This window comes from uncultured Chloroflexus sp. (assembly GCF_937951745.1).
GTDB lineage: Bacteria > Chloroflexota > Chloroflexia > Chloroflexales > Chloroflexaceae > Chloroflexus.
This window is the reverse complement of the sequence record NZ_CALFBQ010000009.1, coordinates 1-57,671: the sequence shown is the minus strand read 5'-3', so window position 1 is coordinate 57,671 and position 57,671 is coordinate 1. Positions and strand designations below refer to the sequence as shown.

At 58.6% G+C, this 57,671-nt stretch carries 39 protein-coding genes (1 of these 39 running past the window's edge); 25 read left to right on the top strand and 14 right to left on the bottom strand.

The window, feature by feature from the left end; all coding sequences use genetic code 11:
• The 5 genes from trpB to Q1A59_RS03460 form a co-directional block, all read right to left on the bottom strand.
• On the bottom strand, positions 1-653 hold the 5' portion of the coding sequence (gene trpB / locus Q1A59_RS03480) for a tryptophan synthase subunit beta (protein WP_298404676.1). The gene continues 538 nt to the left of window position 1, outside the view; the window shows 653 of its 1,191 coding nt (coding positions 1-653); its start codon is at positions 651-653; its stop codon lies beyond the left edge, outside the window.
• A 356-nt stretch (positions 654-1,009) separates the two neighbouring features.
• On the bottom strand, positions 1,010-2,938 hold the full coding sequence (locus tag Q1A59_RS03475; RefSeq protein WP_298404679.1) for a metallophosphoesterase: 1,929 nt from the start codon (positions 2,936-2,938) through the stop codon (positions 1,010-1,012).
• A 261-nt stretch (positions 2,939-3,199) separates the two neighbouring features.
• Positions 3,200-3,874, bottom strand: coding sequence for a phosphoribosylanthranilate isomerase (locus tag Q1A59_RS03470; RefSeq protein WP_298404682.1), 675 nt, complete (start codon positions 3,872-3,874; stop codon positions 3,200-3,202).
• Positions 3,867-5,744: an NYN domain-containing protein gene (locus tag Q1A59_RS03465; RefSeq protein WP_299643866.1), complete on the bottom strand. Its 1,878-nt coding sequence runs from the start codon at positions 5,742-5,744 to the stop codon at positions 3,867-3,869. The genes Q1A59_RS03470 and Q1A59_RS03465 overlap by 8 nt, the downstream gene beginning before the upstream one ends.
• A gap of 312 nt (positions 5,745-6,056) precedes the next feature.
• Entirely contained in the window at positions 6,057-7,034 is a 978-nt protein-coding gene (locus tag Q1A59_RS03460) for a glycosyltransferase family 2 protein (RefSeq protein WP_298405696.1), read from the bottom strand.
• A gap of 224 nt (positions 7,035-7,258) precedes the next feature.
• Between Q1A59_RS03460 and Q1A59_RS03455 the strand changes: the two genes are divergently transcribed.
• The gene (locus Q1A59_RS03455; protein ID WP_366144855.1) at positions 7,259-8,047 is read left to right on the top strand and encodes an inositol monophosphatase family protein; all 789 of its coding nucleotides are present in this window, start codon (positions 7,259-7,261) and stop codon (positions 8,045-8,047) included.
• Positions 8,048-8,056: 9 nt separating this feature from the next.
• Positions 8,057-9,121: a radical SAM protein gene (locus tag Q1A59_RS03450; protein ID WP_298405700.1), complete on the top strand. Its 1,065-nt coding sequence runs from the start codon at positions 8,057-8,059 to the stop codon at positions 9,119-9,121.
• On the opposite strand, the gene rimI is transcribed toward Q1A59_RS03450, so the two are convergent.
• Both rimI and Q1A59_RS03440 read right to left on the bottom strand, forming a co-directional pair.
• The gene (gene rimI / locus Q1A59_RS03445) at positions 9,076-9,717 is read right to left on the bottom strand and encodes a ribosomal protein S18-alanine N-acetyltransferase (protein WP_298405749.1); all 642 of its coding nucleotides are present in this window, start codon (positions 9,715-9,717) and stop codon (positions 9,076-9,078) included. The two genes, Q1A59_RS03450 and rimI, sit on opposite strands and share 46 nt — an antisense overlap.
• A 51-nt stretch (positions 9,718-9,768) precedes the next feature.
• Positions 9,769-10,593: a hypothetical protein gene (locus Q1A59_RS03440; protein ID WP_298405703.1), complete on the bottom strand. Its 825-nt coding sequence runs from the start codon at positions 10,591-10,593 to the stop codon at positions 9,769-9,771.
• A 274-nt stretch (positions 10,594-10,867) separates the two neighbouring features.
• Here Q1A59_RS03440 and rny point away from each other — a divergent pair, with 274 nt between their 5' ends.
• From rny to Q1A59_RS03395, 9 genes are all read left to right on the top strand, one after another.
• Positions 10,868-12,400: a ribonuclease Y gene (rny, locus tag Q1A59_RS03435; RefSeq protein WP_066790078.1), complete on the top strand. Its 1,533-nt coding sequence runs from the start codon at positions 10,868-10,870 to the stop codon at positions 12,398-12,400.
• Positions 12,401-12,592: 192 nt separating this feature from the next.
• Positions 12,593-12,925: a stage V sporulation protein S gene (locus Q1A59_RS03430; protein WP_366144854.1), complete on the top strand. Its 333-nt coding sequence runs from the start codon at positions 12,593-12,595 to the stop codon at positions 12,923-12,925.
• 81 nt (positions 12,926-13,006) lie between these two features.
• Positions 13,007-14,848, top strand: coding sequence for a DUF294 nucleotidyltransferase-like domain-containing protein (locus Q1A59_RS03425; protein WP_298405706.1), 1,842 nt, complete (start codon positions 13,007-13,009; stop codon positions 14,846-14,848).
• Between the two features lie 19 nt (positions 14,849-14,867).
• Positions 14,868-15,569, top strand: coding sequence for a PolC-type DNA polymerase III (locus tag Q1A59_RS03420; RefSeq protein ID WP_298405708.1), 702 nt, complete (start codon positions 14,868-14,870; stop codon positions 15,567-15,569).
• 327 nt (positions 15,570-15,896) lie between these two features.
• Complete coding sequence (locus Q1A59_RS03415) at positions 15,897-16,928, top strand: LacI family DNA-binding transcriptional regulator (RefSeq protein ID WP_298405709.1); 1,032 nt, start codon at positions 15,897-15,899, stop codon at positions 16,926-16,928.
• Positions 16,929-17,048: 120 nt separating this feature from the next.
• Positions 17,049-18,362, top strand: a complete 1,314-nt coding sequence (locus Q1A59_RS03410) for an ABC transporter substrate-binding protein (protein WP_298405711.1) — start codon at positions 17,049-17,051, stop codon at positions 18,360-18,362.
• A 240-nt stretch (positions 18,363-18,602) separates the two neighbouring features.
• Positions 18,603-19,739: a carbohydrate ABC transporter permease gene (locus Q1A59_RS03405; RefSeq protein ID WP_298405713.1), complete on the top strand. Its 1,137-nt coding sequence runs from the start codon at positions 18,603-18,605 to the stop codon at positions 19,737-19,739.
• On the top strand, positions 19,736-20,656 hold the full coding sequence (locus Q1A59_RS03400; protein ID WP_298405715.1) for a carbohydrate ABC transporter permease: 921 nt from the start codon (positions 19,736-19,738) through the stop codon (positions 20,654-20,656). The genes Q1A59_RS03405 and Q1A59_RS03400 overlap by 4 nt, the downstream gene beginning before the upstream one ends.
• A gap of 177 nt (positions 20,657-20,833) precedes the next feature.
• Complete coding sequence (locus Q1A59_RS03395) at positions 20,834-22,246, top strand: glycoside hydrolase family 32 protein (protein WP_298405717.1); 1,413 nt, start codon at positions 20,834-20,836, stop codon at positions 22,244-22,246.
• A 25-nt stretch (positions 22,247-22,271) separates the two neighbouring features.
• On the opposite strand, the gene Q1A59_RS03390 is transcribed toward Q1A59_RS03395, so the two are convergent.
• Positions 22,272-24,407, bottom strand: coding sequence for a DUF6345 domain-containing protein (locus Q1A59_RS03390; RefSeq protein ID WP_298405719.1), 2,136 nt, complete (start codon positions 24,405-24,407; stop codon positions 22,272-22,274).
• 461 nt (positions 24,408-24,868) lie between these two features.
• Here Q1A59_RS03390 and acnA point away from each other — a divergent pair, with 461 nt between their 5' ends.
• Positions 24,869-27,610, top strand: coding sequence for an aconitate hydratase AcnA (gene acnA / locus Q1A59_RS03385; RefSeq protein WP_298405721.1), 2,742 nt, complete (start codon positions 24,869-24,871; stop codon positions 27,608-27,610).
• Positions 27,611-28,065: 455 nt separating this feature from the next.
• On the opposite strand, the gene odhB is transcribed toward acnA, so the two are convergent.
• Together odhB and Q1A59_RS03375 are read right to left on the bottom strand one after the other, a co-directional pair.
• A complete protein-coding gene (odhB, locus tag Q1A59_RS03380) occupies positions 28,066-29,391 on the bottom strand; it encodes a 2-oxoglutarate dehydrogenase complex dihydrolipoyllysine-residue succinyltransferase (RefSeq protein ID WP_298405723.1) in 1,326 nt (441 codons plus the stop codon).
• A gap of 314 nt (positions 29,392-29,705) precedes the next feature.
• On the bottom strand, positions 29,706-32,531 hold the full coding sequence (locus Q1A59_RS03375; RefSeq protein ID WP_298405725.1) for a 2-oxoglutarate dehydrogenase E1 component: 2,826 nt from the start codon (positions 32,529-32,531) through the stop codon (positions 29,706-29,708).
• Between the two features lie 782 nt (positions 32,532-33,313).
• Here Q1A59_RS03375 and Q1A59_RS03370 point away from each other — a divergent pair.
• Positions 33,314-36,919: an SCO7613 C-terminal domain-containing membrane protein gene (locus Q1A59_RS03370; protein ID WP_298405727.1), complete on the top strand. Its 3,606-nt coding sequence runs from the start codon at positions 33,314-33,316 to the stop codon at positions 36,917-36,919.
• Positions 36,920-36,961: 42 nt separating this feature from the next.
• Here the strand turns inward: Q1A59_RS03370 and gap are convergent, their stop codons facing one another.
• The gene (gene gap / locus Q1A59_RS03365) at positions 36,962-37,987 is read right to left on the bottom strand and encodes a type I glyceraldehyde-3-phosphate dehydrogenase (protein WP_298405728.1); all 1,026 of its coding nucleotides are present in this window, start codon (positions 37,985-37,987) and stop codon (positions 36,962-36,964) included.
• 476 nt (positions 37,988-38,463) lie between these two features.
• Here gap and Q1A59_RS03360 point away from each other — a divergent pair, with 476 nt between their 5' ends.
• The gene (locus Q1A59_RS03360; protein WP_298405729.1) at positions 38,464-39,069 is read left to right on the top strand and encodes a CvpA family protein; all 606 of its coding nucleotides are present in this window, start codon (positions 38,464-38,466) and stop codon (positions 39,067-39,069) included.
• A gap of 41 nt (positions 39,070-39,110) precedes the next feature.
• On the opposite strand, the gene tgt is transcribed toward Q1A59_RS03360, so the two are convergent.
• Positions 39,111-40,322 (bottom strand): tRNA guanosine(34) transglycosylase Tgt, encoded by a 1,212-nt coding sequence (gene tgt / locus Q1A59_RS03355; protein WP_298405730.1) that lies wholly within the window; start codon positions 40,320-40,322, stop codon positions 39,111-39,113.
• A gap of 190 nt (positions 40,323-40,512) precedes the next feature.
• Here tgt and Q1A59_RS03350 point away from each other — a divergent pair, with 190 nt between their 5' ends.
• The 10 genes from Q1A59_RS03350 (at position 40,513) to Q1A59_RS03305 (ending at position 53,930) form a co-directional block, all read left to right on the top strand.
• The gene (locus tag Q1A59_RS03350; protein ID WP_298405731.1) at positions 40,513-42,000 is read left to right on the top strand and encodes an FGGY family carbohydrate kinase; all 1,488 of its coding nucleotides are present in this window, start codon (positions 40,513-40,515) and stop codon (positions 41,998-42,000) included.
• Positions 42,001-42,169: 169 nt separating this feature from the next.
• Positions 42,170-44,236 carry a PQQ-binding-like beta-propeller repeat protein gene (locus tag Q1A59_RS03345; protein WP_299643853.1) on the top strand — a complete coding sequence of 689 codons (2,067 nt, stop codon included), beginning with the start codon at positions 42,170-42,172 and terminating at the stop codon, positions 44,234-44,236.
• A 27-nt stretch (positions 44,237-44,263) separates the two neighbouring features.
• On the top strand, positions 44,264-45,220 hold the full coding sequence (locus Q1A59_RS03340) for a PP2C family serine/threonine-protein phosphatase (RefSeq protein WP_298405735.1): 957 nt from the start codon (positions 44,264-44,266) through the stop codon (positions 45,218-45,220).
• Entirely contained in the window at positions 45,217-46,473 is a 1,257-nt protein-coding gene (locus Q1A59_RS03335) for a VWA domain-containing protein (RefSeq protein ID WP_298405737.1), read from the top strand. Before Q1A59_RS03340 ends, Q1A59_RS03335 begins: the two co-directional genes overlap by 4 nt.
• A 19-nt stretch (positions 46,474-46,492) precedes the next feature.
• On the top strand, positions 46,493-47,014 hold the full coding sequence (locus Q1A59_RS03330; protein ID WP_298405739.1) for an FHA domain-containing protein: 522 nt from the start codon (positions 46,493-46,495) through the stop codon (positions 47,012-47,014).
• A 23-nt stretch (positions 47,015-47,037) separates the two neighbouring features.
• Positions 47,038-47,283, top strand: coding sequence for a hypothetical protein (locus Q1A59_RS03325; protein WP_012259644.1), 246 nt, complete (start codon positions 47,038-47,040; stop codon positions 47,281-47,283).
• Positions 47,280-48,230 carry a formimidoylglutamase gene (locus Q1A59_RS03320; protein ID WP_298405742.1) on the top strand — a complete coding sequence of 317 codons (951 nt, stop codon included), beginning with the start codon at positions 47,280-47,282 and terminating at the stop codon, positions 48,228-48,230. Before Q1A59_RS03325 ends, Q1A59_RS03320 begins: the two co-directional genes overlap by 4 nt.
• Positions 48,231-48,245: 15 nt before the next feature.
• Entirely contained in the window at positions 48,246-49,430 is a 1,185-nt protein-coding gene (locus Q1A59_RS03315) for an MFS transporter (protein ID WP_298405743.1), read from the top strand.
• A gap of 57 nt (positions 49,431-49,487) precedes the next feature.
• Complete coding sequence (locus Q1A59_RS03310; RefSeq protein WP_299643848.1) at positions 49,488-52,457, top strand: hypothetical protein; 2,970 nt, start codon at positions 49,488-49,490, stop codon at positions 52,455-52,457.
• Between the two features lie 186 nt (positions 52,458-52,643).
• Positions 52,644-53,930, top strand: coding sequence for a citrate synthase (locus Q1A59_RS03305; protein ID WP_298405745.1), 1,287 nt, complete (start codon positions 52,644-52,646; stop codon positions 53,928-53,930).
• A 102-nt stretch (positions 53,931-54,032) separates the two neighbouring features.
• Here Q1A59_RS03305 and eno read toward each other — a convergent pair whose 3' ends face one another.
• Positions 54,033-55,313, bottom strand: coding sequence for a phosphopyruvate hydratase (eno, locus tag Q1A59_RS03300; protein ID WP_298405746.1), 1,281 nt, complete (start codon positions 55,311-55,313; stop codon positions 54,033-54,035).
• Positions 55,314-55,502: 189 nt separating this feature from the next.
• Between eno and phoU the strand changes: the two genes are divergently transcribed.
• The gene (gene phoU / locus Q1A59_RS03295) at positions 55,503-56,153 is read left to right on the top strand and encodes a phosphate signaling complex protein PhoU (protein ID WP_298405747.1); all 651 of its coding nucleotides are present in this window, start codon (positions 55,503-55,505) and stop codon (positions 56,151-56,153) included.
• A 36-nt stretch (positions 56,154-56,189) separates the two neighbouring features.
• On the opposite strand, the gene Q1A59_RS03290 is transcribed toward phoU, so the two are convergent.
• On the bottom strand, positions 56,190-57,671 hold a 1,482-nt coding region (locus Q1A59_RS03290; protein WP_298405748.1), incomplete at its 5' end, for a potassium/proton antiporter.

Here is a 57,671-nt window from a genome sequence, read left to right as displayed (position 1 = left end):
ATTTGTTCGCGGGCTTCTACACCGATCACGCGCTGGAAGTCGCGTACCATCGTTGGGTAGGGGTGCGGCCCCAACGCCGATCCCAGCAGATAATAGCTATCGGGATTGGTCACCCAATCGCGCATCGCTTCGTTAATCGCATCTTTCAGCGTGCGCGAACCGCTGGTTACGCCGCGCACCTCGGCCCCCAGCAAACGCATGCGGAAGACATTGGGCCGCTGGCGGGCCATGTCATCCACCCCCATATACACCACGCACTCAAGCCCAAGCAGCGCACAGACCGTCGCTGTCGCCACGCCGTGCTGGCCAGCGCCGGTCTCGGCGATCACCCGCCGCTTACCCATGCGCTTCGCCAGCAACCCCTGTCCCAGCGCATTGTTGATCTTATGCGCGCCAGTGTGAGCCAAATCCTCGCGCTTGAGGTAGATCTGCGCCCCGCCGCAGTGGGCGGTCAGCCGCGCCGCAAACGTCAATGGCGTCGGTCTGCCGGTGTAGGTGCGGTGCAGCAGCGCTAACTCCTCCCAAAACGACGGGTCGGCCTTCGCCACCTCGTATGCCTCTTCCAGCGCTGTGACCGCCGGCATCAGCGTTTCGGGCACGTATCGCCCACCATACGGGCCGAATCTCCCCGGTCGCGAAACCACGTCCTGCATAGCCACACTTTCTAGTCGAAGCCAAGCCGCAAAGGGCGCAATCAAACCTGACGCAAGGACGCAAAGAGTGCAAAGGTCACTGAGGATTTGAAAAGGGGTGCTACTCGCGCGCTGCGCAACTATAACAAATCTTCGTGCTTTTAGCGTTCTATCCCCCTGCTCCAGCGGAGGAGGGGGAAGGAATGTTAGCCAAGCCAACCACGCGCCGAACCCTGCAAGGCAGCCTACAGCCTGTGTACGCCCCCACAACAAAACTTTGCATTCTGAGTGTTCTTCGCACCTTGGCGTGAAACCCTCTGCGTGCTTCGCGTTCTTCGCACCTTGGCGTGAAACCCTCCCGGCGCCTTTGCCTGCCCTTACTTCTGGATCAGGCTCTCGTCTTTGTTTTTCTCACCCTCTTCGAGCAGCATGATCGGAATGCCGTCTTCAATCGGGTAGCGGTAGCCGTTGCGCCGGTTCACTAGCCACTCCTTGCCGTTCGCATCCACCATCAGCTCAACCGGCCCCTTGTCGCCGGGATCGGCCAACATACTGAGCAGTTCAGGGCTAATGCTCCCACGCTGCCCACTATTGTTCGCCGTATTGGTATTCGTCGCCGGAGTCAGGTCAAACACACTGTCCTCCTGATATTGGCGCACGGCGCGGAAGATGGCAATTGCCAGCCCTACCACTGCTGCAATGCCGAGAATGCGTAACACATGTTTCATGGTTCCCTCCTGCTTAACGTAGTACCCTCGTTGTGAATGGTCTTCGCGACTTCGTGCTTGCGCTGTTACACCGTTTCCTTTGCGCCTATATTGTACACGACTTTGCCGTCGCTGCCGCGGCGGTTCCTCGTCGTACCACGGTTGTGGCGGCTGATCTGGCCCATACCAGACCAACAGCCGTCCGTGCGGCGCGCCGTCACTGCCGTTGCTGATTTCGAGAAATGGGTAGCGTTGGCGCGGTCGCCGCATCGTCTCCACATCAAATACTACATCAGTCCACGTACCGACATTGATGTAGCGACGGCCATTGCCGAGATCGATCACCCGCGCCACGTGAGTATGCCCGCACACAAACAGTCGGTCGTCGCGGTAGGCTGGCTGGCAGGCCAGCCGTGCAATGTCGCGCGCAATCTCGTCGTTGAAGGTGGCCACTTCGCGGCTGGCTTGCCGGCGCGCTTCATCACGCACCTGATCAACCATCTCTGGCAGATCACCCACCGCTTCGGCAGCCGCCCCAAACTGGCGCGCAATCGCTTGATGGCGTGCCACCCGTCGCCGGCGCAAAGCCGCAATCGGTGGCCACAGCACGATCAACGGCGACCGTTGCAACCATTCGTCCGGTTCGCTTGACAGATGGTGCGGCGGCGCCCACGCCGTGACTTGCAAAAAGCCGATCACGCCGCGGGTGACAAACCGCCGCGCCGCCGGATCGCGCAACCGTTGCAAGCTGATCAAGTACCAAAAAAACGCCGATGATGGTTTGATGTTGTCAACCAGTGGCGCGAGCGGGAAGGGGTCTTCTTCGAGTTCGTTGATGACCTCTTTGACCAACTGGGTGCCGCGCACGACCTCAAACGGTTCGCTAATGCTGGCAAAATTGACGAAGCGGTTCCAGCGGTCAAATTGGTTTCCATGCACGATATAGACGCCGCCGCCGTGATAGCTGATCCCAAACCGCAGCCGCGGATCATCCGGCGGTAGGCCCAGCGTTTGTCGCAAGACCTCTTTGGCCGCTGGGTAGTGTAGTTCAAAGTCGTGGTTGCCGATTAAGATTGTCAGTTGGTTGCCAGCTTGCTGCGCAAACCGGCGTAGAGCAGCAAATACGCCGGCATGCGCGGCAATGATCGCTTGCAAGCGCCGGGCAGCAGCCCGTTGCGACCATTCATCATCGGCCACGTCGGGCAAACTGATCTGCAAAAACTCAAACGTGTCGCCGGCGAGAATGAGTTCGGTTGGTTCGTGCGCGACGTAATGTTCGAGAAAGGCAATCAATACTTCATCATCGCAAAAATCATCGCGTCGGTCGCCGCCGCCCAAATGCAAATCACTGAGCACAATTCGCCGGCGTTTGGTGTCAATCGCCTCTGGCCCGATCGGCGGTGTGGCGTAAGGGGTGGGCCGGATGCGCACCCGCCGGAAGCGCAGCACGATCCAGCGTAAGGTCAACAGGAGCGCAACCGCAATAGTGAACCGAATCAGCAGCGTAAGCAGCCAGATGACGATCCGGCGCGCATATCTCGTGGTAAAGGCGCGCGGTCTTGTAGGACGGGGGGATGGGTTGTGTGGTTGTATCCGCATGCTCTATACCTATGCCGTTGCTGCGCGCGCCGCTTACCATCATTCCAGCTTGTGCAATGCATGGGTGCAGATAATCCTGCCGCGCATTGGGTCGAGTGATTCAGATTGCAGTGCCAGACCCACCCTGTACCGGGATAGCGGAGCGGTTACGGGGCGCTGATGGCGTGCTGCGCGCTGAAACCGTACCGGCTATAGGAGCGTAGGTAGCACTTCCCGCTCCGACTCCCTCGCTCCCCGTATCTGCAACCCACTCTCTACGCCCTACTCCCCACTCTTTACTCCCCACCCTCGCGCGGCGCGCACAAACGCCGCCATTAATCCGACGTCCTTCTGCCCATCCCGCTCCACGCCGCTGCTGACATCCACCCCCAACGGATCGACTGCCGCAATCGCCTGCGCCACATTATCCGGCGTCAACCCCCCTGCTAAGAACGTTGGCACGCGCCGGGCCAATTGTGCTGCCCGCTCCCAATTGGCTCGCTGGCCGGTGCCGCCATAAGCCCCGGCAACGTGCGCGTCTATCAGTGCTGTTAACGTTGGCAAACCGGGGGCAGTCACCGGCCCCGCCGCTGCGATCCGCGCCAGCCATGCCGTTTCGTTCGCGTCGCCAGTCATGCGGATGGCCTTCAGCAGCGGTAGCCCGGTTTGGTTGGGAAAATCAGCCGGCTCATCGCCGCTCAATTGAATCGCTTCTAACCCCGCCGCAAGAGCGATCTGGCCGATCACATCAGCCGTTTCGTTTACGAACAATCCCACAATCAACGGACGCGGCGGCGGCAAGGCTCGCACCGCCGCCGCAATCGCTTGCGCTTCCGCCACTGTCACCTGCCGGCGGCTCGGCGCCAACACTAGCCCGATCAGATCGGCGCCGGCAGTGGCGGCTGCCAGCGCCAGATCGATCGTGCGCAGACCACAAATTTTGATCAGCCTACTCACTCGTCTTTAGGGTGTAATAGACGCGGCGATTCCGGGTGGTGCGCTCAAGTATGCCGTGATGAATGGCTTGCTTGAGCATCGTGCGGTTCTCTTCGGTTGTGCGCGGCATGCTATGCTGCTTGCGCGCCGCTTGCAATGCGCTCAACAATTGCTGGAAGGTGGCCGGTTTGCCAAGCGCTTGCACCGTGTTGCGGAATAGTTCCCACTCTTCGGCGCTGAATTCGAGCGTCAGGTCAACGTGGCCGGCGCTGCCATCGGCGATTGGCTCGGCGGCGACTGGCTCGGCGGCGATTGGCTCGGCGGCGACTGGCTCGGCGGCGACCGGCTCGGCGGCGACCGGCTCGGCGGTAACTACTTCCTCAGCCGGGATCGTCTCGCTCTCAGCCGTAGCTTTGCGTGACCGCCGGCGGCGGCTCCGGCTTGGCTTGGCCGGCGATTCGCTGCTGACCGCCGATTCTGCTGGGGTAACCGGCACTGGCAGTTCCTTAACCGCCGGCAACTCAACCGGTGCGAGCAGCTCCTCGATCGCTGGCAGCGCATCTGGTACTGGCAGCTCCTCGATCGCTGGCAGCGCATCTGGTACTGGCAGCTCCTCTATTATCGGCAGTTCGGCTAGCGCCGGCAGTGCTTCGATAGCTGGCAGAGGTTCGTCAAGCTGCGGCGGGTTATACTCTGGCTCATCCGCTGCTTCTTCATCTTCGTCACTAGCGTCAATCACACTATTGACAGTCAGCGCCTCATCGCGGTTGCGATTGTTGCGCCGCGATCGGCGGCGACGGCGGCGGTTGCCATTCGGCGCAGCAGTTACCAGAGGCTCCGCTACCGCGACTTTCGCCTCTTCGATCACTACTGGGCTGATTTCAGCCAGTTGCACCTCGCCGTTGCTCCCTACCGGCGGATCAAGCACCACCGGCTCCGGCGGCAATTCCTCGGTCAGCAACGGCGCAAACCGCGACAGCTTGAGTGGATCTTCACCCGGCAAGAAGACCTCGTTCACCGAACCTTTGGTGAAAATCTGCACCTTCCCGCGCTGTTCCGCGTCCATTACCAGATCTTTGAATTTGGTGTAGGGACGTCCATTCAGATCGCGGTACCGGCTCTCTTTGAAATCGCCTCCCATCAGCTCTTTCATCAGCATCTTGAGCGAGCCGAGTGTGGTGACATACCCGCGTTTACGGGCCAGATGGATCGCCTGCACTAGCACCTCGTAGATGTCCGGCTCGGCAGGTGGCGGCGTTACTGGCACTACCGGTGCAATCGGCGCGGCGGGCGCAATCGGCGCGGCTGCTATCTCAGCCGCTTCAATCGCCCGGTTCAATTCAGTGGCCCGGCCGGCAATCGCCGTGGCGGCGACGCTCGCGTTCGGCTGGCGGCCAATCAACTGCTCGTAGAACACAAACTCGTCGGCGCTTTGGGCGAGATGGGTGCTGGCTGCGCCGCCGATGCCGATAATGTAGACCTCTTTGCCTTGTTGGCGAATGCTATGCACCAGTGGAATGAAGTCACGGTCGCCAGTGACGAGCACAAATCGGCCGACGTTTGGATGGAGAAAGAGCGTTTTCATCGCGTCGATGCATAGATTCATATCGACGCTGTTCTTGATCGCGCGCCCGGTGCGTCCGGCATCTTTGTCGTAATAGTAGGTAGCTACGTAGATCGGTTCGATGGCGTTGGCGTAAAGTGCGCTGGTGATGCGAGGGTACCGGTACCAGTCGGCGTAGGCGCGTGAAATCACGACGCGGCCGAGATCGTTGCAGCGGTCCATGATCGCTTCGAAGTTGGGGGTAGCGTTGAGCTTGTCGCGCACGCTCACATAAATGTTCTCGAAGTCGATGAAGACCGCGACATCAGGTCGCTTTTGGTCGTACATCGTTGTCTGATCTGCTCCTGTTGCGTGTAGGAGAGGGCGGAGCGCGGAGCATGCATCGGCGCCAGCTCACGCAAGACACAAGGTGATAATCCTACCGCAAAGACCAGCAGCCAATGGCTTGTTCACCCTGAGCAGCATCGGCATACGTTGCGTTGCGGCGATGATCATTGCGAGTTGTGGAGCAATGCGCCGGTATGTTCACGCGAACCAACCTCACAAGGTTTGGCTTGAATCGCGAAAGAATTTCACGCTATGGCTTTCGAGAAGGGGCTATCCCGCCAGACAGCGCCTGCTCTTACTGCTACTATAGCATCAGCGCGTCACCTGCGCAACCGGTATCGGCGCGAATCTGCCGGCTTCACCGAGAATCAGGCTGTAGGCCAGCATGTGGCTGCGCAGCGTATCACGATCACACTGGCCGCTGAGGTGGGCCAACCATGCCTTGCCTATCAGCCGGATCATGCCTACCATGACAAGCAGGTGGTATGCGCGCTGCATTGCCGGCGATGCGAACTTGACCATATAGCGCGCCCGCGCCCGCCAAAGCGCCACCTGCATCCGCCAGTGGAATTGGCCGGTCGCTGCCCCGCCCACGTGGATCACCTGAGCCGCCGGTACCTGCCAAATCGCCCATCCCGCCTGCTTGATCCGCCGGCACCAATCGATCTCTTCACAGTACATGAAGTAGCCTTCGTCCATACCGCCCACTTCAGCGATCGTACTACTGCGCACCAGCATGCACGCTCCTAACGGATAATCGATCGGGAAGGGTTCAGTGCCAAGTTCAGCCGGGTAGCGCCCATGCCACCACGAGTCGTACAACCGTCCGGGCAACACTTCGCCCGGCGGAAAGAGATCGAGCGCTGTCGTGATCAGATCGGGGAAGCGAAACGCCGCCCGTTGCAACGTGCGATCAGGGTTGAGCAGTCGCGGCCCCACGACCCCAACCCGCGGGTGAGCGGCCAAGAACGCGACCAGCGCCTCAATCGCCCCCGGCAATACCTCGGTGTCAGGGTTGAGCACCAACATCGCCTCGCAGCTATCTGCCAGCAAGTTTATTCCTTCATTGCACGCGGCTGCATAACCGGGATTGTCGAGCCGTTCCCGCACCGTCACCGCCGGAAACTCACGCCGCACAAGAGCAACGCTCTCATCCCGCGAGCCGTTATCCACCACGACAATCCGCAGCGGCAACGTGCATGCCTGCAACGACGCTAAACAGCGCTGCAATAAGGGAGCGGTATTATACGAAACGACGACAACGCCAATCGGCGACAAGGTGTGTTCCATAGCGGGCCGATTGTAGCCTCGCCCCGCCAAATTTGCAAGTCTCGCTTTACCCCTTTCTCCCAACGGGGTAGGTGCAGTGGGTCGGAATACCGTTCCCAAACCTCATATTCCTTTACGCCCTCTGTGGAGCCGGCCAGCCGTCCGGCTCTACGGTGCCTTTGCATTTTGGTATTACAATGAAGACGGTGTTTGCTACTGTACCATCAATAGGGCTGCCATCTATGATGCTCGATTTCGCTATCGAACTCGCCTATCGCGCCGGCGCGCTGATCCGCGCCGGGGCTGAACGTGATATCAGCTACGAACCAAAACAACACGCCGATGTCGTCACCGAAGTCGATCGGGCCAGCGAAGCCCTGATCGTCGGCGCCATCCGTGCCCGTTACCCCGACCATGCCATCATCGCCGAAGAGGGCAGCGGCGTCAGTATGTCCTCGCCCTACACGTGGCTCATTGACCCGCTCGACGGCACCCTCAACTTTCTCCATGGCCTGCCTATCTTTGCCGTCTCGATTGCCCTGCTCGCCTACAACGAACCGCTGCTCGGCGTTGTCTACGATCCGATGCGCAACGAACTCTTCTACGCCGAGCGTGGTCACGGTGCCTTCCTCAATGGCCGCCGCTTGCGCGTCTCGCAGACCTCGGCGCTGGCCCGCAGTCTGCTCAGCAGTGGCTTGCCTTATGATCGCTTTGAACAACCCGACAACAATCTAGCCGAAATGACCTATCTGGCGATGCTGGTGCAAGACATTCGCCGGCCCGGTTCGGCGGCGCTCGATCTCTGCGCCGTCGCGGCTGGCCGCACCGATGGCCACTGGGAACTGGGTCTTAAGCCGTGGGATGTCGCCGCTGGCGGTTTGATCGCGCTCGAAGCCGGCGCGACGGTCACCGGCTGGCAAGGCGAGGCTTGGCGCCCGCTCAGCAACGATCGGATCGTTGCTACTAACGGCCTTATTCATGCCGAACTGCTCGCCGCGCTGGCCGCCGCTCGCCGCAACCGTACCAATGGGTAAGATCTGCCTATGGCATACTATCAACGTGAACTTGCTCCTAACCTGCCGCCGCTCAGCGCGCGCCGCTCACTCATCAACGAGTACTTCCTCTCGGCCTATACGATGAGCATCTATACCGGCTGCGAGCTGGGGTGCCCCTACTGCGATAGCTGGGTGTATAGCGAACGTCCGCTCAACGAGACAATTGCTATTCCGATTGATCTACCGCAGCGGCTGGCAGCGGCGCTGCCGGCGATTGATCGCGGTGATCTGATTGCGATAAGTGCGCTGAGTGATCCGTATCAGCCTGCCGAACAGACCTACCGTATCACCCGGCAAGTATTGCAACTGTTTGCCGAACACGGTCAGCCGTGTTTGGTGATGACCAAAAGCCCGCTGGTGTTGGAAGATCGCGCTCTGTTGCAGAAAATCAACGAGCAGAGTTTGGCAATCGTGGTCACAACTCTGCTCACGCTCGATCAGCACCTCGCCGTCCGCCTTGAGGGGCGCGCGCCGTCGCCGCAGTTACGGCTTGAGATGATTGCCGAGCTGAAACGGGCAGGTATTCCGGTCGGTGTGGCGCTTTTGCCAATTATGCCCTATATCAACGACAGCAACCTCAATCTCCGCCGGGTGTTGCAAGCCTGCGCCGAAGCCGGCGTTGATTTCGTCGTCTGGGATTACCTGCATATTCCGAACGAACGCCACCGTCACCGGATCAATGTCTTGCTCAGCCAGCTCGGCTCGTACCCGCCGCGCTATTATCGCGACATGTACCGCGATCAAGCGACGGTCAACCCGTTCTACCGGCAAGATCGCGACCGCGAACTCTTAGCCCGTTGTGATGAGGTGGGGTTGGCGTCACGCGCGCCGCACCGCATCTTTGCCGGCAAACTCTCACCGCGCAACGAAGCGGCATTACTCTTGCGCCATGCTGCGTTTCGCGATCGCGTGCAGGGCCGCGACCGGCTGTCCCAGCTTCATCGCGAATTGGCCGATGCTGTTTATCGTGGTCGGTTCCGCGCCGCCGACCTTCGCCAAAGCCCGCTTTACCCAACGCTGGAGCCGCTGCTGGGATTATCGGCAACGACCTGATCGGCCTGCTGGCGTAGGCGTTCGTATAACCGGCGGCGCAACTCCCGCAAACGCTCTTTGTAGCTGCTAGTTGTGATTGGATCTGTCCACATTACCAGCGCGTCTTCCTGATTGTCGATATAGTAATGGGCGCGCTGGCCGACTGGTCGAAAGCCGTATTTGAGGTAGAGGCGCTGGGCAGTCAGATTGCTCACCCGCACTTCCAGCGAGAGGTATTGCGCATTTAATTCATATGCGCCATCGATAAGGGCGTTGAGGATCAGCTCGCCGACGCCGCGCTGGCGGTGTGGTGGGGCGACGGCGATGGTGGTAATGTGGCCGCTCGTCTCATTCAGCCAGATGCCGCCGTAACCCACGATCGGGGCGCGTTGTTCCGGCGATGGCCCAATCAGGCCAAGTCGTTGCAACATGCGTGTCAATAACGGATAATCGGGTTGCGGCGGTGCGCCGTTTGGCGGGCGCGTATCGGCGCGGGCGACCACATAGCGGCATACTTGCCGGTTCTGGATCTCGCGCCGGTACGTCTGTGCCGACCACGGCGTCATCTGGCTCTGCCGTTCGATCACTTGCACAGCCGGGATGTCATCTTCGCGCATCGGCTCGATGAAGTAATACACCCCCCTCGCCTCGCTGTGTGATAAATGTTCTCACGGTTGCACGGGCCGGGCCGATTCGACGAAAAAGATGCTCTGGTAGGCGCCGTCCTTTCCAAAGCCGCCGCCGGTCTGGAAGGTGCCGGTCACTTCCACCAGCCCCCATACGAAACTGTTATTCGGCCCAACTGTTAGCAGCGCCGACTGATCAGGTGGAAACTGCTCGACCCAGATCGCACCGCCGACCGGCTGCGGGCTGGAACCGTCTTCTTCGGTTGAGATGCCCTCGGCCAGCACATAGATGATCGAATTCCAGAAATAGTACGCTTGCGTCGTGATCCGTTGCCCCTGATATTGCTGCGGATTGCGCAGTAGTTCAAAAAACGACACTTTATCGGCGCCGAGCGGACGGTCGGTTAATCGTTGCTCGACGCGGCGAATGCGCTCGATCGGTTCGGCGCTGCTGACGGTTAACAAGAAGCGGTACGCGCCGCCGGGGCCATAGTTGCCATTCGCCTCGAAACGACCACGCACACGCACAAAACCGTATACTGCATCACCCGGCCGGTGCAGATGTTCAGTCACGTCCGCCGGAAAGCCTTCCAGCCAAATCGCTTCGCCGATCGGCTGCGCATCGAGACCATTGTCAAGCGTGCTGACCCCCACTGCCAGCACCGACAGCGACGGATCGCCCGGTCGCCACACGTATGCCCCGTCAACCGTCACCTCACGCCCGGTATAATTGCTCGGTTGCGCAGTCAATTGCTGTACGAACAATGGCGTTCCCAGCGTTGGTTGATTAGCGCAGGTCGCCAGCGCCAACAAACTTAGGCCAAGGATAAGCAAGAGCAACGTGGCTCGCCATAATGAACGAAGCATGCAGTTTCATCCTCCTCAGGATGGTGCGTACAATACAGCGGACGCGCAACAACAAGGGTGCGCGCTTTAGTACCTTGGTCGATTATAGCAGATGCAATACCGCTCTTCAACTCATTGACTCGCGGCAAAAGTCTTGACAGCAAGGGTATCGATCAGTATGATGATGATTATCTAATGGATTGATGATCCATAGTTACAATATTCTATTCGCATATCGCCGGTGAGCATATATTCTTCGGCGCCATGCACATTAACAACTGCATAGGAGGATACCGTGACAGAGCTACTCTGGGCCGTCGTCGCCCTGCTTGCAGGGTTGGCCGGCGGCGCCGGCATAGGCATTTGGTGGGCGAACAATGGGGTCAGCTCACTAGTGCAACGCAAAGCTGCTGAGGCGCGGCTCTTGATCGAAGAGGCGCGATCCCAGCAAAAAGAAATTCTCTTGCAAGCCAAAGATGAGGCGTTGCGGTTGCGTAACGAGGCCGAGGCTGAGTTGCGCGAGTCGCGCCAAAGTCTGCAAAAGCAAGAAGAGCGGCTGCAACGGAAAGAGGAAAATATCGATCGCAAACTCGAAGGGATCGAGCGACGCGAGCGATTGATCCAGCAACGCGAGCGCCAAATCGAACAACTGGCGCAAGAAGCGGAACGGCTCAAGCGTCAGCAGGCGCAAGAGCTCGAGCGCATTTCGCAGTTGTCGCGCGATGAAGCGCGGTCGATTATTTTGGCCGAGGTTGAACGCGAAACGCGCGAAGATGCCGCTCGCCGCATCCGCGAACTCGAACAGCAAACAAAAGAAGAGGCCGATAAGATTGCCCGCAAGATTATCGGCTTAGCGATTCAGCGCTGCGCGAGCGATTACGTTGCGGAAATGACCGTCTCAACGGTGAATCTGCCCAGCGAAGAGCTGAAGGGACGCATTATTGGCCGCGAAGGGCGAAATATCCGCGCGTTTGAGCAGATCACCGGGGTTGATATTATTGTTGATGATACCCCTGAAGCGGTAACGCTCTCGTGCCACGATCCGGTGCGCCGTGAGGTGGCACGGGTGGCGTTGCTGAAGTTATTAAAGGATGGTCGCATCCATCCGTCACGTATCGAGGAGGTGGTTCACAAAACGCAGCTTGAGATCGAGCAGATTATGCGTGAAGAGGGTGAGCGCGTAGCCTACGAAGCGAATGTGCAAGGGTTGCACCCTGATCTGATCAAGCTGCTAGGTCGGTTGAAGTATCGCACCAGCTATGGCCAAAATGTCTTGCAGCATTCATTGGAATGCGCACTGTTGGCCGCGCATATGGCGGCTGAATTAGGGGCTAATGTGAATATTGCCAAAACGGCGGCGCTCTTGCACGATATTGGTAAGGCGGTCGATCACGAAGTGCAAGGCCCTCACGCTCTGATCGGTGCTGAAATTGCCCGCCGGTTGGGCCGTTCGCCGGCGATTGTCCACGCGATTGCTGCGCATCACTACGATGAAGAACCGCAAACCGTCGAAGCGTTTTTGGTGATCGCGGCTGATGCCATTTCGGGCGCGCGCCCCGGCGCCCGACGCGAGACGCTTGATCTGTATATTAAGCGCCTCGAAGCGCTAGAGACGGTTGCAACTTCGTTTCCCGGTGTGCAACGCGCGTTTGCGGTGCAGGCCGGCCGTGAGGTGCGCGTGATGGTCCAACCCGATCAGATTGATGATCTGGCTAGTATCCATTTGGCGCGGAATGTGGCTAAGAAAATTGAGGAGAGTTTACAGTATCCGGGCCAAATCAAAGTCACGATTATTCGCGAAACCCGCGCAGTGGATTATGCGCGGTAGTCTACAGGCCAAATGGCGAAAAATTCTTGCCATTTGGTCTGCTAATCACGATGCCGTGTGGTACAATTGTCTCACGCATCGGTTGTCGGCTATCAGGGTTCTTTTACACGAGGAGGCTGCGCCGGTATGAGCCTGGCAACTCCGCCCGATGATGCGAGCCGTCTATCTACCCTTCACCAACAGGAGGAAGCTATGAGCAACGCCCAGCCGCTAGAGCGGGCTGTCGGTGATAGCAACGCCGTTCCCGCTCGTCAGCAGCGCAGTGCCGAGGTCCTTAAGGTCTCGACCCGCTCGCGGCCGAGTGCCGTTGCCGGCGCGATTGCCGGTGTTATGCGCGAGAATGGTTCGGCTGAAGTGCAGTCGATTGGCGCTGGCGCGACCAATCAGGCAATTAAGGCCGTCGCTATTGCCCGCGCCTATCTGAGCGAGGAGGGGATCGATATTGTTTGCATTCCGTCGTTTATCGATGTCGCGATCGATGACGAGGAACGCACAGCTATTCGTCTCTTGATCGAACGCCGGTAGCCTCCTGTGTAGTTCCGTCGTCGCTGGCGAGGCATCTCCTCCTCCGGAGATGCCTCGCATTGTATCAATGAGCATATCGGTATGGACGAGATCGCCCGCTTTTTGCGCTCTTACCCCCCGTTTGATCGCCTGCCCGATCACGTCGTTCACCAGATTGCCGGTGAGTTGCAGATTGAGTTCGTCCGCGCTGGCCAGACTATCCTCACCCGTGGCGGCGAGCCGGCCCAGTTTCTGTATATTGTGTGTAAGGGTTCGGTCGATCTGCTGCGCAGCGGCGATCAGGTGGTCGATACGCTCGGTCCCGGTGAAGCCTTCGGCCATCCATCCCTCATCCGCGGCCAGCCGCCGTTGGTGACGGTGCGTGCCCATACCGATACGCTGCTCTACTTGTTGCCGGGGGCGATTTTTCATCGCTTGCGCGCCGAACAGCCACAGTTCGCCGCCTTTTTTGCCGCCTCGGTGATCGAACGGCTGGGGCATGCGATCCAGTCCCGCCAAGCTGAATCGAACCCGGCTCTGTTTCAAACCCGCCTGCGCGATTTGATCGCTCGCCCGCCGGTGTTTATCAGCGCCGATGCCACGGTGGGGGATGCCGCGCGCTTGATGCGCGCCGAACGGATTTCGTCATTGATTGTTGATCAGTCTCCGCCCGGCATTATTACCGACCGCGATCTGCGCAATCGCGTGCTGGCCGAAGGCTTGCCTGATACGACGTTGGTGCGGCAGGTGATGAGCGCGCCGGCGACGACTATCTCGGCTGATGCGCTGGCCTTCGAGGGCTTATTGCTTATGCTCGAGCGCGGTATTCACCATTTGCCGTTGGTTGATCACGATCGCGTGATCGGCTTGGTGACGCATACCGATATCTTGCGTCGCCAGAGCAATAGTCCGCTCTTTTTGCCGCGTCTGTTGCAACGAGCGACCTCGCTGGCCGATCTGCGCCGTTATACCGATCAGGTGGCTGATGCGGTTAATACGTTGATGGCTGCCGGCGCTCGTGTCAGCGATATTGGCCGCGTGGTGGCCGTTGCCCACGATGCCTTGTTGCAACGGTTGCTGCACGATGCTGAGGCCGAATTGGGGCCGCCCCCCGCACCTTACGCATGGCTGGTGCTCGGTTCGGAAGGTCGCTATGAGCAGACCCTGCGCACCGATCAAGATAATGCGCTGGTGTATGATGATGAAGCCTCGCCTGAAGTGATACACTATTTTGAACGGTTGGCCGAATTGGTGGTAGGTTGGCTGGTTGAGTGCGGTTTCCCCCGTTGCCCCGGCGATGTGATGGCTACCAATCCCGAATGGCGCCAGCCGCTGTCGGTCTGGCAACGCTACTTCCGGCGCTGGATCGAAGTGCCCGATGAGGAGTCGTTGCTGCGCACGGCGATCTTTTTCGATTACCGCCAAGTCTATGGCGCCTTGCCGGCTGAGCCGATCCTGCGCACGATTACCCAACACGCCGCCGAACATCGCATCTTTATGGCCCGCCTTGCCCGCGCCGCCCTTCGCCAACCTGCGCCGCTCACCTTCTTCCGCCAAGTGGCGCTCGAACGGCGCGGTGAGCAGCGCGATCTGCTCGATCTGAAGCTGCGCGGCACGGCAATGGTGGTTGATATTGCCCGTCTGTTTGGGCTGGAAGCGCGCAGTAACGAGACCAATACGATCGCGCGCTTGCGCGCGGCGATGGCCGCTGGTGTGTTGAGCCGCGAAGACGGTGATAATCTGATTAGCGCGTTTGAACTGCTCTCGATGTTGCGTTTGCAGCATCAGCAGCAGCAGATTGCCAATGGCTTAACCCCAGATAATCTCGTCAATTTCCACCAGCTTGGCCCGCGCGAACGGCGCGAGATCAAAGAGTCATTGCAGGCGATTGCCTCGGTGCAGCGCGGGGTGGCGCTCGTGTTCCAGACCGATCGGTTGGCGTGACGCTTGCACGGGAGAGACTATGCTTTCGCTTTGGTCACGCCTCTTTCAGCGCACGCCTCCCGCCGATTTTGTGCGGGCCTACGAAGCCTTCCCCGAACCTGACCGGCGCTTGCCGTGGCGGGAAGTGCCCTATACGGTGATCGATGTCGAAACCACCGGCCTCGATCCGCGTCACGATGCGCTGATTGCGATTGGCGCCGTCAATGTTGAGAATGGGCGCGTCTTGCTGAAACAGACGTGGTATTCGCTCATTCGCCCGCCATCTGATCGCGAGCCGAGCGTTGAGAGCATTCGCGTTCATCACCTCACCCCGGAAGAGTTGCGCGATGCACCGCCACCCGAAGCGGTGCTCGCCGAGTTGTTGCAGCGGATTGCCGGGCGGGTGTTGGTGGTGCATGTGGCCGAAATTGATGTGCGCTTTATCAACGCGGCGCTCAAACCGTTTGGTGGCCGTTTGCGCCGGCCCATCCTTGATACGGCCCGTTTGGCGATGACCCTGCACCTGAATGCGCAGTGGCTCGGTGAACAGTCGCGTGATATGCCGGCGCCAGCGGTTGAGTTGCGCGGGTTGGTAAGCGCGCTGGGGTTGCCGATCTATGCCCAGCACAATGCCCTCAACGACGCAGTGACTACTGCGCAGTTGTTTATTGCCCAAGCAACTTTGCTGGCCGATCAGGGACGTAATAATTTGGCCGGGTTGATCCGGGCCGGGGGGGTGTGAGGAGTGGCTGTCTGAGGGGAACAAAGCGAGTATAGCGGTGCATAGCTGTGCGTCGCCACTGCTCGCTACCGATAGCGACTTTATTTGCGCAAAGCTGGGAATCAGAACGTCAACAGTGCATGTCACATCAAACCTTGTCACCTTATGAGGCTTCTGTTTCCTAGTTGTAACGGTGTCATGTATCCCTGCAATCTCATGATCCTTCCCGAACTATTGACAAGTCTGATATCATACCGATAAGCCATGTATTCTCTTGACGGGCACGGTACGACTGTCTTCGTTGATAAATCGAATTAGTAATTCATGTTACTAGACTAGAAACACGTAATGGACGAGATCACTCGCACAAAACGCAACCGACTACCGTCAATGTACGATGTTGCCCGGTTGGCCGGTGTCTCACAGACAACGGTATCGTTTGTGGTCAACAACGTCGCGAGTGCTGCCATCAGTCAAGAGACGCGCGATCGCGTCTGGGCTGCGGTTCATGCTCTTGGCTGGCGGCCCAATGCAATGGCGCGTAGCTTACGGACACGCCATTCACAAACATTGGGGTTAATCTCTGACGAAGTTGTTACCTCGCCGTATGCGGTACGCATAATCCTTGGAGCGCAAGAAGCCGCATGGGTAGGGCAACAGATGTTATTAGTGGTGAATACAAGTGGCCAATGTGATATTGAGCAAACGGCATTGCGTTTCATGTTGGAACGGCGAGTGGAGGGGTTGATGTATGCGACTATGTACCATCACGAAGTTGTCCCTCCACCTGAGCTGCAATCGGTACCGGTAATACTTGTCAATTGTTTTGTTGCCGACCGTTCATTGCCAGCGATCATTCCTGATGAGGTGCAGGGGGGCTATACCGCTACCGAAGCGCTCATTCAACGTGGCCACTATCGGATCGCTTTTATCAACGAGGTGATCCCGATGCCGGCACTGTTTGGGCGCTTGGAAGGTTATCGGCAGGCACTTGCCAATTATGGCTTGCCGTTTGATCCAACGTTAGTGCGGAGTTGCCATTCCAACGCTCACGATGCCTTTGCCGTCGCATTCGCTTTGCTCGAGCGTGAAGATCGGCCGACGGCGATCTTCTGCTTTAACGACAAGATGGCGATGGGTGTTTACGATGCCATCAAACGACTGGGCTTGCGGATACCGCAGGATGTGGCAGTGATCGGTTTCGATAACCTTGAATTGATCGCTGCGCAACTTTATCCACCGCTGACAACGATTGCATTACCCCACTACGAGATGGGTCGGCGTGCGGTTGAGTTGTTGCAAGCCTCGCCTGCTGGCGAGAATGTACCACCAACACAGCATTACCTTCCCTGCCCGCTGGTTGAACGGGCGTCAATTTAGTTGCTGCCAGTTGTTTGGCGCAGCATAGCAACGCGTTAGAAAGGAGGCGTATATATCCCATTTGCCGTTCTTCATAACATTGTCAATGGTGACTAGTATCCAGTGGAAGGAGCCGAAACAATGCATCGTTCGCGATTGACCTTGTTTGTTTCATTGATGGTCGTGGTCAGCTTTGTGTTGGCCGCGTGTGGTGGTTCGGCAACTCAGTCTAATGGCTCAACCGGTCAGACCGGTGGCGAAAAAAAGCGGGTCACCATTCTCGGCGCATTTGGTGGTGGTGAGGCCGATGCGTTTGAAGAGGTGATCAAAGTGTTCGAGGCGGCCAATCCCGATATTGATGTAGTCTATACTGGTGTCAATGATTTTGATACTCAGATTGTCGTGCGTGTGCAAGCTGGTGATCCACCCGATATCGCTGGGTTCCCGCAGCCGGGTGGCGCGGCGCGATTGGCTGCTGAGGGCAACCTAGTGCCGTTGTGGCCAGAGGTGTTGACGCTGATCGACCAGAATTACGCACCGTTTTGGAAAGAGCTAGGTACTTTTGGCGGTACTCCTTACGGTGTCTTTCACCGTGTCAATGCAAAAGGCTTTATCTGGTACAACAAGCCTGCGTTTGAAGCGGCTGGATATACTGTCCCAACAACGTGGGATGAGCTGAAAGCGTTGACTGAGCAGATGAAGGCCAATGGCCATACGCCGTGGTGCGAAGGGATCGAGTCGGGTGCAGCGACCGGTTGGAAGGGTACCGACTGGATTGAGAATATTATGCTGCGCACGCAGACTACTGATGTGTACGATCGTTGGATTGCGGGTGAAGTGGCTTTTAGCTCACCAGAAGTGCGGCGCGCCTTCGAGATTTTGGGTGAGCTGTGGTTCACCGATGGTAATGTCTACGGTGGCCGCCAGTCAATCGTCTTGACCAACTTTGGTGATGCGGCAACCTTCCTCTTCACCGATCCGCCGAACTGTTGGCTGCACATGCAAGGCAGCTTCGTCACCAACTTCTTCCAAGACTCGGTTAAGGCCGACCTTGATAACAAAGTTGGCCTCTTTGTGATGCCGCCGATTGATCCGAATGTCACTCCAGCGTTAGAGGTCGGTGGTGATGTATTTGTGGTACTTAAGGGTCGCGACCGACCGGAAGTGCGTAAGTTCATGGAGTTCATGGCGACTGGGGCATCGGCCACGCCGTGGGCACGGCTAGGTGGTGGTGTCTTCCCGCACAAGGATCAAGATTTGACCGTCTACCCGACCTCGATTGAGCGGCAGGTCGCCGAGGCCATTCTTGCAGCACAGGCGGCGCGTTTCGATGCTTCCGACGCAATGCTGGCTGCGGTGAATGCTGCGTTCTGGAAAGGAATGACCGACTGGGCAAGCGGCAATCGCACGCTTGAACAAGTCCTAACTGAGATCGATGCTGCGTACAATCAGTAGGTGCAAGCTGCGACGCGGTGGGTAGATTTGTACCCGCCGCGTCCTTGATCCTCGTATATGCGAGGATGGGTAGCCATGCGTTACAGCGTTCTTGCCTGTCAACCTCTTCAGCGGTACCCTACTTCTCGTCCTAACGATGCAGTAATGGGGGTGGCAAAACGCACCGTTCCCATATAAACTGTCCGTATACCTTTCTAATAGATGTTCACCAGAAATATTGCCTCTCAAGGAGGAGTCCTAATGCGACCAACACGTGAGATTACCCGATCCCCTGAACCGCGTGGTATTGGCGCTTTTCTCTCGACAACGCTTGGCCGTCTGATCGTGTCGCTCTTTGTGCCGGCGATCACCTTTCTGGTGCTCTACCAAATCTTTATCTTTTTGCGCGATACCCAGATCCCGCAATGGATTACGGCGATCATCGCGATTTTGTGGGGTGTCGGCGGCGTGTTGGCACTCTTTACCCTCTCGAACTATCTAATCGAACAGTTAGAACCAACATGGCGTCGGCGTTTGATCCCTTTTGTTTTTGTGGGGCCGGCGCTGGCTATCTTGACGTGGTATCTTGTGTTGCCGACGATCCGTTCCCTTATTGCCAGCCTCTACGATGCGCGTGGGATCAATTTTGTAGGGCTAGACAACTATATCTATGCCTTCACCAGTCAAGAGATGTTGCAGTCGTACCGTAATAACTTCCTTTTCTGGATGATCTTTGGCACCGGTATGAGTGTTGGGTTTGGTTTACTAATTGCTGTGCTTGTTGATCGCACCCATCCTGTATTTGAAACTATCTGTAAAGCACTAATCTTTATGCCGATGGTCATCTCAGGCGTGGGAGCGTCAGTTATCTGGAAGTTCATCTATGAGTATCGCCCAACCGGTTCAACGCAAATCGGTCTGCTCAATGGCATTATCACTGCGCTAGGGTTTGAGTCGCAGGGCTGGTTGTTAATACAGCCGTGGAATAATCTCTTCCTTGTGATCATTATGGTCTGGTTGCAGACTGGGTATTCGATGGTGATTCTTTCTGCGGCGATCAAGGGTATTCCTTCTGATCTTCTTGAAGCTGGTCGGATCGACGGCGCAAATGAGTTCCAGATCTTTCGCAGCATTATTTTGCCGTCGATTCAAGGTACTCTGATCACAGTGACGACGACTATTATTCTCTTCACGTTGAAAATCTTCGATATTGTGCAGTCAATGACTGGTGGTAACTTCGGTACGCAGGTAATCGCTAATGTCCAGTTTGTTCAGCTCTTTCGACAGGTGCATAATGGCCGGGCGGCGGCAATTGCCATTATCTTGCTCTTGGCCGTGCTACCAGTGATGTACTACAACTTGCGTCAGTTTAATAAGCAGACGGAGGCTTTTCGATGACAAGTGCTACTCTTGCTGCACCGCGCCGTCACCGTCGCTTTCGCTTCGGCAGGGTAATGGTCTATGTGGTTATGATTGCAATTACCTTGCTCTGGATTACGCCGACGATTGGTTTGTTGGTCAGTTCATTCCGTCCGGCCGATGATGTTAAGACCAGCGGTTGGTGGACAGTTGTGACGAATCCGGAGCGGGCTCGCTTTACACTCGATAACTATCGAGTGGTGCTTGGTATTCCAATTCCTGACCGACCTGCTCCCGGCGGGGGTACTCGGGTCGGTATGGAGGTGGCGCTGATCAATACGTTGACAGTGGCGTTGCCAGCGACCATTATCCCAATTTTGATCGCAGCCTTCGCTGCCTATGGTTTTGCATGGATCGATTTTCCCGGACGGCGTCCGTTGTTTATTCTCGTGGTGGCAATGCTGGTGGTGCCGTTGCAAATCTCGTTGGTGCCAATTTTACGTGATTATGTAGCGTTGCGATTGGGCGGCACATACCTCGGCGTCTGGCTGGCTCACACCGGCTTCGGTCTGCCGCTCGCGGTCTATCTGCTCTATAACTACATCAGCACTATCCCGCGCGATATCTTTGAGTCGGCGTTTCTCGATGGTGCGACGCACTTTACCATCTTCACCCGCCTGATACTGCCGCTCTCCATGCCAGCGTTGGCTAGCTTTGCTATTTTTCAATTTCTCTGGACGTGGAATGACTTGCTGGTGGCGCTGGTCTTCCTCGGTGCCGAGCCGCGAGTACAGGTGGTGACGCAGCGCTTGCTTAGTCTGCTTGGTCAGTTCGGCCAAGAGTGGCATCTATTGACTGCCGGTGCGTTTATTTCGATGATTGTGCCGCTGATCGTCTTCTTCTCGTTGCAGCGCTTCTTCGTGCGTGGTTTGATGGCTGGTTCGGTGAAAGGGTAGATTGGCATCAACAACCTCTACGTAGCGACCGTTGTGATCAGGCCGGCATAGGTCGCGTATGGAGTGCGGCAGTGATACTGCTGCATTCCACGATAGTAACGCTGTATTGATACGGTGTGCGGTAGTTCTCCTGCCGCGCTCCACGATGTTACTGTTTCTTTGCAGAAAGAGAACGGTATGACCAGCGACCCGCATCGCCCGCGCTATCACTTTTTGCCGCCGGCTAAGTGGATGAATGACCCCAACGGTCTGATCCAGTGGGGCGAGATATTCCATCTTTTTTATCAGTACAATCCTACGGGAACTTGTCATCGCAATATCCATTGGGGGCATGCGACGAGCGCCGATCTGTTGTATTGGCAACATCAGCCAATTGCGCTTACCCCAACGCCGGGTGGCCTCGATGCTGATGGCTGCTGGTCGGGGTGTGCCATTAATGATCACGGTATTCCTACGTTGATCTACACTGGTTTCCGTCTGCCCGATAGGCAGACGCCCTGTCTGGCTGTGAGCCACGATGGCTTGTTGACGTGGCAAAAGTGGCCAGAACCGATTATTCCTATGCCGCCCTCCGATCTCGATCTGCTCGGTTTTCGCGATCATTCGGTGTGGCGCGAGGATGACGGCTGGTGTATGTTAATCGGCGCTGGTATTCGCGGGCAGGGTGGCACGGCTCTGCTGTACCGGTCGTCAGATTTGCGGCGGTGGGAGTATGGCGGGCCGTTGTTGGTAGGTGATGCCGGTCAGTTTGCGCCGATCTGGACGGGTACACTCTGGGAGTGCCCAGATTTCTTTGCCATAGGTCAGGAGCACGTTCTTATCTGCTCGGTGTGGGATCAGCGTCCGTACTATACAATCGCGATGCGTGGCAACTATTACGGTGGCCGGTTTACCCCACAGACGATCCATAAGCTTGATGACGGTGATGCCTACTTCTATGCGCCGCAGACGATGCCGATCTGCGATGGTCGCCGGATTATGTTTGGTTGGGTGATGGAGGGACGCAGCGAGTCAGCGGTGTTAGCCGCAGGTTGGGCCGGGGTGATGTCGTTGCCGCGCGAAGTGCGATTAACAAGTGATGGTCGTGTTGTGGCGTTGCCGATCGCCGAAGTGCGGCAATTGCGGGGGGCGGAACAGCGCGTGGCTCCCGGTACGATTGATCCTAGTGCGCCGCAGTGGGTGCCGATTCGTGGTGCGCATCTTGAGCTAGAGGCGACCCTGCTGCCGCCGCCACAAGGTACATGTAGCGTGTGGCTGCGCGCCAGCCCTGACGGCGCTGAAGCGACGATTGTGCGCTACGAGAGCGCTACGGCGACTCTGATCCTCGATCGTAGTCGATCGAGTCTAGCAAGGGATGTTTGGCGTGATGCACACCGTACTTATGTGCCATTATCGCGCGATGAACCACTATATCTACGCATTTTCCTCGATGGCTCGCTGATCGAGGTCTTTGCGAACGAACGTCGCTCGATCACCAGTCGTATCTACCCCACTCGACTTGATAGTGTTGGTATCGCCTTGCAAGCTGAAGGTGGTTCTGTTGAGGTAGTGGCGATGCGTGCGTGGGAGATGGCCAATATTTGGGCGTGACGCGCCTGCGCCACGCCCGCCAATCCTAAAACTCCCACCACACCCAATGGTATGATATGACCGGCAATGGTCGCGGCGGCATTGCTGTGCCCGGTTTGGGTAGTTTGTCGTTCAACGGATTGACCGAGCTGCTGCGGGCATAGATGTACGCTGGCTTGCCGGCGTTCATATCAAACGCCGTCTTGACCCAGGCCTGTGCGATGGTCAACTGTGCCCATGGCAAGTCGATGCCTAGAAATGATGGCATGCGCATGTTTGCTACCAAATTGCCGCCAAAGGCGACATCTTTCATGTTGCTGTTGAAACCGAGCAGCATGTGCGCGCCTTGGAAGGCGTTGAACCACCTACGGATCGGTTCGTTGCCCACCGTGTAGCCTTGCACCCGCAGTGTCTGGCACGAAGCAAACCCAACCCAGCGCAGATTTTGATAGCGCGCCTTAGTGGCATCGAACCATGTGCTGTCTTGGTTCGAGGTCATCACGATGCTGCCGGCGCCGCCATGGCCAGCATAGTAGACGAAGGCCGCCCGATCGACGCCACTTGTGCTGTCAATCCCGCCCAAACTCACATCGCGCCAGTCGCGTTCCCAAGCGCTCGCATTCGCCCAGAAGAAGCGCGAGGTGTAGCCGTAATCGCTCATGCCACTGTGAAAGCCGTTAACATCCGGGATTACTCCCGGTAAGTCAGAACCACCCGGCCCGTAGGGCTGGTAGTCCCAGTTGCCTTCGACACCAAACGTGTAGCTGGACGATTGGTTCAGCTCGATGTCTGGTAACGCCGCCGGACTGCTCCCGCTACGGATGATGGTTGGTACGTACACAAAGCGGTAATCCGGTGTGATGCTGATGCTTGCTTCCCGCTGTACTCCATTTGCATCGGTTGCGCGTAAGATGATGGTTACCGCATCTGGGGTCGTTTCACGCACCGCAGCCGGTAAGGTGACCGAACGACTGACCGAGCCGGGTGCATTGAGTGTGGTCGGGCTGCTGAGCGGGGTTCCGTCGCCGAGGAGCCATTGATAGGTGTAGGGCGCGGTGCCGTCGGTAATGGTTCCGGTGAGGTTGATTGCGCCGGTGGTGGGGAAGGAGCTGCCGTTGGCCGGCGCAGTGATGGTGACAGTTGGTCCAAACCCTCCCGATCCACCTACAGCCAACGGGGTTGAGAACGAGCGTAGCACTATCACCTCGCCACTTGGCAGTGTGACCGTAATATTATCGAAGACGGCTTCCGGCTCGATGATAGTTTGCTCGAACGAAGCATCGTCAACCATGTACGTTAACACCGGCACCGGCACATTCAGGTTGGCTGCGTCGGGATACGTTGCCCGGATGAGTGATTCAACCTCGCTGCGCACTTGGTTTAGGTCGCGCACCGGTACCGTACCACGAAACTCAAGGGTACGTCCAAAGAAAGGCATTGCTACGGCGGCTAGTCCGGGGACGCCGCTGTCAAGTGAGGTGCTGCCATTTTGCGGTGTGGTTGTGTCGGTGGTGGTGAAGAGCAACGAGATGTGGCCGCCCGCACCACCGATGGGGATAAACTGTTGGTTGTTGACAAAACCAAACGGCACTTCGACCACGACTCCGACGATCGACTGGCTTACTTGACCTAAAGTGGGGTCGTTGGCTGCGACTTGGGCAGCGCGGATCAGTGAGACACGGCCAAAGTCTTTCGTTGCATCGCATTGTCCCGGGGTCACCGGTAGCCGCACCGGATAATTACTCTGGCCGTTGCTCGCCAGTGTACCGTCGCGTCCAACGAAGTTGTTGTTGACGAGGAATTGGCAGGCTAATCGCTTGGCTGTTTCGTCGTTGATGGTACCAGCAGGTGTTTCGCGTCCGAGATCATCAAGGTCATACGCAAAGAAACCGCCCGATGCTTCGTATTGGGTCAGCACGGTGCGGTTTTGCTCGTTCAATCGGAAAAAGCGGTTCTTGCCGCGAAACTCGTCTTGCCCGGTTTGGGCTGCACGTCCGATGCCCTCAAGTGTGCCGCCTAACAATTGAGTAGTATCGTCGCTAACAGCAATTTTGGTTAACTGAAAGACTGGTAGCCGGTTTGGCCCCTGAGCTGGGGTTGGTGTGGGTGGCCATAGTGCAACCCACAGCATTCCGATAACGAACAGCGCCAACCATCCACGCGTGCGAACGACCATGTTCATCGTGATCCCTCCTCGATATACGCGGATCCGTGACCTGAAGCGATATGCGAAGAGAGAGGATGTGTAATGGCGCGTTTCAGGTTCTCATGATCTTAAACGAAGATCCCAACAGAAATAATCACCCATTGGTACCGGATTGTGATGCAAGCGTGCGTCTTCCGCTCACTGTGCGGATCAAACGCACCATCATTTTGTCCGGTAGCAATCGCAGCGCGGTGCGAATGTCATGCACTCATACGACAGTAATGCGTCTTATCTAGGTTAACGCGACATAATGCTGTGTGCTGCGCGGGGGACAATTCTCGTGCCCTACGGGTGAATTTGGTATAATTTCAGTGGTCTATCAACCTTTTGCACGGTTTGTGCGGCAAATCACAACATTGTGACAGTTCGTGCTATAATCGCTCTACCACAACATGGAATGGCCTTCCGTTACAGAGGTCAGCCGAAGGAGATGAACGATGGCCAACAGTTTCGGCGCTCGCTCGACCTTGACGGTCGGCGGCCGCACCTATGAAATCTACCGCCTTGACGCCCTCGCCAACTACGGCGTCAACCTCGCCCGCTTGCCCTACTCGCTGCGTATCCTGCTCGAAAATCTACTCCGCCACGAAGATGGCCGCACCGTCACTGCCGATGATATTCTGGCCCTAGCCAATTGGCAGCCCCAAGCCGAACCCGACCGCGAAGTAGCCTTTATGCCGGCCCGCGTCATTCTGCAAGACTTTACCGGCGTGCCGTGCGTGGTCGATCTGGCGGCGATGCGCGATGCTATGGCCGAGTTGGGCGGCGATCCGCGCCGGATCAATCCGTTGCAGCCGGTTGAATTGGTGATCGACCACTCGGTGCAAGTCGATGCCTATGGCTCGGAGGCGGCGCTGCTGATCAACAAAGACCTTGAGTTCCAGCGCAATGTCGAGCGGTATGCGTTCTTGCGCTGGGGCCAGACTGCGTTCGATAATTTCAAAGTCGTGCCTCCCGGCAACGGGATTGTGCATCAGGTCAACCTTGAGTATCTGGCCCGCGTGGTCTTTACTAGCGACGAGAATCCGCGCGCGAGCGGGCCAGTGCAAGCCTATCCCGATACGCTGGTCGGTACCGACTCGCACACTACGATGATCAATGGTCTCGGTGTGTTGGGTTGGGGTGTCGGTGGCATTGAAGCCGAGGCAGCGATGCTCGGCCAGCCGCTCTCGATGCTGATCCCGCAGGTGGTGGGCTTTAAGCTGACCGGTCGTCTGCGCGAGGGGGCGACGGCAACCGATCTGGTGCTGACTGTTACCCAGATGTTGCGCAAGTTGGGGGTGGTCGGCAAGTTTGTCGAGTTCTTTGGCCCCGGTTTGGCCAATCTGCCGCTGGCCGATCGTGCCACCATCGCCAATATGGCCCCCGAATACGGCGCAACCTGCGGTATCTTCCCGGTTGACGATGAGACGCTGCGTTATCTGCGTTTCTCTGGCCGCAGCGAAGAGCGGGTGGCGCTGGTTGAGGCATACTTCAAAGAGCAGGGCCTCTTCCACGATGAGCATACCCCCGAAGCCGCGTATTCGACCGTGCTTGAGCTGGATCTGAACACCGTTGAGCCGAGCGTGGCTGGCCCCAAACGTCCCGAAGGTCGGGTGTCGCTGACCGAGGTCAACCGCACCTTCCACATGGCTGTGCCGGCGATTATCAATCCGGCCCAGCCCGATACCGCGCTCTCGGCGGCTGATTTCGCCGCTACTGCGGTCGAGGTTCCCGGCGCTGGCTATAAGCTGCACCATGGTTCGGTCGTGATCGCCGCTATTACCTCCTGCACCAACACCTCCAACCCGTCGGTGATGGTGGCTGCCGGTCTGTTGGCCAAGAAAGCAGTCGAAGCTGGTTTGACCGTCAAGCCATGGGTCAAGACCTCGCTCGCCCCCGGCTCAAAGGTGGTGACCGAGTATCTTGCGAACGCTGGCCTATTGCCCTATCTCGAAGCGTTACGTTTCCACGTGGTCGGGTATGGCTGCACGACCTGCATCGGCAACTCTGGCCCGCTGGCGCCGGAAATCAGTCAGACGATCGATCAGTCGGGTTTAGTGGCCGTTTCAGTGCTTTCTGGCAATCGTAACTTCGAGGGGCGGGTGCAACAAGATGTAAAGGCCAATTATCTGATGTCACCGCCGTTGGTTGTTGCTTACGCTATTGCTGGTCGGATCGATATTGATCTGGATAAAGAACCGTTGGGGATTGGTAAGGATGGCCAGCCGGTCTATCTGCGTGATATTTGGCCGTCGCAGGCTGAAGTACAGCAGACGATCGAGACGGCGGTCCAGTCCGAGATGTATCGCCGCTCGTATGCTAGCGTCTTTGTCGGTGATGAGCGCTGGGAAAACATTCCGGTGCCGGCCGGCGATCGCTTCGCGTGGGATCCTGCCAGCACCTATGTCCGGCGACCGCCTTACTTCGATCAGATGAGTCCGAACCCGCCTGCGCGAGTGGCCGAGATTCACGGCGCGCGGGTGTTGGCGTTGCTCGGTGATAGCATCACCACCGACCATATCAGCCCTGCCGGCAGCATCAAGATTAACTCGCCTGCCGGCAAGTATCTGATTGAGCATGGCGTTGCTCCGGCTGATTTCAACAGCTATGGTGCCCGTCGCGGCAATCACGAGGTGATGGTGCGTGGCACCTTCGCTAACATTCGCCTGCGCAATAAGTTGGCACCGGGCACCGAGGGCGGCTTTACCACCTACCTGCCTACCGGCGAGGTGATGACCATCTACGACGCAGCGATGCGCTATCAGGCCGATGGGACACCGCTGATCGTGATTGCTGGTAAAGAGTACGGTAACGGCTCGTCGCGCGATTGGGCTGCGAAAGGCCCTTACTTGCAGGGGGTCAAGGCGGTGATCGCCGAGAGCTTCGAGCGCATCCATCGCTCGAATCTGGTCGGGATGGGGATCGTGCCGCTCCAGTTTATGCCCGGCGAGAGCGCAGCCAGCCTTGGCTTGACTGGCCACGAGGTCTACGATGTGATCGGTTTGGCTGATGCGATTGCCAGCGGCTTCGCCAATGGCCGAATCCTCACCGTGCGCGTCACTGCTGCCGATGGCACAGTGCGCGAGTTCCAGACCCGTGCTCGGATTGATACCCCGCAAGAGGTCGAGTATTATCGCCATGGCGGTATCTTGCAGTATGTGTTGCGCCAACTACTGGCTGAAGATCGCCAAGGCTAATCTCGCCGCACAGGGGTGCCTTACCCCCAACGGTTGAGGTGCAATGCGAAGCCGCAAAGGGAGTTAAGGTGCAGAGGGTAGAACGCAAAGGCGCAAAGGAGCGCAGCGGGCGCAGAGGGATGTGGGATGGTGATCATCCTCTGCGTCCCCTGCGCCCGCTGCGGTAAGGATCATGCAGCCCCTATCCCTGCCCTTGAACCCGCTATGGGAGGGGTGAACCCTCACCCCTAGCCCCTCTCCCACTGGTGCCGGAGAGGGGCGCTACTATGTTTCGCTCAACTAGTGCCTGTCGCGAAAACCCGCAGCTTCCCCTTTCCCGCCGTCAGGTGGGAGAGGGGGTGAAGGCCGATGCCAATGCTGTCAAGCGAGCAAAGGCGCAGAGGGATGTGGGATGGTGATCATCCTCTGCGTCCCCTGCGCCCGCTGCGGTAAAACAACATCCCCCCGCTAACGCCTTACCCCTCTAGCAGCAACGCCTCTGGATCCTCGATCAACTCCTTCACCTTCACAAGGAAGCGCACTGCGGTGCTGCCATCGATCAGGCGATGGTCGTAGCTGAGGGCAACGTACATCATTGGGCGAATGACAATCTGCCCGCCAACGACGACTGGCCGCTCTTCGATCTTGTGCATGCCGAGAATGCCGACCTGCGGCGCATTGAGGATTGGCGTGCTCATTAATGATCCGTAGACACCGCCATTGGTGATCGTAAATGTGCCCCCTTGCAACTCGGCAAGGCTCAGTGTACCCTCGCGCGCCTTCTTGGCGAGTTGGGCGATTTCGCGTTCGATCTGAGCAAAAGTCTTACGATCGGCGTCGCGTACAACTGGTACCACTAACCCTTCATCGACGCCAACCGCGATACCGATGTCGTAGTAGTACTTGATCACAACCTCGTCGCCCTGAATCTCGGCGTTGACGATCGGGAAGGCTTTGAGTGCGCCAACTACTGCCTTGGTGAAGAACGACATAAAGCCAAGACCAACGCCATGCCGCTCTTTGAACGAGTCTTTATGGCGGGCGCGCAACGCCATCACCGCGCTCATGTCGATCTCGTTAAAGGTAGTGAGCATTGCGGCAGTGTGTTGCGCCTCGACCAAGCGGCGGGCGATGGTCTGGCGGCGACGGCTGAGCCGTTGTCGCTCTTCGCGTCGGTCGCCATTAGTCGAGATGACCGGCGCAGGAGGCGCGGGGGCGGGCCGTGGCGGAGGTGGCGGCGGAGTCGCCGGCGCTGGCGGGGGAGTGGGCCGCGGCGGCGCGGTCTCGATCACAGTTGGAGCGGGATGGGTGACCTGTACGCGCGCTTCGTCAGCCTTCGCCGTAGACTCGCTCGGCCCGGCGCTCGACACCAAACGCAGCACATCCTCCTTCGTCACCCTTCCGCCGGGGCCGCTGCCCGGCACCGTGCGCAAATCAATCGCGTGCTCGGCGGCCACTTTCTGTGCGACCGGCGTCGCCATCACCTCAGTTACTGGCGTTGCCGCTACTGCCGGCGCGGGAGCGGCCACCGGCGCTGTTGCTGCCGGTGGCTCCTTTGGCAGTGCACCAGCCTCGATTGTTCCAAGCAGATCGCCGATCGCTACAGTTGTGCCTTCGGGGCAGGCAATGCTTGCCAGTACCCCGCTCTGATCAGCAGCCACTTCCAGATTAACCTTATCGGTTTCCAGTTCGACCACCGGCTCGCCGGTAGCGACTGCTTCCCCTTCGCGCTTTAACCAGCGCGCTACCGTCGCCTCGACAATCGACTCACCGAGCGACGGTACTCGGATTTCGTATGCCATGCCGTAACCTACCTCTACTTATCTATTGTGAACTAGGATGGAGTGATCCCACACTGTCATGATGTTTGTTCGAGCGATTGCTGCGAGGCTTCGCCTCTACTCCATGTATGTCATTGCGAGCCGCCAGAGGCGGTGAAGCAATCTCCTCCACGGGGAGCGGTACCTACTCAGGCATACGTTCTGCTGATGCGGTCGATTGCTGCGGGCGTGCAATACCCTCGCAATGACACATTGGGACAGTCCGCCGCCATCGTTCTCGTTCGGTCGTTTCCGCCATCCTGCCTTGATGCTCGGCTCCCTCTGCGCTACATCTCCTACCGCGCTAGCGACTCTCCCCCGGTCACCGCTGGTGTAGGCGTTTCCGGCAGATCAGCCACCGCTTCGCGCAGGATGCGAGCCTGCTCGCGCACGTGAATGCTATGCAGACCCTCAGCGGGGCTGGCCGACTCGGCCCGACCCACGTAGCGCAACTTCACGCCCGCCGGCAACAACTGCTGCAACCGCGGCCAGACAAACGTCCACGCTCCCATATTCTGCGGCTCTTCTTGCAGCCAAACCACCTCGTGCAGGTTGGGGTAGCGTTGCAGCGCCGCGCGCAACTCTTCCGCCGGGAAGGGATAGAGCAGCTCCAGCCGCAGCAGATCAGCTCTACCGCCGGTCTTCTCCCATTCGGCGCTGGAAATCAGATCGATAGCGACCTTGCCCGAACATAGGATCAGGCGCGTTACGCCTTCAGGCTCCGGCGCTTCAGCTCCCAATCCCAATATTGGTTGGAAGCGATTGTCGGTCAAGTCACGCAATGATGAGCTGCTGCGCGGGTGGCGCAGCAAGCTCTTGGGGGTCATGACAATCAGCGGCTTGGGATCAGCGTAGAGCGAAGCGGCTTGATAGCGCAGCAGGTGGAAGTATTGTGCCGCAGTTGTACAATTGGCGATGCGAATGTTATCGTTGGCGGCTAGTTGTAAAAACCGCTCAAGCCGGGCACTCGAATGTTCGGGGCCTTGACCCTCGTAGCCGTGCGGCAACAACATCACTAATGAAGGGTTCTGGCCCCACTTGGCATGGCCGCTGACAATAAACTGGTCAATAATCACCTGCGCGCCGTTGGCAAAATCGCCAAACTGCGCCTCCCACAGCACCAGCGTGTCGGGTGCGTGGGAACTGTAACCATACTCAAACCCCAGCACTGCCGCTTCCGAGAGCGGGCTATTATAGACGGCAAACGAGGCGCGTGCTTGCGGAATTGCGTGGAGCGGAATGAAGCGCTCACCGGTCACCACATCGTGCAGCACCGCGTGGCGATGACTGAACGTACCGCGCTCGCTGTCTTGGCCGGTCAGCCGGATGGGAGTGCCATCGGCGAGAATGCTGGCAAACGCTAGTGCTTCAGCGTGTCCCCAGTCGATCCCGTTCTCTTCGTAGATCGCTTGTCGACGGCGTTGCAGAGTTCGCTCCAGCTTAGGGTGAACAGTAAAGCCTTCAGGCCGGTCAAGCAGCGCCTCGTTGAGTTCGAGCAACGTCTTGGCTGAAACCGGACGGGCAAAGATCGGTGGGCGGCGTGGCAGCGGTGGGGGCGCAGGCGGCGGAGCGGGTGGCAACGATGCCGCCAAACGCTGTCGCTCACGTACCTTCTCGAAAGCCTGCTGCAACTTATTCATCACTGCATCAACCCGTGCTTGGGCCTCTTCGCGCGTAATAATCCCGCGTCGCTCAAGCTCGCGTGCCCAAATCTCGCGCACCGTCGGGTGATTGCGGATCCGCTCGTACATCTTGGGCTGGGTAAACTCCGGCTCATCGCCTTCGTTATGCCCCCACCGCCGGTAGCCAACAAGGTCGATCAAGAAATCCTTCTGGAACTTCTCGCGGTAGGCCGAGGCCATGCGGGCAGCGGCGACGCAAGCTTCGACATCATCGGCATTGACATGCACCACCGGTATTTCGAGACCACGGGCCAAATCACTGGCGTACAGCGTCGAACGCGAGTCGTTGCTGTCGGTCGTAAAGCCGATCTGGTTGTTGATAATAATATGGATCGTACCGCCAATGTGATAACCCTTTAAGCGCGAGAGGTTGAGCGTCTCGGCGACAATCCCTTGGCCGGGGAAGGCAGCATCGCCGTGGATCAAGATCGCCAATGACTCCTTCTCATCTTCTTCGGGGAAGCCGGGCCGGTGGCGGCGCTCTTGGGCGGCGCGCGCGCGGCCTTCAACAACCGGATTGATAAACTCAAGGTGGCTGGGGTTGGGTACCAACGTAATCGGCATCTCGGCGATGCCGCTCTCGCGGTAGGCCTTACGTGCGCCGAGATGGTACTTCACATCGCCCGTCCAGCCGTCATACGTATCTTTGGTATAGTCGGGTGAGTGAAACTCGGTCAAGATCATCGAATAAGGTTTGCCAAGGATGTGGGCGAGCACATTGAGCCGACCACGGTGGGCCATCCCGATCACAATCTCTTTCGTCCCAGACACCGCTGCATTGCGGATAATCGCATCGATCATCGGGATCAGCATATCGCACCCCTCGATCGAAAACCGCTTTTGGCCGGGGAAGGTCTTGTGGAGAAACCGCTCGAAGGTCTCTACTTCGGTGAGGCGGTCGAGCAATTCACGCTGGCGCTCGGCATCGAGCCCGCCAAAGAAGCGGCGATCCTCAGCGGCTTCGCGGATCCACGCCCGCTCGCGGTAATCTTGAATCTGATCGGTCTCATACCCGATCGAGCCGGAATAGACTTGCCGTAACCGTTCGACGCCTTCAGCAGCATTGCGCACCTGTGCTGCAATTGGCCCGCGTACAATATGGGCCGGCAGCGCCGCCAGATCGGCCTGCGTTACGCCGTGAGTAGCCAGCTCAAGGCCGGGGTCGCCGGGTGGGTCGCTGCCTAGCGGATCGATCCGGGCCGCGAGGTGGCCGAGTTCGCGAATATACCGGATCAAGCGTGCCGCGCCGACGATGCGCGTTACGTCGAGCGGTGGTTGGCCGGCCTCACCGGTGGAGACTGCGCTTTCGCCGGGTGGTGTCCATTGGGCAAAAAAGGCTCGTGTTGCCTCATCGACCGAATTGGGATCGGCGCAATAGCGCTCGTACAACTCGATCAGATAGCCGGCGTTGGGGCCGTAAAAGCCGTTCCATTCGTTCATGCCTCGCCCGCTCCTTGGTTGCAGATGGTTGGTGGTCAGTTATTTGTTATTAAAATCACAAATAATAGTGGTTGCACAGCACCATGTGCTACGTTCCTGTTCCTTATTGTACCACGCCGGCTGCATAGCGTTTCAAGGCAAAAAAGACGATGCGGCATCATGCCGCATCGTTTTCAAGCAGGTTCGAGAAGTACGAGATTCTATAGGCCGGTGATTGCGTTACAGGCCGCTGCTATGCCCAACATCGCGCTAATTGTGATCAGAACGGCCAAAAATTGCGCTAGCCGGTAGGATATCTCAAACCGGGTTGCTGGTTTTGAAACAGACGTAACTCGCTCTTCCTGCATCCTCGCCTCGCTTGCTTGTGTATTACTCGATATATTGATGATATTCACTTAATATCATTACCGGCTAGGGGTGATGCTCACCGGTTCTAGGGAAGATTCCCCCGTCCCCCCATGTCATTGCGAGCCGCGCAGAGCATGGTGCAGCAATCTCCCCCAAGAGCGGGAGCCATCTACTTCAGGCATGCATTCCGCAGAAGCGGGAGACTGCTTCGGGCGCTGCGCGCCCTCGCAGTGACAGAAGGCTACGCGCCCCGTACCCTGCCGGCAGGCACTGTGCGTCGGGGTGTGCCTCCCTCCCCCAGCGGGGGACGGCGAGGGGAGGGGCTGTGCGCACTCATCCGCTCGTCCAAGAATTTTGCAAAAATGTTACCGTTTCAGCGTTTTCTGCGTGCTATGATGGGCTTATCGTACCGGTTGTCAGGCCCGGAGTGCTAGATGGAAAACAGTCTGCTCTTGCTGGTCTTATGTTGCCTGCTACCAATGCTGCTCACCGCATGGGGCATAGGATTTGGCATGGGATTGATGGCGACAAGTTTTAAGATCAAACCGGAGGTTCAATTCGCTAATTTGGTGCGTTTTTGGCTGCAAACGAAACAAATTGATGCCGCTACCGCCGAACAGGTGCTCTTGCTGTTACAAAAACAGGGTACCACTGCGCCGGCAGATGTTTCCGCTGCGCCGCCAGCTCCAAACCAACCTGAGCCGCCGCCAGTGTCTGAGGTTGAACAACCGGTTACACCGGTTTCAAGCCCGTCGATCGTGCCGCCGAGTATGATGCCGACAGCGATCGAACCGGCAGTTGCGCCGTCAAGTATGGCTCCGTCACCGCCGGTTACCGCCGAATCGGTTGTGCCGTTCAGTGTTCCGCCGTCCCCGCCGCTCCCTCCCCAACCATCGCGCGCTGATCGGATTCCGGCGATGTTTGCTGCGTTGCTCTCGCTCGGTACGCGCCGGATGTTGTTGGTGATCGGCGCGTTTTTGGTGGTTATTTCCAGTTTGGTGTTGGTGATCTTTAACTGGAACAGCTTCCTTCCCATCGTCCAAGTGGGGATATTGGCCGTCTTGACCGGTGGGTTGTGGGGATTAGGGCGCTGGGTTGAGCAGCGGGAAGGTTTTGCCGCCGCCGGGCGCAATCTCAGTTCGGTGGCGGCGCTGTTGGTGCCGATCGTTGTCTTCTCGTTCACCCGGCCTGGCTTGCTCGATCTCAATACCAATACCGCGTTGCTGGCGGTGAGTAGCCTGAGCATACTGCTGTACATCGGCGGTGCGTATGCCACGCGTCGCGTGTTCTACAGCGTGGCGGCTAGTGCTGCCGCGGTTGGCGCGTTGGGCAGCGCGTTTTGGCAGTGGGAGGTTACCGTTCGCTGGCAACCGGTTTGGGCGTTTGGGTTGTGGTTTATTGCGCTGTTGGTTGCCCGCTGGTTGGCCCGCAGCAGCGCGGCTCCACTCGCATTGGGGCCGCGTATTGTCCAATGGGCCGGGCCGCCGCTATCGCTCCTAGTCAGCCTGAGTCTCTTTTTGGCCGATCCAATCGCTACGTCTGCCTTGCCGGCGATGATCGCGTTCGGCGTGGGTAGCGCGTTTAGCGCGGTTGCGGCATGGCTCGAACGGCAACCGCAGTGGATGTGGGCGATGGCACTGACCTTGCCGGTAGCGGCCTTGATCGGGGTGGCTCTGCCCGATTTTGGCATGCGTTGGGTTAATCTGAGCTTTGCCGCCCTCTTGTTGGGGTATGTGGGAATGGCGGCGCTGGTTGAGCGGTGGGCGCAGGCGTATGCGACGCCATTGTTGGCCATCGCGCCATTGTTGCTGGTGGTTGTGCTGGTGAGTGCGCCCGATCGAACGGCTATCGGTCAGAGCTATCCGTTGCTGCTGCTGAGTGGTGGGTTGGTGATAGGGCTGCTCGAACGCGGGCGGCTGGCGGTGTTGCAACCCAACCGCGCGCTGGCCGGCAGCATTGGTTTAGGTCTGACCATCCTGTTGTTGAATGTGTGGGCAGCCTCGTTTGTCGAGACAGGGGCGCACCGTGGGTTGATCACGCTCGTGATTGGCTGTATTGGATTTAGCTTGCACACTGCACAGTTCACGAGCCGCGTCAGCTATGCCCCGCCGGTGTTACGCTGGCTTGGGGCGGCGTTGATCGGGTTGGGCGCGCTCGTCACAGCATGGCTTGATCCGGCTTTGCGCATACCGGCGTTGGCATTGGCGGCTGCGCTCTATGGCTGGAATGCGTTCCGCGAGCGCGATAACTTTTGGGCGCTCGCTAGCCTGACAGCAGTGTTGGGCGTGGTGGCAAGTGTGATCGAACGAGCAGGGTGGCTTGTCACGTTTGACCACTACCTCCTTACCGGTACGGTGGTGGCGAGCATCTATGGCATTGGCGGCAGTCTGTTTCGGCGCGGTACGTTTGGTTACTGGACGTTACCGGCGCTCTTTTGGGGCGGGGTGCTCGGTGGCAGCAGCACGTTGTTACTGATCGGCGCGCTTTTCGATCCGAGTCTGGCCGCTCTGAGCGTCGCGCTCATTGCGAGTGCGGTGTGGCTAGCGTTGAGTTTTATTTGGCAACGCTGGCAGCTTGGCTATCCGGCGGCGTTCATGCTCGCTTGGGCATGGTTGCTGGCGGTGGCCGGCGAGTTTCTACGCTGGGAAGGCGGGTTGGATGCGCTGGCGGTGCTGGCGTTGCCGCTCAGCGCTGGCGCTGGGTTGATGGCGCTGATCCTGCGCCGCTGGCCGCGATTTGACCGTCCGTATGCGCAGTTGGCCTTGGCGACGGCGCTAGGGTTGCCTTTGCCGGCGCTCTTGATGGCCATTGTGACGCCGGAGTCTGACGCTAATCTGCCATTAGCTGCCGGCGGCGCAACGCTGATTCTCGCGGTGGGTGCGGCAGCCTACCGGCGCTGGCGGATCGTGAGTCTCGCCTTGGTTGAGTTGGTGGTGACGATTGGCGGCGTTGCCAATTGGCGCTTCCCGCATCATGCTCTGGTGATTGGATGGACGCTGTTGGTGACCGCGACCATCTTTGGGTTGATCGGGGCAGGCGAGCGCCGCTGGGGATCGCAAGCGGTCTGGCGCACGCTAGGAACGGATAGTTATGGGATTGGCGGTTTGACCGGATTGATCGCGCTCGTAATGCTCTTTAACGGTAGTTTGAGCAGCCTTGCTTGGCCGTTGGTGATCTACGCGCTCGTCATTGGTCTCATTGCAACGGTTGAGCAGAGCGAGATCGGCGCAAAGCTCAGCATTGCGACCTTGATCGGCAGCATCGCCGGCTGGCTGGCGCAGACCGGCCTCACCGTGCCATGGCAAGCGGCGTGGTTGGCGTTGGCCCTCGTACCGGTGATAGTTGCCGGTTGGGTCATACGCCGGCTGGCGCTTGGCGCCATCTGGCAGTACGCAACTTTCCAGTTGCCGTTGGTCGTAACAATAATTGCGGTGGTGATTGCCGCCGGCGAACTACGCGCGCTGGTCGTGGCGCTGATCAATGCTGGCGTTGGCTTCGTCACGGTGACGGTGCGTGAGCGGCGCAGCGAATATGCCTATCTGGCCGGTGCGGCTTTTGTTGCCGCCAGTCTCGGTCAATTCTTCGTCTGGGATCTGCGTGAGATGCAGTTCTATGTGATCCCTGTCGGGATTTATCTATTGGCTCTTGCGAATGGCATCCGACACTTCCAACGCCAAGATCAACTAGCCCGTTTGATCGATACCAGCGGCGTGGTGGTATTGCTCGGCGCAACCTTCTTCCAAGCCGCCGGATCGCCGGACAATATCGGCTATATTCTCTGGGTTGGCGGTGAATCGCTTCTGGTTGCTACCTACGGTGCGCTCGCCCGCTTACGGGTGCCGTTTGTGGGTGGAGTTGCCAGTTTTGTGTTAAGTGTACTGTGGCTAGCGGCCAATGCGGCGCGCCTGCTCAATCAGTGGCTGCTGTTGGGATTATTGGGGTTGCTGATGTTGCTGGCCTACGTTGTGTTAGAACGACAACAAGAGCAATTGCGCCGGGCAGGGCGCGATTGGGCAGCGCGGTTGCAACAGTGGCGGTAGGGGCGGGAAACAAACCCGCCCCTGCCCCATCGCCCGTCCGAATTATTCAAACCGATCGGCCACCAACGCCGTCAGATCGGCGACGCGCACCGAATACCCCCACTCGTTGTCGTACCACGCGACGATCTTGAAGAAATCATCACCCATGCTCATCGTCAGTGGCAGGTCAACCACGCTGCTGTAGGTGGTGCCGATAAAGTCGGTGCTGACCAACTCATCGTGGCTGACGCCGAGGATGCCCTCCAGCTCCTCGCTCTCGCTTGCCTCGATGAAGGCTTGGTTAATCTCTTCAACCGAGGTCTTGGTGCTAAGCAAGACCGAGAAATCGACCATCGAGACGGTCGGTGTCGGCACACGCACCGCATAGCCGTGGAACTTGCCCTTCAGCTCAGGAATGACCAACGCTACGGCTTTGGCGGCGCCAGTGGTGGTGGGAACCATATTGATCGCTGCTGCCCGTGCCCGGCGTAGATCCTTGTGGACGTTATCCTGCAAGTTTTGATCCATCGTATACGAGTGGATCGTCGTCATCAAGCCACGCTCGATGCCGAAGCGATCGTTGAGCACCTTTGCCACCGGAGCAAGGCAGTTGGTCGTGCAGGAGGCGTTCGAGATGATGTGGTGCTTCTCATGATCATACTTCGCGTCATTGACACCCAAACAGATTGTGATGTCCTCGCCTTTTGCTGGGGCCGTAATGATCACCTTCTTGGCGCCGGCGGCGAGGTGAGCCTTGGCCTTCTCGGCATCGGTAAAGCGCCCGGTCGACTCGATCACGATATCGACCCCTAGATCCTTCCACGGCAACGCCGCCGGATCACGCTCGGCGAGCGTCAGCAACTCGTAGCGCACATCATCCTGCTCAACCACAATCGCCTTCTCGGTCACTGTCACCTCGCCATCGAAGGCGCCGTAGGTTGAATCGTACCGCAAGAGATGCGCCAGCGTCTTGGCGTCGGTGAGGTCATTAATCGCGACAATCTCAAACTCTTCGGGGTAATACTCAAGCATCGCCTTGAAGCTCTGGCGCCCGATCCGGCCGAAACCGTTGATAGCGACGCGAACCATGTAAGCCTCCTTAGCACTCAAACAATTGCGCTTCGGCACCTACACCGCAAGCAGCAATGTTACGGCAGACAACCATTGTCTAACGCGGTCATTATAGCATCTTTGCGCAGCGGCTCGCATACCGAATTCTTGCCCGTCAGGTGAAGAAATGCCTACTCAATCGCCTACCGTAACGTAGGAGGATGCCGAAAGGTTGTGCGCTCTGATAGTGGTGCTCGCCGGAGAATGGTCTTTGCTGGCGATGCCACAAGAAAGAGCACGTATTTCAAATGTCGATGATGTCTCTGGTGCGATATGATTGAGAGTCAGGTGCCCGTATCGCGATCGTCCCACCTGAGCAGACACTCCATGCAGCAATAGGGTTCAATAAACAACGACCTCACACCATATCATCGTACCTCTTCAGTGGCTCACTTGTTTGACCGTTGTGCTACAATATGTAGTAATCTAGTATTTCATCAACAAGGAGCGGTAGCATGATTGTCGATGCGGGTGCGCTAGCAATCCTCATCCTTTTCACCGTTATCGGATTGCGCCGTGGCGCATGGCCGAGCGGGTTTGCCTTGGGCGGCACACTTATCGGCACCGTGTTAGTAGATCTCTGGCGTGACGGGGTCGTGAATCTACTGGCGCGGATCGGATTTGCCGGCGGCTGGCCACTCTTTCTCGCGCTGAACAGTTTACTCCTGCTGGCGTTGATTGTTGGCTATAACATTGACATCATTATCGAGATGGGGCTGGAAAATGCCTACGAGTGGTCGCATCGTCTGATCGGTGCAATACTCGGGATTGTCAATGCGGCACTCGTTATTACGTATCTGGTGCGTTACGCTGGAATTGCGTGGTCGGAAGTTGCGATCGCTGAACGGATTGAAACAGCTATCTTGACACCAATGGTGATCCTGTTTTTGCCGTGGGGGATGCTGGTACTGACGATACTCGGCGGAGTTATGCTCGTGCTGCGCAGCATTCACCAATTTCACACTGAGCGTCAGCTACGCGCTGATGCGCCTCGTTCGGTTCAAGAGGCACATTCGCGAGTGCTCGAACAGATCAATCGCGCGATCGAACGGCGGCGATAATTGGGTGGTCTGCCGCGCTGTCCGCCTTCTATCGCGGGATATTACCGCGTCACGCTGATCAACGGTTTCCCCAACCATTCGGCATACAATTCGCCAAACCTGCCGGCTGCTAGCGCCGCGCGCACTTCGGCCATCAGGTTAAGCAGGAAAGCGACGTTATGCAGGCTGACCAGCCTGATGCCGAGCAGCTCTTTCGAGCGGTAGAGATGATGGATGTAGGCGCGCGAGAAGTGGCGGCAGGTATAGCAGGTGCAGCCGGCTTGCAACGGCCCCGGATCATCGCGTAATGAGGCATTAGTCACGTTGAGCCGCCAATTCCGCTCGCGGTTGCGCACCAGCGCCGCGCCGTGCCGCCCTAGCCGGGTTGGGCTGACGCAATCGAACATATCGATGCCCCGCGCCACTCCTTCCAACAAATCATCGACATCGCCGACTCCCAAAAGGTGGCGAGCCATACTGTCGGGCAGGTAGGGCACAGTCATATCCACGACCTCGTACATCTGCTCTTTGTTCGCGCCTAATGATCCCCCGATACAAAGACCATCGAAGCCCATACTCCCGATGACTTCGGCGCTCGTGCGGCGTAGATCAGGGAAGATGCCGCCATGGACGATCCCAAACAGCAATTGGTCGGGGTTGGGCAACGCGGCACGGTTACGCTGCTGGTGCGTTGTGAGGCAGCGTTCGGCCCAGCGGTGCGTGCGGGCCATGCTTTGCGCAGTGTAGTCGTAACCGGCTCGGAACGGCGGCAGTTCATCGAAGCAGACGATCACGTCAGCGCCTAGATGGTGTTGCACCTCGATGCTCCGTTCCGGCGTAAAGACGTGGCGCGATCCGTCAAGGTACGATTTGAAGATAACCGCCTCTTCGGTCACTGTCACCATATCGTTCAAGCGGGATGGGTGGGCAGGCCGGCGGCCTTTGACCTCGTCGGCAATCCCGCCGTAGACCAACGAAAAGACCTGAAACCCGCCGCTGTCGGTTAGGATGGGGCCGTCCCAGCTCATAAAGCCGTGCAGACCGCCGTGGCGTGCGATCAGCTCGTGGCCGGGCTGGAGATAGAGATGGTAGGTATTGCCGAGAATGATTGACGCGCCGTGGTCGCGCAGTTCGTGCGGGCTGAGTGATTTGACCGTGGCGCGCGTGCCGACCGGCATAAAGACCGGCGTCGCGACCGCGCCGTGAGCGGTTTGCAACACGCCAGCGCGGGCGCGGCTGTCCGGATCGCGCGCAGTAATAATAAAGTGAGCCATAATTCCTATCGTAGCACCGCACAGCCGTGCGGCTGCCCATCTAATCTTTGAACAACCGTAGAGCCGCACAGCCGTGCGGCTCCCAATGGCGATATTATAATCGATTGCATAGACATCTGCGCAGCCCCTGATCGCGTGCTGCAACGTGTTATAATGCCCCTCATTCGCCTAATATATGACGGGGCAGTGCGTGACCAAACGTTACATTCTTGCTATTGATCAAGGCGGCAGCGGCAGCCGCGCCGTAATCTACGATGATGAAGGCCAAGTGCGAGGGTATGGCTACCGTGCAGTAGGCCGGGTCTATCCGCAGCCGGGTTGGGTCGAGCAGCGACCGCGCGCGATTGCGCGCAGCGTAGCCGAGGCGATCAATGAGGCGCTTGCCCGCGCTGGCGTGCGTGGCAATGATCTGATCGCCTGCGGGATCACCTCGCAGCGTGATACCGTCTTTGCGTGGCATGCCCGCACCGGTCGCCCAATTGGCAATGCAATCACGTGGCAAGATTTACGCACTGCGCCATTGGTGGCGGCGTTGGCTGATACGCCGTTGGGGCCGCAGCGGCGCGAACGGTTGGGCCAGTTTCCCGGCCCGTATGCCAGCGCGATGCACCTAGCATGGCGCATGCAGCACGATACCGCGTTTCGCCGTGCCGCCGAGCAAGGTGTGTTGCGGGTGTCGTTGGCCGCTGGGTGGATCGTACAGGCGCTCGGCTGCCCGGCAGAGCACGCGCTCGACCACTCGCTGTTGCAGGCGATGACCGTCTATGATCCACGCCGGCGCGCTCTGTGGGATGAGTGGATCGCAGCGCTACAGATTCCGCGTGCGGCACTACCTATCCCTCGCCCGACGGTTCACCAGTTCGGCGAGTTGCACATCGATGGTACAGCCGTGCCGGTGTTGGCAATGATCACCGACCAGCAATCGGCCCTGTTTGGCTACGATTGCCGTTCTCCCGGCCAAGCGGCGGCGACCCACGGCACCGCCTCGTTTGTGAACGCAGTGGTTGGCCCGCATGCGCCGCCGCAAGGTATCTGCAAGACCTATTTGGCGTGGGAAATTGGCGGTGCGCCAACCTATGCCCTCGAAGCTGATATGACGACCACCGGCGCGGCGGCCAATTGGCTACGTGAGCTTGGTTTGGTGCGGCGCGTCGCCGATCTTGACCGGCAAGCGGCGACGGTGCCCGACAGTGGCGGTGTGGTTTTTGTGCCCGCGCTTAATGGGTTAGGCGTGCCGAGCGAAGATCGCAGTGCGCGCGGCGCGCTCTTTGGCTTGGCGTTGGGCGTGAAAGTAGGCCATATCGCCCGCGCCTTCTACGAGTCGATCGGCTTTCAATTGGCCGATATTCTAGCGACGATGCAGGCCGAGGCTAGGTTAACGATTGCCGAATTGCGGGTAGGCGGCGGCTTGGCGGCCAGCGATCTGGCTTGCCAAATTCAAGCCGATCTGAGCGGGGTGACGCTCGTGCGCGCCCGCGATACCGAAACCACGGCCCGCGGTGTGGCTCTGCTAGCTGGGATCGGGGCCGGTGTGTGGTCGCTGCAGACCTTACCGGCGCTAGTTGATGATACGGCTACGCGGTTTAGGCCGCGCACAACCGCCGCCGAACGGGAGGCCCGTGCCGAACGGTGGCGGATGGCGATTGCCCGCGTGCAAGGGTGGCAACCGCCGCGCTAGTTCTGTCCAGACGCACGGCCGTGCGTCTCCGTTGCCGCCGCACAGCCGTGCGCCGCTCTGTATTGTGCCTTGATACGGTTGCCGAAGCGAACAACACCTTCTATAATAGAGGGACAGATTTGCCAATATGTCTCACTATTGCTGGCATACCTAATGGACGAGGTGACTCATGGGTTTGATCAAGCGGGTTGGTACCAAATCTGTCAACGCACAACCTCCCGAAGGCGGCGCTGCTGATGATGGCACGCGCCAGATCAGCCCATCTACGCCGTCATCTGCGCCTGACGATGGCACGCGCCAGATGGCGGCGCGGCCTATTAGCGAAGCAGACGATGGCACGCGCCAGATGGCGGCGCGGCCCGCTGGTCAGCCAGCGCCGGTAACGCCGGTCATGCTCAACGCCGGTACCGTTCTCCAAGGGCGTTACTATGTCGAGGGGCCAATCGGTATTGGCGGTATGAGCGTCGTTTACCGTGGGCGCGACTTGCGGTTCAAAGATGTTGTCCGCTATTGTGCGATTAAAGAAATGGCGCAGAGCGCGCCCGACTCACAAACACGTTTGCTCAATCTCAAGAATTTTCAGCGCGAAGCTGGTTTGTTGGCTACCCTGCAACACCCTGCTATTCCTAAAGTCTACGACTTCTTTGAAGAGCACGGCAAAGTCTACCTCGTCCTCGAATTTATCCCCGGCAAAGACCTTGAGACGGTGTTGGAAGAAAACGGCAAGCCGCTTGACGAAGCACGGGTTGCGCGGTGGGCATTGCAGATCTGCGAGGTGCTTTCATACTTGCACAATCATAAGCCGGAACCAATCGTCTTTCGTGATATGAAGCCATCAAACGTGATGGTGGTCGACGATGATCAGATTGTGCTCATCGACTTTGGTATTGCTCGCAACCTCAACCGCATTGATCGCAAGGGCACAATGATCGGCACCGAAGGCTACTCGCCGCCCGAACAGTACCGTGGCGTGGCCGAGCCGGTCGGCGATATTTATGCGCTCGGCGCGACGTTGCACCATCTGCTCACAAATACTGATCCGCGCCTCGAAACGCCTTTCACCTTCCAAGAACGTCCCATCCGCCAGATTAACCCCGCGGTTTCGCCAGAAATGGAAGCCGTGGTGATGCGTGCGCTCGAATATGACATGGCGGCCCGCTGGCAGAGCGCCGAAGAGTTCCGGCAGGCGTTGCTCACCGTGCCATCCTTGGCCGAGACGGTTGGGGGGAAGCCGGTAGTTGCTGTTCCGGCAGTCGGGAAAGGGAAAAGCGGGCAAACAACTGAGCTGGTCTGGCGGTTTAAGTGCGAAGACGAGGTGCGATCATCACCGTTCGTTAGCGGCGGTTTGGTCTTTGTCGGCTGCTACGATACCAATATCTATGCGGTTGATGCCGCTCGCGGCGAGTTTCGTTGGAAGTATGCCACTCAAGGCGGCATCAGCTCGTCGCCGGTCGTTTGGCAAGATATGGTCTATATCGGTTCGGAAGATGGTTCGCTCTATGCGCTCGATATGCGGCGCGGCAACCCGCGCTGGACATTCCGCACCGATAAGCCGATCCGTTCGTCGCCGCGCGTTGAAGACCGCGTGATCTTTGTCGGTTCAGATGATCAACATGTGTATGCGATCGATGGTCTCCGAGGCACGTTGATCTGGAAGTACCGCACGTGGAATCCGATCCGCTCGTCGGCGTGTATCAATGGTTCTTCAATCTTTATCGGCGGTGATGATGGCAATGTCTATTGCCTCGATGTGCGCACTGGCGCCGTCAAGTGGAAGCAGCGCACCCAACAGCCGGTGCGTTCGTCGCCGGCTTACAGTGATGGGTTGGTCTTTGTCGGTTCGCTCGACCAAAACCTCTATGCGCTCGATGCCGAAGGCGGCTGGCCGGCATGGCGCTTCCGCACCGGCCATTACATCAACTCCTCGCCGTTCGTGGTTGGCACGCGGGTGTTTGTCGGCGGTGTCGATGGCAATATGTACGCGCTCGACACCAAGAACGGGCGTTTGGTCTGGAAGTATGAGGTTGGCAGCCAGATTACCTCGTCACCGCGAGCCGAAGGTGGCCGGCTCTATTTTGGTGCTGTTGATCAGGCAGTCTACTGTCTCGATGCCGGCAGCGGCCAATTGATCTGGAAATACCTCACCGATGGCCCAATCGTCTCATCACCGATGATTGTCAATGGCGTGGTCTATATTGGCTCAATGGATCATCATCTCTATGCGCTCAAAGCGTGATTTGCAGGGTAAGGGAATGGTGTCGCTATGCCGGACGAAACTGTGCCAGCTCACGATGACTCCCCCACGCAACCGTCGTTTCCGGTGGTCTTACCGTCAGAACGGTTGGTACAGATGGGGCTGACCCCGCCCGAAGAAGATGGCACTCGCCAGATTGGGCAAGATTCCCAACCGGCGTTGACACTGCATCGCTCGGCGCAAGGCTTTGCCGCTGCCGCGCTACGCGATATTGGCCGGGTGCGGGAAACGAATCAAGATTGCGTGTTAGCAATGATTATGACCCTGCCGCGTGAAGGCGCTGATGTACCGGTGGGTTTGTTTGTCGTAGCTGATGGCATGGGCGGCCATCAGGGCGGCGAAGTGGCGAGCCGGTTGGCGGTGCAAACGGTGTTGACCAATGTGTTGGAACGCCTCGTCTTACCGGTGATCGAAGATGGCTTGCTCGAGGCGTTGCAACCGCTGATGATCGAGTCGGTACAAGAGGCGAATGCCGCGATTTGGCGCGAATCTCAGGCGCTCGGTTCCGATATGGGGACGACTTGCACAGCGGCGTTGGTGATTGGTCACGGTCTCTACGTTGCGCACGTCGGTGATTCGCGGTGCTACGTCTGCGAACCGGGCGGGTTGCGCCAACTCACGACCGACCATTCAACGGTGGGACGGTTGATTGCGCTTGGTCAGCTCGATCCTGACGAGGCGCGTGAGCATCCGTTGCGTAACCAGCTCTATCGGACTGTGGGGCAGCAGCCGCAGGTAGCGGTCGATTTCGTCTATCACCAGCTCAATAATTGCTCTCATATCGTTTTATGTAGTGATGGCCTGTGGAGCATGGTTGAAGAAAAGGCGATTGAACAGGCGTTGCAGCATAGTCCATGGCCGCACGATGTCTGCCGCGAGTTGATCGCGCTGGCCAACTTGGCCGGCGGCGATGACAATATCTCAGCAGTCGTGGTGTCGTTGCCGCTCGATGAGGGCCAGCGATGAGCAAGGTTGACGTGCGCATCACGCCAAGCCGTAGTGTATTGCCGGCGATCGCCGAGTCGCAGTTGCTCTATGCGCTGATCGAATTGTCGGCGCAAGGTGGTGCGACCAAGATGCCGCGCTTGCCGCTCAACCTCTGTTTGGTGATTGATCGTAGCTCCTCGATGCGTGGCGAACGGTTGCAGCAGGTCAAGCAGGCGGCGATGCAGATCCTCGACCTGCTTGGCGATAACGAAAGCTTTGCGCTGGTAACATTTAACGATCGCGCCGAGGTAGTGATTCCCGCTCAACTTGCGCGGGCGCGGCAGGAAATGAAGCGCCACATCAGCGCGATTGAGGCTACCGGCGGTACCGAGATGGCAACCGGGTTGGCGCTGGGGGTGCAAGAATTGCAACGGGCCATGATGCCGCGCGCGGTCCATCGGTTGTTGTTGCTGACCGATGGCCGTACTTATGGCGATGAAGGTCGCTGTGTCGAGATTGCCCGCCGCGCGCAGGCGCGCGGGATCGGAATTACGGCACTGGGCATCGGCAGCGAATGGAATGAAGACCTGCTTGAGACGATCGCCGCCCGCGAGAATAGTCGTACCCACTACATCACTTCTGCTAGCGAAATTACGAAAATCTTCACCGCTGAAGTTGAGCGCATGCAGAATCTGTTTGCGCAAGATGTGCATGTGCGGCTGGCCTTGCCACCGCAGGCGTTGGTGCGCTCGCTCGATCGGGTGCGCCCGTTTATCGGGCCGCTGCCGGTGATTGAAGAGGCTGATTTTGTCTGGACGGCGGCGCTCGGCGATTGGCCTGAGAGCGACACCCAAGCGTTGTTGCTGGAAATGGTCGTGCCACCGTGGCCAGTTGGCCGCCATACCTTGCTGCGCCTCAATCTGCGTTACCGCACACCGGGCAGCGATAGCGCGACCCAGAGCCACGAGCAGGCGCTGCCGGTCGCGTTTCGCGATCCTGATGAGGTTGGTGATGATGTTGACCCTACAGTCAAGCACTGGTTGGAACGGTTGGTGGCTTACCGGTTGCAGGCCAGTGCATGGCAAGCCGCCGAAGAAGGCAAACTAGAAGAGGCAACCCGGCGCTTGCAAATGGCCGGCACGCGCCTCTTTGAAGCGGGGCAAGTTGAATTGGCCCGCACCGTGCAGGAAGAGGCGACCCGCTTGCTCCGTTCCGGGCAGGCGAGCGCTGAAGGGCGTAAACGGATCAAGTATGGCACTCGTGGCCTTATTGGGCGCGAAGAGCAATCATAGGCCGGAGCAAACGACCACAATGATTATTTGTAGCTACTGTCAAGCCCAACAACTCGATGGCACGATTTTCTGCACCGTCTGCGGTGCCAGCCTGATCAGTACCAAACCGCAACGCCAAACCACCGCTTCGCTTAATCGAGCGGCTGCTGAAGCAGCACCCCAGATTGAAGATGAGCCAACCGTTCTGCCCGCGCCGGCGAACCCGGCGACTGGGCCGGCCATTGCCTTGGTCGTACTGAGTTCGGGCCGGCGGATTGAGTTGCCAGCGGCGCCGGAATTGCTGATCGGGCGCAAAGACCAGCAGCGCGGCTTTTTCCCCGATGTTGATTTCAGTCTCGATGGCGGGTATGATGCCGGTGTCTCGCGCCGCCATGCCCGGATCGTGTGTTCACACAATCATTACGCCCTCGAAGATCTCGGTAGCTCAAATGGGACGTTTCTCAACCGCCAGCGCCTGCCTCCCGGCCAGCCAATGCCGTTGCAGCACGGTGATGAGGTGCAGTTTGGGATGTTGCTGGTGCGTTTTGAAGTGAGTTCGTAAGTTGTGTTCGCGGAGGCTTTGCTATGCCAAAAACCGTCATTCTGCATCTCACTGGCGAGGATCCGCTGCTGGCCGATATAGATCAGGAACCACAGCCCGGCGATCTCTTTATCAAAGTCACCAATATGCGCAAGCGTGATGGCAAGCCGGTGCCTTATCTGGCTGCGGGTGTGCAAGCAGTGATCTTTCCGTGGCATCGGATCACGTTCATTGAGTTGATGCCGAGCGAAGAAGAACGCAGCCAAGTGATCGATTTCTTCCGCCAGTGAATCCGCTCTTCCAACAGCTCATTGTGCCCGCAAGTGAGCTGTTTTATCGCCGTGATGACCCCAACGACCGGCGGCTGGGTGAGGTGGTGATCCCCGGCGTCGCCGGTTATGATTCTGCTGCGGTGGTGATCCTCGGTTGCCCGCAAGACCTTGGCGTGCAACGCAATCGGGGCCGGGCTGGCGCTGCCCAAGGGCCAACTGCAATCCGGCGTTGCTTCTACCGCCTCGGTGTGGCCGGGATGGTCGATCTGCCCATCTGCGATCTCGGTGATGTGCCGGTTGAGGGCGAGCTTGAGGCGATTCATGCTCTTCACCGTGACGTGGCTGCCCAGATTATCGCTGACGGCAAATTGTTGATGAGTCTCGGCGGCGGTAATGACATCAGTCTCCCCGATATGGCAGCGTTGGCTGTCGCTGCGCCAGTGCCTGCTCTAGCGATCAATATTGATGCTCACTATGATGTGCGTGCCGATCAACCGGCCAATAGCGGCACTCCTTATCGCCAATTGATCGAATCTGGCTTGATTGACCCGCACCGGTATTGGGTGATTGGCGCACAACTCCATGCCAATTCGCCAGTGTATACCGCCTATTTGCGTGAACGCGGCGCAACGATCGTCGAGCTGAGCGAAGCGCGTCGCGCTGGTGTTGCAGCGACGGTGCGGGCATTGTTAGCTGCCAGCGATGCGGCCAGTATAGGCTGGGGCTTCGATCTAGATGTGGTACAATCTGCCGAAGCGCCCGGCGTGAGCGCGCCTAACCCGCTTGGCATGAGCGGCGATGAGCTGGTGGCGCTGGCAATGGTGGCCGGTGCTGATCCGCGCACGCGCCTGATCGAGTTTAGCGAACTGAATCCGCAGTACGATATTGATGACCGCACAGCCCGGCTGGCAGCAGTCGCACTATGGTATGCGCTGGCAGCGTTTGCTGAGCGCAGACGTGCTTGATGTAAAGGATTAGCTATGCAAACCCTGACTGTTACGCACCGGCGCGCGGTGCAATTTATTGTGCTGATGGGGGTAGTGAGCCTGCTGGCCGATATGGTCTATGAAGGCGGGCGGAGTTTGAGCGGGCAGTATTTGGCTTTGCTTGGCGCGAGTGGTGCTGTGGTGGGGATTACCGCCGGCGTTGGCGAGTTGATCGGTTATGGTTTGCGCTTGGTGTTTGGCTATCTCAGCGATCGCACCCGGCGCTATTGGCTAATGACCATCCTTGGTTATACGCTGACCATCATCGCAGTGCCGATGCTGGCGCTGGCCAATGCGTGGCCGCTGGCGGTTGGCTTGTTGATGGTCGAGCGGCTTAGCAAGGCGTTGCGCAGCCCGGCCAAAGATACGCTGATCTCGTATGCCGCCGATCGGGTTGGTTCCGGCAAGGGGTTTGGCTTGCACGAGGCGCTCGATCAGGTGGGGGCAGTGGCGGCGCCGCTTGCGTTGGCGGCGGTGCTGGCCGCTGGCGGCAGCTTTCAGTTCGCATTTGGGATTCTGATCGTGCCCGGCTTGCTCTGTCTGGCCGTCTTGTTGGCGGCGAGAGCAATGTTTCCGCAGCCGGCTGATTTGGCTGGCAAGATACCGTCGCTTACTACAACTGGCTTTAACCGTCGCTTTTGGCTCTACATTGTCAGTGTGAGCTTGTTTGCCGCTGCCAGCGTTGATTTTGCGCTCGCCGCTTTCCATTTCCAGCGCACCCAGCTCTTGCCCGCTGCCGCGATCCCGGCGCTCTATGCGCTGGCGATGGTGGTTGACGCGGTAGCGGCGTTAGGCTTTGGCATTCTCTACGATCGGATCGGTTTGCAGACGTTGATTGGCGTGACGGCGCTGGCGACGTTGAGCGCACCGCTGCTCTTTAGTGCTAGCCTGATTGCGGCAGTGCTCGGCGTGATGATCTGGGGGATTGCGCTTGGTGCGCAGGAATCGATCCTGCGCGCGGCAGTGGCCCAGTTAGCGCCGGCTGAGCGCCGTGGTGCGGCCTATGGTCTGTTTAACGCCGGCTTTGGTCTGAGCTGGTTTGCTGGCAGCGCCGTACTTGGCGTGTTGTACGATGTCTCACTGCCGCTGTTGATCGGGGTGGCGGTCAGTTTGAATCTGGCGGCGGTCGTGGTTTTGTGGTTGATGGTGCGCCAGCCGGGGGCGGCGCTGCAACGGTAATCGATCGGTTGACAACGGTGATAGGGCACCTAGCCGGGCGGCCCTACCTATCGCACTATGAATGAGATTATGCACGTTGGGTTGACCCTGTTCGTCGCCAGCGCCCTTGCCCTCTGGAATGGCTGGGGCTTAGCGCGGTTGTTGCTGCCGGCCACTTTGCAACCGTGGCGGCCATTGTTGGCGCCTTTGCTAGGCTATACCCTCACCATCCTCGCTGGTTATTGGGTGGTGCGGTTGGTGGGCGGATTAAGACCGGCGTTAGGGTTACTGCTCCTGCTCGGCGGCCTGCTTAATGGGCTGGCGTGGCGGCGCACCGGCCCTCCCAACCTCGCCGCAGCGCTGCGCATGCATTGGCCGGCGCTGCTAGCAGCGCTGGTCGGTGTCGCTATCGGCGTCGCCCCACTCGTTAACTACGGTTATGCCGCTCCCATCGGCGGTGGCTGGGATGTCGAAAACTACTGGCCGACCGCGCGTTATCTCACTCACGGCCCGGTGAGCGCGATTGCAACCGCACCCGCCAACCCCCTGCGCGATATTAATGCTGACCCTCCCCGCATTGGCTTGACGCTCGGTTTCAGTGTCTGGCAAGGGTGCGTTGATCTCCTTAGCGGCGGCGAACCGCTGTTGAGTTTTGCCCCGCTGCTGGCATGGCTGCGCGCGCTTGGTGTGATTGGCATCTATGTGCTCTTGCAGGCGCTGTTTGAACTGCGGCGCGGTCCGGCAGCCTTCGGCGCGCTGCTGGCTGCGCTCAACGGCCTGTTGCTCTGGACAAGCTTTTTCAATTTTGGCATGCAACTGGCGGCGTGGCCGCTCATTCCGCTGGCGCTTACCCTCGGTCTGGCCGTGGTGCAGCCGGCTTCCGGTCAGCAGTTTCATACCTTAATCGCCGCCGCCATCGGTTTGGCCGCCATTCCAGTTGCCTATTACCCGGCCCTTGGCCCAATCGGGTTGATGGCCGCCGGCAGTGGGATCGTCACGCTCTGGCAAACGCCCCTACGTTGGCCGTTGATCCGGCGGGCACTGATTCTTGTCCTCATGACCCTAGTCTTGGCCGCTCCGACCATTCCTGACTATTTCGCCGGGTTTAAATTTCGCTACAGCCTGCCGCTGACCACGCTCGGCTTGTTTCGCTTCGTACCGCTGAGTGATATTGTGGGGTTGACTCTCTTCCGCCTGCGCGAAGCGCCCGAACCCCTTTCTCTGTTCACTTGGTTGGCAGCAATCACGTTAGCGGGTTTCGCCGGCTATGGCTTGCTAGCCGGGCCACAGCGCGGTCGCTGGTTTGGCCTGCTGGCCGGCGCAGGCGGGTTTCTGCTCTACTTGCGCTTTGGGGCGGAATACCACTATGGCTACCTCAAGGCGGCGGCGTATGTGGGTTGGTTGGCCGGCGCGTTGGCGGCTAGCGGTTTGCAGGCGACGCTCGAACGTCTGCCCACGCGCCCGCAATGGCTGCGCCGGTTGGTTGCCGGCGGCACAACCGTGATCATCGGCGGCGCCGTAGCCTTCACCGGCGGGCGAGTAGTGGCCGATCATTGGTCACAACCCGGCCTGTTTGCCAACGAATTGCCTGCGCTGGGCGAATTGCGTCGCTTGGTGCCTGCCGGCAGCACCGTCTGGCTGACTAGCGACCCGCGCGTGCAAGGTGTCACCAGTGGTCTAGCGGCCTATCTGCTCGATCACGCTGTTGTCTGGGGTGATGTGCGCACCGGCTACGCCTCATCGAGTGCGGGCGAACCCGATGCCGTCGCCGATTATGCTCTCTTACAACGCGACGAAGACCCGACCCTGTGGGGCTACGCCGATCCGCCGATATGGAGCGGCGGATCGTACCGGCTCTACCAGCGACCAGAAGGGTTGCTTTCCCATGTGCGGTTAGTGCAGATGGTGGATGGGGGGCAATCCGTCACCATTTCGCTATCTGCCAATCGGCTGTCTCTCGCCACCCCATTCTCCAATCAAGAGCAGGCAACGCGCTGGATTCAGCTCCAAACCGTCACCCTCACCCCGGCTGAGCTGTTCATTGATGGCCAGCGTTACGCGGTACCGGCAGGTCTTGGCGCAATCACGATTGGGCCGCTGACCACGCCGCACACCCTCGCCATCCAAGCCGGCGCTACCCCTATCCAGTTGCGGGCGGTGAGTCTGCTGGCGATACCGCCTGCCAGCGCCGGCGAGATTACCCACAGTGTCGCGCTCAGCGCGGCAAGTGTGGCCGATGGGTTACGTGTCGCCACTACGATTACAATGCTCAATCCTGACAGCGGGCCGTTGGTGGTGGCGCTCGAACTATGGGATCGGCGACAAGGAACGCTCTTTGGTCGCTACGGCCTGCGCTTTGGGCCAGCAGTGACAACCCAACCGGCAACGGTGGCGATTGATCTTGCAACCGGTGCGTCGGCCGCCTACAGCGCTGCCGGTGAGCCATTGCCGTTGGGGGTACAGCAAGGTGCAGTTTTGCCCGGATCGTACACTGCCCGCTTATGGGTCGGCACCGACCAACGGGCGCTGCTCACGCCGGTTGACCTCTTCGCCTTCACGATCGATCGCGTCGGCGGTATCACGCTCGATTGGGTGGCCCAATACCCGCTCATGGCAGCCCGTATCGATCGTCCGCTGCAACCGCTCGCGGCCCAATTTGGCGAAGATATACTATTGCGCGGCTACGATCTGCTCGCCGAACGAGTCACTGCCGGCGATACAGTGGCCATCACGCTCTGGTGGCAGGCGTTGCGTAGCAATCTCGATGAACGCAGCATGATGCTCCAGCTACGTAACGACCGCGATGAGCGAATCGCTGATGCCGATGGTCCGCCGGCGGCTGGCGGGCGCCCGACCAGCTTGTGGCAAGCTGGTGAAGTGATCATTGATGATCGCCGGCTAGCCATGCCCGCCAATCTGCCACCGGGTCGCTACTGGCTGGTGGTGGGCAGTTACCGCTGGCCTTCGCTCGAGTTGGTGACATTGCGCGACGCCAGCGAACCGGTGTGGCGCATTCCTGTTGAAGTCATTGTGCCGGATGACGCCTAACAACCCGATTAGACCGGTTGCAGTCACTTTTCGGCAAGCCTGTGCAATCTGTTACAACTTTTGGTACAATAGCATTAAACCACAACGCCATATAACATGCGTGCCGTCGCTACCGAGCCGCCGGCATCAGCGTGGACGGCCAGACGTATCAATGGCGATGCAGTTGTATTACGAAAGAGCACGGCTATGAGCAAAAACACCCTCACCGTTACCGACAATCGCACCGGTAAGACGTATGAAATCCCGATTGAGCATGGTACCATTCGCGCCACTGCCCTGCGGCAGATCAAAGTTGATGATGACGATTTCGGTTTAGTATCGTATGATCCGGCCTACCTCAATACCGCTTCGTGCAAGAGTAGCATTACCTACATTGACGGTGATAAAGGGATTTTGGAGTATCGCGGCTACCCGATCGAGCAACTCGCCGAGCAAAGCTCGTACCTTGAGGTAGCGTATCTGCTGCTCTACGGTGAATTGCCTTCCAAAGAGCGGCTCGCATGGTGGGAGTACCGCATTAGTCGGCACCTCTTCCTACACAACAGCCTCGTCGAGCTGATCCAAGCCTTCCGCTACGACGCACACCCGATGGGCATCCTGATCAGCTCGGTCGCGGCGATGTCAACCCTTTATCCCGAAGCAAAGAATATTCACGATCCGGCGGTGCGCGAGAAGCAGATTTGGCGCATTATCGGCCAGATTCCGACCATTGCCGCCTTCGCTTACCGCCACCGGATTGGCCGGCCCTTCAACCTGCCCGACAGCTCGCTCAGCTATACCGCCAACCTGCTCTATATGATGGATTACATGAACCAGCGCGATTACGAGGTCAACCCAGTGCTGGCCAAAGCGCTGGACGTGCTCTTCATTCTGCACGCCGATCACGAACAGAACTGCTCGACGTCGGTGATGCGCAGCGTCGGGTCAAGCCATGCTGATCCCTACAATGCGCTGGCGGCGGCGGCGGCGGCGCTCTATGGCCCGCTCCACGGCGGCGCCAACGAGGCAGTGCTGCGGATGTTGCAGCAGATTGGCCATCCCAAGAATGTGCCGGGATTCATCGAGCGGGTGAAGAAGGGTGAAATGCGCCTGATGGGCTTCGGTCACCGCGTGTACAAGAATTACGATCCGCGCGCTAAGATCATCCGCAAGATCGCGCACGAAGTCTTTGCGGCCACGGCGTCCAACCCGCTGCTCGATGTGGCGATGGAGCTAGAGCGGACGGCGTTGGAAGACGAGTACTTCATCTCGCGCAAGCTCTACCCGAATGTGGACTTCTACAGCGGCTTGATCTATCAGGCGTTGCGCTTCCCAATCGAGTACTTCCCCTTCCTGTTCGCGATTCCGCGCGCGTCGGGTTGGTTGGCGCAGTGGCTTGAGATGCTTGAAGACCCCGAGCAGAAGATCACCCGCCCGCGGCAAGTGTACATCGGCCCGCAGCGGCGTGATTACGTCCCCGTCGATCAGCGGTAATAAAGCGGTAATAAATCGTAGGGGCGGAGCAACGCTCCGCCCCTTGTGTCGGGTAACGCAACGCTTGTTCATATTGGGGGCAAAGCGCCGCGCTGCCCCTTCCTATACCTTAAACGCGCTCCGTCCGGCGTATTTCGCCGCGCTGCCCAATTCCTCCTCGATCCGCAGCAACTGGTTGTACTTCGCGATGCGGTCAGTGCGGGCCGGCGCGCCGGTCTTGATCTGGCCGGCATTTGTCGCTACCACGAGATCGGCAATCGTTACATCCTCGCTCTCACCCGAACGGTGTGATACTACAGCCGTCCAACCACTGCGTTGCGCCAACTGGATCGCGCTCAGCGTCTCGGTCAGTGAACCAATTTGGTTTAGCTTAATCAAGATCGAGTTGGCGGCGTGAGCATCAATCGCTCGCTGCAACCGTTGCACGTTCGTGACCAGAAAGTCATCGCCGACAAGTTGGATTTTATCGCCCAACTTGGCGCGGAGAAGTGTCCAGCCTTCCCAGTCATCTTCGGCCAAGCCGTCTTCGAGCGAGATGATCGGGTAGCGGTTGACCAGATCAACCCAATAATCAACCATCTCGGCGCTGGTCAGCGCACGACCCTCGCGCTTGAGATGATACTTGCCGTCTTCGTAAATTTCCGTCGTAGCCGGATCAAGTGCAATGAAAATCTGCTCGCCGGGCCGATAGCCAGCCTTCTCGATCGCTTCCATAATCAATTGCAGCGGGGCATCGTTGGTCGGCAAGCTCGGCGCAAAGCCGCCCTCATCACCCACCGTCGTGCTAAAACCGCGATCGTGAATGACCTTCTTGAGCGCGTGGTAAACCTCGGCGCCCCAGCGCAGGCCCTCGCGGAAGCTCTCGGCACCGACCGGCATAATCATAAACTCCTGAAAGTCGGTGCTATTGGTCGCATGCTGGCCACCGTTCATAATGTTCATCATCGGCACCGGCAACACATGAGCATAGACACCGCCAAGGTAGCGGTAGAGCGGCATGCCGAATGCGGCAGCGGCAGCTTTAGCAGCCGCCAGTGACACACCCAAAATCGCGTTCGCACCCAGCTTGCTCTTGTTGGGCGTACCGTCGAGCGCGATCAGCTCGTGGTCGAGCGCAATCTGATCGGCGGCGTCAAAGCCGATCAGTGCCTCAGCAATATCTTCATTCACCGCTTGTACCGCCTTGAGCACACCCTTTCCGTTGTAGCGCGACGTATCGCCATCGCGCAGCTCAAGCGCCTCGTGCGCGCCGGTTGATGCGCCGCTCGGCACAATCGCCCGCCCTACATCGCCACTTTCCAACCGAACATCGACCTCGATCGTCGGGTTGCCGCGCGAGTCAAGCACCTCGCGAGCAATGATCGCTTCGATAAGCGTTGACATAGTTCCTCCGGGTAACAAAGCCCGAAACCATGAGCCTAGCAGCAAGCTGCTGCTAGCCGCGCTCAGTATAGCACGGATGCACGTCTTCATGCGGTGGCGGTTTCGCATTCATTGTCCCTACTAGCGGAATTGCGGTAAAGCGTGTATGCTAGAAATACGGGAGCAGTACATGAGGAAGGAGTAGCCTTCATGCGACCGCGTGAACACTTTGATCAGGAATTGGATGCCCTGCGCAAGCAGGTGGTGGAAATGGGGCGCGCCGTGAGTGCGGCGCTTGAGCAGGCCATTGCGGCGCTAGAGCGCGGCGATGTTGAATTAGCCAAGGCGGTGGTGGCAGGCGATGCAGCACTCAACGTAGCCAAAGGGGCAATCGAGCAGCAGGCCATTAACCTGATCGCGACCCAGCAGCCGGTGGCGCGCGATCTGCGGCGGATTGTGGCGGCAATGGCAATGAGTTACGAGTTGGAGCGGATCGCCGATTATGCCAAAAGCACTGCCAAGATGGTAGCCGGTAGCCCTGATCCTAATCGGGGGCCATTGGTCGCGCCTAACGAGCTGGTGACGTTAGGCAAGACGGCACGGGCGAACCTTGATCGCATATTGGCGGCGCTCGAGAACGGCGGCACCGATGTGATCAAAGACATTATCGCCCACGAAGATGAGATCGACCATGAGTATAAGCAGTTGAAGCGCGCGTTGGTTGCCAAACTCACCCCTCCCGAAACCGCTGATCTGCTCTTCATTGCTCACAACTTCGAGCGGGTCTCTGACCGAGCGCTCAACATGGCCGAAAAGATCATCTTCACCACCAGCGGCGATCAGGTTGAATTGAACGATTAATCGCCTCTGCGGTACGGGCACAGCGCTGCTGTGCCCTCAATCCGCACTGACGTTTGTTTCCCGCGCCTGCACTTGCCCCTGCGCGCCGATCTGGATCGGCCCAATCGGCTTGAGACTGCAACTCGCACAGAGGTCGGTAATCGCCGGTAACGCTGCTGGCGCAACCAGCAAGACGAGCCGGTCGCCCGGTGCGAAGACGGTGCTGCCGTTAGGGATAATATAGCCGCCTTCGCGTTGAATTTGAACGATCAGCAACCCGCGTGGCAGATCAGCGTCGATCAGCGATTTACCCACTAGCGTCGAATCAGGCGGAATATGCGCTTCAAGAATTTGGCTGGCACCACTGACTTCAGGCACAAAGAGATGGCTATCGGTGCTTTCCGGTCGATCGCTCATCACGCCGAGCCATCGGGCAACCCAGCTTATCGAGACGCCTTGGACTAACACTGATACTAGCACGATAAAGAAGACAAGGTTAAACAGGAGTGGTGCATCGGGAATGCCGGCTAGCAGGGGAAAGGTAGCTAGCACAATTGGGACTGCACCGCGCAAGCCGGCCCACGAAATCATGAGCAGTTGCGCGAGCGAGCGGCGTGTCCAACCGAGCGAGATGATCACTGACAGTGGGCGGGCGACGAAGACGAGCCACAGTGCCATTGCCAACCCTTGCCCGGCTACTGCCGGTAATTGCGAGGGGAAGATGAGTAGCCCAAGCACCAGAAACATTGCGATCTGGCTAAGCCACGCAATCCCGTCGTGAAAGCGCAGGATCGAGCGCTTATGCACAATGTTGGCATTGCCGAGCATGATGCCGGCTAGATAGACCGCTAAAAAGCCGTTGCCGCCAATGAGGGCGGTAAAGCCATACGTGAGCAGCGTTAGCGCCATTGTTAAGACAACGTACAGCCCCTCTTGTTGCAGCCGGATACGGTTGATGACCCAGATCATCAAGCGGCCAAAAGCGTAGCCGCCGGCTACGCCCAGCAGCATTTGGAAAATAAATGCCGGCACGAGATCGAAGATCGAAGCCTGTGGGTTGATAAGTAATTGGGTAATCCCAATAGTGAGAAAGACCGCGATCGGATCGTTACTACCCGATTCGAGTTCAATCAGCGGTTCGAGCTGGTGCTTGAGATGAATACCGCGTGTGCGCATCACGCTAAACACTGCTGCTGCGTCTGTTGAGGAGATGATTGCCCCAAGCAAGAGCGCGAGCGGCCAATCAAAACCAAGGATCAGCCACGCACCGACAGCGGCAATGATTGTACTGACTAGTACTCCAACGTTCGCAAGTACGAGACCTTCGAGCAGCACCGGACGAATATTCGTCCAGTCAGTATCTAGCCCACCAGAAAAGAGAATATAGATTAGGGCGATCACGCCGATCAGTTGAGCTAGAGCAGCGTCATTGAAGACAATCCTACCCGGCCCATCAGAACCGGCCAGCATACCGACCGCCATAAACAGGATCAACGCCGGCACGCCAAACCGGTTCGAGGCGCGAGTAGCGGCGACGCT

Bases quoted from the DNA above. Each gene is read 5' to 3' on its own strand.
- Q1A59_RS03475 (WP_298404679.1), bottom strand. From the start codon at position 2,938: ATGCGGATACAACCACACAACCCATCCCCCCGTCCTACAAGACCGCGC.
- Q1A59_RS03465 (WP_299643866.1), bottom strand. From the start codon at position 5,744: ATGTACGACCAAAAGCGACCTGATGTCGCGGTCTTCATCGACTTCGAG.
- Q1A59_RS03460 (WP_298405696.1), bottom strand. From the start codon at position 7,034: ATGGAACACACCTTGTCGCCGATTGGCGTTGTCGTCGTTTCGTATAAT.
- Q1A59_RS03455 (WP_366144855.1), top strand. From the start codon at position 7,259: ATGCTCGATTTCGCTATCGAACTCGCCTATCGCGCCGGCGCGCTGATC.
- Q1A59_RS03450 (WP_298405700.1), top strand. From the start codon at position 8,057: ATGGCATACTATCAACGTGAACTTGCTCCTAACCTGCCGCCGCTCAGC.
- rimI (WP_298405749.1), bottom strand. From the start codon at position 9,717: ATGCGCGAAGATGACATCCCGGCTGTGCAAGTGATCGAACGGCAGAGC.
- Q1A59_RS03440 (WP_298405703.1), bottom strand. From the start codon at position 10,593: ATGCTTCGTTCATTATGGCGAGCCACGTTGCTCTTGCTTATCCTTGGC.
- Q1A59_RS03430 (WP_366144854.1), top strand. From the start codon at position 12,593: ATGAGCAACGCCCAGCCGCTAGAGCGGGCTGTCGGTGATAGCAACGCC.
- Q1A59_RS03425 (WP_298405706.1), top strand. From the start codon at position 13,007: ATGGACGAGATCGCCCGCTTTTTGCGCTCTTACCCCCCGTTTGATCGC.
- Q1A59_RS03420 (WP_298405708.1), top strand. From the start codon at position 14,868: ATGCTTTCGCTTTGGTCACGCCTCTTTCAGCGCACGCCTCCCGCCGAT.
- Q1A59_RS03415 (WP_298405709.1), top strand. From the start codon at position 15,897: ATGGACGAGATCACTCGCACAAAACGCAACCGACTACCGTCAATGTAC.
- Q1A59_RS03410 (WP_298405711.1), top strand. From the start codon at position 17,049: ATGCATCGTTCGCGATTGACCTTGTTTGTTTCATTGATGGTCGTGGTC.
- Q1A59_RS03405 (WP_298405713.1), top strand. From the start codon at position 18,603: ATGCGACCAACACGTGAGATTACCCGATCCCCTGAACCGCGTGGTATT.
- Q1A59_RS03400 (WP_298405715.1), top strand. From the start codon at position 19,736: ATGACAAGTGCTACTCTTGCTGCACCGCGCCGTCACCGTCGCTTTCGC.
- Q1A59_RS03395 (WP_298405717.1), top strand. From the start codon at position 20,834: ATGACCAGCGACCCGCATCGCCCGCGCTATCACTTTTTGCCGCCGGCT.
- Q1A59_RS03390 (WP_298405719.1), bottom strand. From the start codon at position 24,407: ATGAACATGGTCGTTCGCACGCGTGGATGGTTGGCGCTGTTCGTTATC.
- acnA (WP_298405721.1), top strand. From the start codon at position 24,869: ATGGCCAACAGTTTCGGCGCTCGCTCGACCTTGACGGTCGGCGGCCGC.
- odhB (WP_298405723.1), bottom strand. From the start codon at position 29,391: ATGGCATACGAAATCCGAGTACCGTCGCTCGGTGAGTCGATTGTCGAG.
- Q1A59_RS03375 (WP_298405725.1), bottom strand. From the start codon at position 32,531: ATGAACGAATGGAACGGCTTTTACGGCCCCAACGCCGGCTATCTGATC.
- Q1A59_RS03370 (WP_298405727.1), top strand. From the start codon at position 33,314: ATGGAAAACAGTCTGCTCTTGCTGGTCTTATGTTGCCTGCTACCAATG.
- gap (WP_298405728.1), bottom strand. From the start codon at position 37,987: ATGGTTCGCGTCGCTATCAACGGTTTCGGCCGGATCGGGCGCCAGAGC.
- Q1A59_RS03360 (WP_298405729.1), top strand. From the start codon at position 38,464: ATGATTGTCGATGCGGGTGCGCTAGCAATCCTCATCCTTTTCACCGTT.
- tgt (WP_298405730.1), bottom strand. From the start codon at position 40,322: ATGGCTCACTTTATTATTACTGCGCGCGATCCGGACAGCCGCGCCCGC.
- Q1A59_RS03345 (WP_299643853.1), top strand. From the start codon at position 42,170: ATGGGTTTGATCAAGCGGGTTGGTACCAAATCTGTCAACGCACAACCT.
- Q1A59_RS03340 (WP_298405735.1), top strand. From the start codon at position 44,264: ATGCCGGACGAAACTGTGCCAGCTCACGATGACTCCCCCACGCAACCG.
- Q1A59_RS03335 (WP_298405737.1), top strand. From the start codon at position 45,217: ATGAGCAAGGTTGACGTGCGCATCACGCCAAGCCGTAGTGTATTGCCG.
- Q1A59_RS03330 (WP_298405739.1), top strand. From the start codon at position 46,493: ATGATTATTTGTAGCTACTGTCAAGCCCAACAACTCGATGGCACGATT.
- Q1A59_RS03325 (WP_012259644.1), top strand. From the start codon at position 47,038: ATGCCAAAAACCGTCATTCTGCATCTCACTGGCGAGGATCCGCTGCTG.
- Q1A59_RS03315 (WP_298405743.1), top strand. From the start codon at position 48,246: ATGCAAACCCTGACTGTTACGCACCGGCGCGCGGTGCAATTTATTGTG.
- Q1A59_RS03310 (WP_299643848.1), top strand. From the start codon at position 49,488: ATGAATGAGATTATGCACGTTGGGTTGACCCTGTTCGTCGCCAGCGCC.
- Q1A59_RS03305 (WP_298405745.1), top strand. From the start codon at position 52,644: ATGAGCAAAAACACCCTCACCGTTACCGACAATCGCACCGGTAAGACG.
- eno (WP_298405746.1), bottom strand. From the start codon at position 55,313: ATGTCAACGCTTATCGAAGCGATCATTGCTCGCGAGGTGCTTGACTCG.
- phoU (WP_298405747.1), top strand. From the start codon at position 55,503: ATGCGACCGCGTGAACACTTTGATCAGGAATTGGATGCCCTGCGCAAG.